66 protein-coding genes (1 of these 66 running past the window's edge) are annotated in these 57671 nt (G+C 36.6%); 19 read left to right on the plus strand and 47 right to left on the minus strand.

The window, feature by feature from the left end; genetic code table 11:
• Window positions 1–22: 22 nt before the first annotated feature.
• A complete protein-coding gene (locus CKJ95_RS11345; RefSeq protein ID WP_099353543.1) occupies window positions 23–1348 on the minus strand; it encodes an acetyl-CoA carboxylase biotin carboxylase subunit in 1326 nt (441 codons plus the stop codon).
• A 189-nt stretch (window positions 1349–1537) separates the two neighbouring features.
• Between CKJ95_RS11345 and CKJ95_RS11350 the strand changes: the two genes are divergently transcribed.
• Complete coding sequence (locus CKJ95_RS11350; RefSeq protein ID WP_099353544.1) at window positions 1538–2011, plus strand: N-acetyltransferase; 474 nt, start codon at window positions 1538–1540, stop codon at window positions 2009–2011.
• Window positions 2012–2055: 44 nt separating this feature from the next.
• On the opposite strand, the gene gerR is transcribed toward CKJ95_RS11350, so the two are convergent.
• The 4 genes from gerR to CKJ95_RS11370 all read right to left on the minus strand — a co-directional run bounded on the left by gerR (window position 2056) and on the right by CKJ95_RS11370 (window position 4439).
• Window positions 2056–2670 carry a sporulation-specific transcriptional regulator GerR gene (gene gerR, locus CKJ95_RS11355; protein ID WP_099353545.1) on the minus strand — a complete coding sequence of 205 codons (615 nt, stop codon included), beginning with the start codon at window positions 2668–2670 and terminating at the stop codon, window positions 2056–2058.
• Window positions 2671–2755: 85 nt separating this feature from the next.
• On the minus strand, window positions 2756–3520 hold the full coding sequence (locus CKJ95_RS11360) for an enoyl-CoA hydratase/isomerase family protein (RefSeq protein ID WP_099353546.1): 765 nt from the start codon (window positions 3518–3520) through the stop codon (window positions 2756–2758).
• A gap of 184 nt (window positions 3521–3704) precedes the next feature.
• A complete protein-coding gene (gene rpmF, locus CKJ95_RS11365) occupies window positions 3705–3878 on the minus strand; it encodes a 50S ribosomal protein L32 (protein WP_077617716.1) in 174 nt (57 codons plus the stop codon).
• A gap of 39 nt (window positions 3879–3917) precedes the next feature.
• Window positions 3918–4439 (minus strand): YceD family protein, encoded by a 522-nt coding sequence (locus tag CKJ95_RS11370; RefSeq protein ID WP_099353547.1) that lies wholly within the window; start codon window positions 4437–4439, stop codon window positions 3918–3920.
• Window positions 4440–4729: 290 nt separating this feature from the next.
• Between CKJ95_RS11370 and CKJ95_RS11375 the strand changes: the two genes are divergently transcribed.
• Window positions 4730–5971: a nucleotidyltransferase gene (locus CKJ95_RS11375; RefSeq protein WP_099353548.1), complete on the plus strand. Its 1242-nt coding sequence runs from the start codon at window positions 4730–4732 to the stop codon at window positions 5969–5971.
• A 37-nt stretch (window positions 5972–6008) separates the two neighbouring features.
• Here CKJ95_RS11375 and CKJ95_RS11380 read toward each other — a convergent pair whose 3' ends face one another.
• Together CKJ95_RS11380 and CKJ95_RS11385 are read right to left on the minus strand one after the other, a co-directional pair.
• The gene (locus tag CKJ95_RS11380; RefSeq protein WP_099353549.1) at window positions 6009–7043 is read right to left on the minus strand and encodes a SepM family pheromone-processing serine protease; all 1035 of its coding nucleotides are present in this window, start codon (window positions 7041–7043) and stop codon (window positions 6009–6011) included.
• A complete protein-coding gene (locus tag CKJ95_RS11385) occupies window positions 7024–7830 on the minus strand; it encodes a patatin-like phospholipase family protein (RefSeq protein ID WP_099353550.1) in 807 nt (268 codons plus the stop codon). The genes CKJ95_RS11380 and CKJ95_RS11385 overlap by 20 nt, the downstream gene beginning before the upstream one ends.
• Window positions 7831–8094: 264 nt before the next feature.
• Here CKJ95_RS11385 and ylbJ point away from each other — a divergent pair, with 264 nt between their 5' ends.
• Window positions 8095–9321: a sporulation integral membrane protein YlbJ gene (gene ylbJ / locus CKJ95_RS11390; RefSeq protein WP_099353551.1), complete on the plus strand. Its 1227-nt coding sequence runs from the start codon at window positions 8095–8097 to the stop codon at window positions 9319–9321.
• A 33-nt stretch (window positions 9322–9354) separates the two neighbouring features.
• Here ylbJ and coaD read toward each other — a convergent pair whose 3' ends face one another.
• The 3 genes from coaD to CKJ95_RS23810 all read right to left on the minus strand — a co-directional run bounded on the left by coaD (window position 9355) and on the right by CKJ95_RS23810 (window position 10650).
• Window positions 9355–9849, minus strand: coding sequence for a pantetheine-phosphate adenylyltransferase (coaD, locus tag CKJ95_RS11395; RefSeq protein WP_099353552.1), 495 nt, complete (start codon window positions 9847–9849; stop codon window positions 9355–9357).
• A 2-nt stretch (window positions 9850–9851) separates the two neighbouring features.
• Window positions 9852–10421: a 16S rRNA (guanine(966)-N(2))-methyltransferase RsmD gene (rsmD, locus tag CKJ95_RS11400; protein WP_099353553.1), complete on the minus strand. Its 570-nt coding sequence runs from the start codon at window positions 10419–10421 to the stop codon at window positions 9852–9854.
• Window positions 10422–10527: 106 nt separating this feature from the next.
• Window positions 10528–10650 (minus strand): hypothetical protein, encoded by a 123-nt coding sequence (locus tag CKJ95_RS23810; RefSeq protein WP_257215769.1) that lies wholly within the window; start codon window positions 10648–10650, stop codon window positions 10528–10530.
• Between the two features lie 178 nt (window positions 10651–10828).
• Between CKJ95_RS23810 and CKJ95_RS11405 the strand changes: the two genes are divergently transcribed.
• Window positions 10829–11218 carry a DUF7147 family protein gene (locus tag CKJ95_RS11405; protein WP_099353554.1) on the plus strand — a complete coding sequence of 130 codons (390 nt, stop codon included), beginning with the start codon at window positions 10829–10831 and terminating at the stop codon, window positions 11216–11218.
• 39 nt (window positions 11219–11257) lie between these two features.
• Here the strand turns inward: CKJ95_RS11405 and CKJ95_RS11410 are convergent, their stop codons facing one another.
• The 5 genes from CKJ95_RS11410 to ylbD all read right to left on the minus strand — a co-directional run bounded on the left by CKJ95_RS11410 (window position 11258) and on the right by ylbD (window position 13303).
• Window positions 11258–11533 (minus strand): YlbG family protein, encoded by a 276-nt coding sequence (locus tag CKJ95_RS11410; RefSeq protein ID WP_099353555.1) that lies wholly within the window; start codon window positions 11531–11533, stop codon window positions 11258–11260.
• 134 nt (window positions 11534–11667) lie between these two features.
• Entirely contained in the window at window positions 11668–12111 is a 444-nt protein-coding gene (locus tag CKJ95_RS11415; RefSeq protein ID WP_099353556.1) for a YlbF family regulator, read from the minus strand.
• 63 nt (window positions 12112–12174) lie between these two features.
• A complete protein-coding gene (locus CKJ95_RS11420; protein WP_099353557.1) occupies window positions 12175–12558 on the minus strand; it encodes a hypothetical protein in 384 nt (127 codons plus the stop codon).
• 97 nt (window positions 12559–12655) lie between these two features.
• A complete protein-coding gene (locus tag CKJ95_RS11425) occupies window positions 12656–12895 on the minus strand; it encodes a YlbE-like family protein (RefSeq protein WP_099353558.1) in 240 nt (79 codons plus the stop codon).
• Window positions 12896–12913: 18 nt separating this feature from the next.
• Complete coding sequence (ylbD, locus tag CKJ95_RS11430) at window positions 12914–13303, minus strand: YlbD family protein (RefSeq protein WP_099353559.1); 390 nt, start codon at window positions 13301–13303, stop codon at window positions 12914–12916.
• Between the two features lie 142 nt (window positions 13304–13445).
• Here ylbD and CKJ95_RS11435 point away from each other — a divergent pair, with 142 nt between their 5' ends.
• A complete protein-coding gene (locus tag CKJ95_RS11435; RefSeq protein WP_099353560.1) occupies window positions 13446–13943 on the plus strand; it encodes a PaaI family thioesterase in 498 nt (165 codons plus the stop codon).
• 12 nt (window positions 13944–13955) lie between these two features.
• On the plus strand, window positions 13956–14321 hold the full coding sequence (locus tag CKJ95_RS11440; protein ID WP_099353561.1) for a hypothetical protein: 366 nt from the start codon (window positions 13956–13958) through the stop codon (window positions 14319–14321).
• Between the two features lie 22 nt (window positions 14322–14343).
• On the opposite strand, the gene CKJ95_RS11445 is transcribed toward CKJ95_RS11440, so the two are convergent.
• The 3 genes from CKJ95_RS11445 to safA all read right to left on the minus strand — a co-directional run bounded on the left by CKJ95_RS11445 (window position 14344) and on the right by safA (window position 16538).
• Complete coding sequence (locus CKJ95_RS11445) at window positions 14344–15396, minus strand: CAP domain-containing protein (RefSeq protein WP_257215770.1); 1053 nt, start codon at window positions 15394–15396, stop codon at window positions 14344–14346.
• Window positions 15397–15513: 117 nt separating this feature from the next.
• Entirely contained in the window at window positions 15514–15939 is a 426-nt protein-coding gene (locus CKJ95_RS11450; protein ID WP_099353562.1) for a CBS domain-containing protein, read from the minus strand.
• A 35-nt stretch (window positions 15940–15974) separates the two neighbouring features.
• Window positions 15975–16538 carry a SafA/ExsA family spore coat assembly protein gene (gene safA, locus CKJ95_RS11455; RefSeq protein WP_373604851.1) on the minus strand — a complete coding sequence of 188 codons (564 nt, stop codon included), beginning with the start codon at window positions 16536–16538 and terminating at the stop codon, window positions 15975–15977.
• 226 nt (window positions 16539–16764) lie between these two features.
• On the opposite strand from safA, the gene CKJ95_RS11460 reads away from it, so the two are divergent.
• On the plus strand, window positions 16765–17133 hold the full coding sequence (locus CKJ95_RS11460; protein ID WP_099353564.1) for a YugN family protein: 369 nt from the start codon (window positions 16765–16767) through the stop codon (window positions 17131–17133).
• 40 nt (window positions 17134–17173) lie between these two features.
• Here CKJ95_RS11460 and CKJ95_RS11465 read toward each other — a convergent pair whose 3' ends face one another.
• The 9 genes from CKJ95_RS11465 to cyoE form a co-directional block, all read right to left on the minus strand.
• Window positions 17174–17539 carry an Asp23/Gls24 family envelope stress response protein gene (locus tag CKJ95_RS11465; RefSeq protein WP_180271482.1) on the minus strand — a complete coding sequence of 122 codons (366 nt, stop codon included), beginning with the start codon at window positions 17537–17539 and terminating at the stop codon, window positions 17174–17176.
• 99 nt (window positions 17540–17638) lie between these two features.
• A complete protein-coding gene (locus CKJ95_RS11470) occupies window positions 17639–18148 on the minus strand; it encodes a GNAT family N-acetyltransferase (protein WP_099353566.1) in 510 nt (169 codons plus the stop codon).
• Window positions 18149–18271: 123 nt separating this feature from the next.
• Window positions 18272–18733, minus strand: a complete 462-nt coding sequence (locus CKJ95_RS11475; RefSeq protein ID WP_099353567.1) for a DUF420 domain-containing protein — start codon at window positions 18731–18733, stop codon at window positions 18272–18274.
• Between the two features lie 38 nt (window positions 18734–18771).
• Window positions 18772–19677 (minus strand): cytochrome c oxidase assembly factor CtaG, encoded by a 906-nt coding sequence (gene ctaG / locus CKJ95_RS11480; RefSeq protein WP_099353568.1) that lies wholly within the window; start codon window positions 19675–19677, stop codon window positions 18772–18774.
• 140 nt (window positions 19678–19817) lie between these two features.
• Entirely contained in the window at window positions 19818–20144 is a 327-nt protein-coding gene (gene ctaF, locus CKJ95_RS11485; RefSeq protein ID WP_099353569.1) for a cytochrome c oxidase subunit IVB, read from the minus strand.
• A 4-nt stretch (window positions 20145–20148) separates the two neighbouring features.
• Window positions 20149–20769, minus strand: a complete 621-nt coding sequence (locus tag CKJ95_RS11490) for a cytochrome (ubi)quinol oxidase subunit III (RefSeq protein WP_099353570.1) — start codon at window positions 20767–20769, stop codon at window positions 20149–20151.
• Entirely contained in the window at window positions 20769–22643 is a 1875-nt protein-coding gene (gene ctaD / locus CKJ95_RS11495) for a cytochrome c oxidase subunit I (RefSeq protein ID WP_099353571.1), read from the minus strand. The genes CKJ95_RS11490 and ctaD overlap by 1 nt, the downstream gene beginning before the upstream one ends.
• 31 nt (window positions 22644–22674) lie before the next feature.
• A complete protein-coding gene (gene coxB, locus CKJ95_RS11500) occupies window positions 22675–23751 on the minus strand; it encodes a cytochrome c oxidase subunit II (RefSeq protein ID WP_099353572.1) in 1077 nt (358 codons plus the stop codon).
• Window positions 23752–23859: 108 nt separating this feature from the next.
• The gene (cyoE, locus tag CKJ95_RS11505) at window positions 23860–24759 is read right to left on the minus strand and encodes a heme o synthase (RefSeq protein ID WP_306475363.1); all 900 of its coding nucleotides are present in this window, start codon (window positions 24757–24759) and stop codon (window positions 23860–23862) included.
• Between the two features lie 697 nt (window positions 24760–25456).
• Here cyoE and CKJ95_RS11510 point away from each other — a divergent pair.
• A complete protein-coding gene (locus tag CKJ95_RS11510; protein ID WP_099353574.1) occupies window positions 25457–26434 on the plus strand; it encodes a COX15/CtaA family protein in 978 nt (325 codons plus the stop codon).
• 80 nt (window positions 26435–26514) lie between these two features.
• Here the strand turns inward: CKJ95_RS11510 and pyc are convergent, their stop codons facing one another.
• From pyc to CKJ95_RS11525, 3 genes are all read right to left on the minus strand, one after another.
• Entirely contained in the window at window positions 26515–29955 is a 3441-nt protein-coding gene (gene pyc / locus CKJ95_RS11515; protein WP_099353575.1) for a pyruvate carboxylase, read from the minus strand.
• A gap of 54 nt (window positions 29956–30009) precedes the next feature.
• Window positions 30010–31227, minus strand: coding sequence for a putative lipid II flippase FtsW (gene ftsW / locus CKJ95_RS11520; RefSeq protein ID WP_099353576.1), 1218 nt, complete (start codon window positions 31225–31227; stop codon window positions 30010–30012).
• Window positions 31228–31459: 232 nt separating this feature from the next.
• Window positions 31460–31741 (minus strand): YlaN family protein, encoded by a 282-nt coding sequence (locus CKJ95_RS11525; protein WP_099353577.1) that lies wholly within the window; start codon window positions 31739–31741, stop codon window positions 31460–31462.
• A gap of 220 nt (window positions 31742–31961) precedes the next feature.
• On the opposite strand from CKJ95_RS11525, the gene CKJ95_RS11530 reads away from it, so the two are divergent.
• Window positions 31962–32453, plus strand: a complete 492-nt coding sequence (locus CKJ95_RS11530; RefSeq protein ID WP_099353578.1) for a hypothetical protein — start codon at window positions 31962–31964, stop codon at window positions 32451–32453.
• A 58-nt stretch (window positions 32454–32511) separates the two neighbouring features.
• Here the strand turns inward: CKJ95_RS11530 and CKJ95_RS11535 are convergent, their stop codons facing one another.
• Window positions 32512–33840, minus strand: coding sequence for a PhoH family protein (locus CKJ95_RS11535; RefSeq protein ID WP_099353579.1), 1329 nt, complete (start codon window positions 33838–33840; stop codon window positions 32512–32514).
• 217 nt (window positions 33841–34057) lie between these two features.
• Here CKJ95_RS11535 and CKJ95_RS11540 point away from each other — a divergent pair, with 217 nt between their 5' ends.
• Both CKJ95_RS11540 and CKJ95_RS11545 read left to right on the plus strand, forming a co-directional pair.
• On the plus strand, window positions 34058–34657 hold the full coding sequence (locus tag CKJ95_RS11540) for a YhcN/YlaJ family sporulation lipoprotein (RefSeq protein ID WP_373604850.1): 600 nt from the start codon (window positions 34058–34060) through the stop codon (window positions 34655–34657).
• A gap of 392 nt (window positions 34658–35049) precedes the next feature.
• A complete protein-coding gene (locus tag CKJ95_RS11545) occupies window positions 35050–35253 on the plus strand; it encodes a YlaI family protein (RefSeq protein WP_099353580.1) in 204 nt (67 codons plus the stop codon).
• A gap of 95 nt (window positions 35254–35348) precedes the next feature.
• Here CKJ95_RS11545 and CKJ95_RS11550 read toward each other — a convergent pair whose 3' ends face one another.
• The 3 genes from CKJ95_RS11550 to typA form a co-directional block, all read right to left on the minus strand.
• Complete coding sequence (locus CKJ95_RS11550) at window positions 35349–35633, minus strand: hypothetical protein (protein ID WP_099353581.1); 285 nt, start codon at window positions 35631–35633, stop codon at window positions 35349–35351.
• A gap of 17 nt (window positions 35634–35650) precedes the next feature.
• Window positions 35651–35956 (minus strand): YlaH-like family protein, encoded by a 306-nt coding sequence (locus CKJ95_RS11555; RefSeq protein WP_099353582.1) that lies wholly within the window; start codon window positions 35954–35956, stop codon window positions 35651–35653.
• A 247-nt stretch (window positions 35957–36203) separates the two neighbouring features.
• A complete protein-coding gene (gene typA, locus CKJ95_RS11560) occupies window positions 36204–38045 on the minus strand; it encodes a translational GTPase TypA (protein ID WP_099353583.1) in 1842 nt (613 codons plus the stop codon).
• Between the two features lie 149 nt (window positions 38046–38194).
• Between typA and CKJ95_RS11565 the strand changes: the two genes are divergently transcribed.
• Window positions 38195–38380 (plus strand): YlaF family protein, encoded by a 186-nt coding sequence (locus CKJ95_RS11565; protein ID WP_099353584.1) that lies wholly within the window; start codon window positions 38195–38197, stop codon window positions 38378–38380.
• Between the two features lie 31 nt (window positions 38381–38411).
• Here the strand turns inward: CKJ95_RS11565 and CKJ95_RS11570 are convergent, their stop codons facing one another.
• On the minus strand, window positions 38412–39206 hold the full coding sequence (locus CKJ95_RS11570; RefSeq protein ID WP_099353585.1) for an inositol monophosphatase family protein: 795 nt from the start codon (window positions 39204–39206) through the stop codon (window positions 38412–38414).
• A gap of 134 nt (window positions 39207–39340) precedes the next feature.
• On the minus strand, window positions 39341–39529 hold the full coding sequence (locus CKJ95_RS11575) for a hypothetical protein (RefSeq protein WP_099353586.1): 189 nt from the start codon (window positions 39527–39529) through the stop codon (window positions 39341–39343).
• Between the two features lie 213 nt (window positions 39530–39742).
• Here CKJ95_RS11575 and CKJ95_RS11580 point away from each other — a divergent pair, with 213 nt between their 5' ends.
• Window positions 39743–40378, plus strand: a complete 636-nt coding sequence (locus CKJ95_RS11580; protein WP_099353587.1) for a YktB family protein — start codon at window positions 39743–39745, stop codon at window positions 40376–40378.
• 77 nt (window positions 40379–40455) lie between these two features.
• Here the strand turns inward: CKJ95_RS11580 and CKJ95_RS11585 are convergent, their stop codons facing one another.
• Complete coding sequence (locus tag CKJ95_RS11585) at window positions 40456–40719, minus strand: UPF0223 family protein (protein WP_099353588.1); 264 nt, start codon at window positions 40717–40719, stop codon at window positions 40456–40458.
• Between the two features lie 12 nt (window positions 40720–40731).
• Entirely contained in the window at window positions 40732–41691 is a 960-nt protein-coding gene (locus CKJ95_RS11590) for an NAD(P)H-dependent flavin oxidoreductase (RefSeq protein ID WP_099353589.1), read from the minus strand.
• A gap of 293 nt (window positions 41692–41984) precedes the next feature.
• On the opposite strand from CKJ95_RS11590, the gene CKJ95_RS11595 reads away from it, so the two are divergent.
• Complete coding sequence (locus CKJ95_RS11595) at window positions 41985–43457, plus strand: aminotransferase class I/II-fold pyridoxal phosphate-dependent enzyme (RefSeq protein WP_099353590.1); 1473 nt, start codon at window positions 41985–41987, stop codon at window positions 43455–43457.
• 52 nt (window positions 43458–43509) lie between these two features.
• On the opposite strand, the gene CKJ95_RS11600 is transcribed toward CKJ95_RS11595, so the two are convergent.
• Entirely contained in the window at window positions 43510–43626 is a 117-nt protein-coding gene (locus tag CKJ95_RS11600; RefSeq protein WP_099353591.1) for a GapA-binding peptide SR1P, read from the minus strand.
• A 280-nt stretch (window positions 43627–43906) separates the two neighbouring features.
• Between CKJ95_RS11600 and CKJ95_RS11605 the strand changes: the two genes are divergently transcribed.
• Together CKJ95_RS11605 and CKJ95_RS11615 are read left to right on the plus strand one after the other, a co-directional pair.
• Complete coding sequence (locus tag CKJ95_RS11605) at window positions 43907–44335, plus strand: DUF1885 family protein (RefSeq protein WP_099353592.1); 429 nt, start codon at window positions 43907–43909, stop codon at window positions 44333–44335.
• A 554-nt stretch (window positions 44336–44889) separates the two neighbouring features.
• Entirely contained in the window at window positions 44890–45270 is a 381-nt protein-coding gene (locus CKJ95_RS11615; protein ID WP_099353594.1) for a hypothetical protein, read from the plus strand.
• Between the two features lie 42 nt (window positions 45271–45312).
• Here the strand turns inward: CKJ95_RS11615 and lpdA are convergent, their stop codons facing one another.
• The 5 genes from lpdA to CKJ95_RS11640 all read right to left on the minus strand — a co-directional run bounded on the left by lpdA (window position 45313) and on the right by CKJ95_RS11640 (window position 51486).
• Window positions 45313–46722 carry a dihydrolipoyl dehydrogenase gene (gene lpdA / locus CKJ95_RS11620; RefSeq protein ID WP_099353595.1) on the minus strand — a complete coding sequence of 470 codons (1410 nt, stop codon included), beginning with the start codon at window positions 46720–46722 and terminating at the stop codon, window positions 45313–45315.
• A gap of 6 nt (window positions 46723–46728) precedes the next feature.
• The gene (locus CKJ95_RS11625) at window positions 46729–48027 is read right to left on the minus strand and encodes a dihydrolipoamide acetyltransferase family protein (RefSeq protein ID WP_099353596.1); all 1299 of its coding nucleotides are present in this window, start codon (window positions 48025–48027) and stop codon (window positions 46729–46731) included.
• 150 nt (window positions 48028–48177) lie between these two features.
• Window positions 48178–49155, minus strand: a complete 978-nt coding sequence (locus CKJ95_RS11630; protein WP_099353597.1) for an alpha-ketoacid dehydrogenase subunit beta — start codon at window positions 49153–49155, stop codon at window positions 48178–48180.
• A 3-nt stretch (window positions 49156–49158) separates the two neighbouring features.
• Window positions 49159–50268, minus strand: coding sequence for a pyruvate dehydrogenase (acetyl-transferring) E1 component subunit alpha (pdhA, locus tag CKJ95_RS11635; RefSeq protein WP_099353598.1), 1110 nt, complete (start codon window positions 50266–50268; stop codon window positions 49159–49161).
• A 549-nt stretch (window positions 50269–50817) separates the two neighbouring features.
• Complete coding sequence (locus CKJ95_RS11640; protein WP_099353599.1) at window positions 50818–51486, minus strand: YkyA family protein; 669 nt, start codon at window positions 51484–51486, stop codon at window positions 50818–50820.
• A 194-nt stretch (window positions 51487–51680) separates the two neighbouring features.
• Between CKJ95_RS11640 and def the strand changes: the two genes are divergently transcribed.
• The 3 genes from def to rnjA all read left to right on the plus strand — a co-directional run bounded on the left by def (window position 51681) and on the right by rnjA (window position 54700).
• Window positions 51681–52235: a peptide deformylase gene (gene def, locus CKJ95_RS11645; protein WP_099353600.1), complete on the plus strand. Its 555-nt coding sequence runs from the start codon at window positions 51681–51683 to the stop codon at window positions 52233–52235.
• Window positions 52236–52816: 581 nt separating this feature from the next.
• Window positions 52817–53026 (plus strand): DNA-dependent RNA polymerase subunit epsilon, encoded by a 210-nt coding sequence (locus tag CKJ95_RS11650; protein ID WP_099353601.1) that lies wholly within the window; start codon window positions 52817–52819, stop codon window positions 53024–53026.
• 6 nt (window positions 53027–53032) lie between these two features.
• Entirely contained in the window at window positions 53033–54700 is a 1668-nt protein-coding gene (gene rnjA, locus CKJ95_RS11655; RefSeq protein ID WP_099353602.1) for a ribonuclease J1, read from the plus strand.
• A gap of 100 nt (window positions 54701–54800) precedes the next feature.
• Here the strand turns inward: rnjA and CKJ95_RS11660 are convergent, their stop codons facing one another.
• From CKJ95_RS11660 to CKJ95_RS11670, 3 genes are all read right to left on the minus strand, one after another.
• Entirely contained in the window at window positions 54801–55466 is a 666-nt protein-coding gene (locus tag CKJ95_RS11660) for a potassium channel family protein (RefSeq protein WP_099353603.1), read from the minus strand.
• 135 nt (window positions 55467–55601) lie between these two features.
• Entirely contained in the window at window positions 55602–57419 is a 1818-nt protein-coding gene (locus CKJ95_RS11665; protein ID WP_099353604.1) for an ABC transporter ATP-binding protein, read from the minus strand.
• A gap of 14 nt (window positions 57420–57433) precedes the next feature.
• Window positions 57434–57671, minus strand: the 3' end of a protein-coding gene (locus CKJ95_RS11670; RefSeq protein WP_099353605.1) for an ABC transporter ATP-binding protein. Its footprint extends 1517 nt past the window's final position; only the last 238 of its 1755 coding nucleotides appear in the window; its start codon lies beyond the right edge, outside the window — the gene reads right to left on this strand; it ends in the stop codon at window positions 57434–57436.

Here is a 57671-nt window from a genome sequence, read left to right on the forward strand (position 1 = left end):
TTCATAGAACTTTTGACACTACCTAATTGAGATATTTTGTGGTATATTCTCCTTTTAAAAAGGATTCCTCGTTAATAATTCGTTGGAATAAAGGGATATTCGTTTTTATTCCTTTGATTACAATTTGATTCAGATAGTCCTTAGCTGTTTGAATCGCTTCTTTTCGGCTGTTTCCATTCACGATTATTTTTGCAATCATCGGGTCGTAAAATGGTGTAACAGTTGTTCCTTTTTCATACCCATTGTCTACTCGCACATTTGAAACATTTTCCGGCAATGTATATTCCTCTATATTTCCTGGAGATGGGAAAAACTTTACCGGATCTTCAGCATACACACGAAACTCAATCGAGTGACCTGATGATAATATGTCATCCTGTGTCAAAGGTAGTTTCTCTCCCCTCGCCACAAGAATTTGCCACTTTACGAGATCCGTACTCGTAATCATTTCCGTAATGGCATGTTCAACCTGAAGTCTCGTATTCATTTCTAAGAAATAGAAATTTTCTTCTTCATCGACAATGAATTCAATCGTACCAGCATTTGTATAGTGCACATATTCTGCTGCCTTTTTGGCTGCATGACATATTTTTTCACGCGTTTCATTAGACAAAAATGGAGAGGGTGTTTCCTCTATTACTTTTTGGTTTCGACGTTGAATCGAACAATCTCTTTCAAATAGGTGAACAATGTTTCCGTGATGGTCACCAAAGATTTGTACTTCTATATGTCTTGCATTGGGAATGAACTTTTCGATGAACACTTCATCATTTCCAAAATACGTCTTCGCTCTAGTCTTTGTTGCGTGAAACGCTTTTTCTAGTTCTTCCTCAGAATTGCAACAAATCATCCCAATACCACCGCCACCACCACTTGCTTTTAGCATTACTGGGTAGCCATATTCTGCTGCAAGCATACAGGCTTCCTCTATTGTTTGAATACCTTCATTACTTCCTGGTACAACAGGGACACCCGCTTCAATCATTGTTTGTCTCGCTTTTACCTTATCGCCCATCAATGAAATAATCGAGGGTGAGGGCCCAATGAAAACCATCGATCGTTCAGCAACTGCCTTCGCGAAACTTGCATTTTCCGATAAAAACCCATAGCCTGGATGGATTGCATCAACATGCTCCTTCTCGGCAATTTCGAGGATTTTATCCATTTGAAGATAGGATTTTATAACAGGTGCCTCACCGATCCGATGCGCTACAGTTGCGTTTTTTACAAATGGTAATTGATGATCCGCATCTGAATAAATAGCGACTGTTTCAATCCCCATCTCGTGGCATGTTTTCATGATTCGTAAAGCGATTTCTCCCCTGTTTGCAATTAATACTTTTTTCAAGATCTTTTCCCCTTTCGTTGAAAGATCAAATCCACCCACAATATAATTTCTACACGTATCTACATAATCCTGCATATTATTGAAAACGCTTTCTATATTTTTCTACAGAATTTTTTGTATTTTTGTTGTATAATGATTTTATATTCATAATTACAGTTTCTCTTAGTAGAATCGCAAGGGGGATACAAAATGTATACGGCAAAGGTTGAGAAATTATTAGTAAACTACAAAACACTTGAAGAATTTAAAGCTTTTAAAGAATATGGGCTTCAAGAATTATCCATGCTGGAAGACCTTGAATCAAACATTATCGAAAATGATAGCGTTTCACCGTTTTATGGAATTTTCTTTGGTGATAAATTAGTGGCACGTATGAGTCTTTATCGTGTTGATAAAAAATTCAATAAATATTTTGAACCCGCACAAGACTATTTAGAACTTTGGAAGCTTGAAGTACTTCCAAATTATCAGCAAAAAGGATATGGGAAAGCATTAGTGGATTATGCAAAATCGTATAATCTACCGATTAAAACAAATCCACGTGTGAAATCCGCCGGTTTTTGGGAGAAAATGGGCTTTATCCCTGCATCCTACAATATGGAACGTGACCTTGGAGAAAACCCTCTTCTTTGGTTCCCAGATGGTGTACATGAAATCGACTAATACATGAAGAAAACAGCTGAACATATTGTCAGCTGTTTTCCTTTTTATTTCTCAACTCGTTCCAAATTCCCATTTCGGTCCATTTGAAATTTAACCTTCTTACTTCTTTCATCCTCTTGGAGAACCACCATTTTACGAGCGCGCTCCATGATTTCGATTAAGGCCTTATAATCTTCTTCAATTAATTGAATATTATTTTCTAACGTATTATTTTGTGTCTTTAAGGTTTTGACTTGTTCTTGAAGTTTACTTATTTGAGTGTTCAAGTTCCGATTTTCATTTACGACCTTCTGGAACTCACTTTCCGTCTTTTCATATTCTTCAAGGAACCGAATGACATCTCTTAATTGCAATTCTTGTTGTTCGCTAACAGTTTCATTGATCACTGGTTCAGATGAAGGATCCTGAAGTTGTTCTCCATTGTTTTGTTTCTTCAATTCCTTGCGCTGTTTTTTGGCAAGTTCAATTCCAGATTTATATTGTTTGCGCACATATGAATTCCATCTAAAGCCACAGGCTGCTGCGGTTCGGGATAATGATCGGCCCACCTCTTCAAATGCACCTAATTGTGTGCCTCCCTCTCGGATATGGCGCAATACTACCTCTGCAAGCAATAAATCTTCATCTTGAGTCCATGCATCTTGACGTGTTGAAGTCATATCTTCCCCTCCTAAACTTCTTTTTTATTAATACATATGCATGTAATAGAAAAGATAGACTACTCACACTCTAGCATGGAAATAATTATTCTTTTTGCATGATTTTACGTACTGCTTCTAGATGTTCTTCAGTTACCCACAAAGTAGTACACTCCTTGATCTCCTCCGTTATTCTCTCCTTCAACCTGGTTGCAGACCATTTTCTATTTACTACCTTTTTGTATGCATTTACTACTTTAGTATTATGTAAAAATTCTTTAGAAATAAATTCTTTGCATTCCATAATAGAATTGTCCACTGACAAGAGATGTTGGATAAAACCAAGCTCTTTACCGGCTTCGCTTGAAAAAATTTCACCTGTTAGAAGAAGGTGATACGCTTTGTCAATCGATACTCTTTCTAATAGGAGAGTTGCTCCACCCCAGCCTGTAGTAATCCCCTGTTTACCTTGAACAAAGCCGAATCTACTTCCACGAGATGCTAGTCTATAATCACAGGCAGTCGCAAGTTCACAGCCACCTCCAATTGCTAGTCCGTTCAGTAGAGCGATAGTTGGTTTCGTCAAAGTAGCAAGTGAGTATAGAATCATCCCCATCTTACTAAGCATTTGATATGCTTCTTCCTCTGTCTTAAGGTTTTGAAAAACGGATAAATCTCCACCTGAGCAAAAAGCTTTTTGTCCAGTACCCGTAATCACTAAAACTTTATCTTCATCATTTTCTTTTACTTCAATAATTGTCTTTTCAAGCCCTTCCATAACTTCAAAATCGATTGCATTCCATTTTTCAGGGCGATTGATTGTAAACCAAACGATTCCCTCTTCATCTCGTTTCACTATGTATTTTGACATGGATTTACCCCTTAAGCCTTTTTATCTTATTGTACTGGTAAAAAATTGAGATTGGCAACATTAGATTGAATAACATTAGAAAGAATCCGTGTTTTCATAAGTGGGGGATGTTAGAAAGTTATTTAGACAAAGTAAAAAGCGTATCGATAACAATGTTATCAATACGCTTTAACATGTTAACAAATTATTTGTTAACAACTTCTTTTCCTTTGTAAGTACCGCATTCTTTACATACGCGGTGTGCTAATTTCATTTCACCACAGTTTGGGCATGCCACCATACCTGGCACTTGTAATTTGAAATGTGTACGACGTAATCTTTTTCTTGTTTTAGAAGTTCTTCTAAAAGGTACAGCCATTATTCCCACCTCCTTAAAAAGAGTAGATCAAGATGGATTTTATTCGTCTTCGAAGAATTTTGCTAATCCTGCTAACCGTGGGTCAATCTTGTTCTTGTTATCATCTTCACTGATAACTTCCCAATCTTGTCCTGATTGCGGTGCTGCATCTTCAGAGTTCGAATCATCATCACAAAAAATCTGAATTGGTATTTCAAGTAAAATATTTTCCTTGATTAGCGGAAGTAAATCAATTACTTCTCCTTTAACTTGATGAACATCCTCTTCCGACTCTAAGTCAAATTCAGATGTCTGTCTAAGTAAAAACGTTTCAGTTGTTTTGATCTCGAATGGAAATTTTACATCAACCAAGGTTCGAGAACAAGGCAAAATCATTGATCCAGAGATTGCTAAATGAAAGCTTGCTTTTGTGGAGCTGAGATCAGCACGACCGGTTATTTGTACCGGTGAAATATCTCGAATCGATTTATCAATCTCCATTAAGTCTCTTACATCAACAGTTTCGTCAATCATTAGACCTTTTCGAGCTAACTGATTTAATTGATTAATTGTCCATTTCAAGTGAAATCACCTCAAGGCAACAAAGGTAATTATAGCTTTGCGGATTACATTTGTCAATATTTTTTCTTTACACTATACTAAATGTGTAGATACTTATCTACTATATCAGCTTTTCCAAAAAAATGATATTTAAAAATAAAGTTTATAATAGAAATGCATAAGGGCCTTGACCAGCCCTGACAAGCACAAGACGGCCGGCTAGAAGGTTGCTCTTTGACCTTCTTGACGGAACGGCTTGTGACCTCGAGGGGCTAGGCGCTTATGCTAAACATTGAAAAAAGGGTGAAATGATGAAGGCTGTAGGTGTAATTGTTGAATACAATCCATTTCATAATGGACATAAGTACCATCTTGAAGAAACAAAAAAGAAAACAAATTCAGATTGTACGATTGCAGTAATGAGTGGAAATTTTCTACAACGCGGTGAACCTGCCCTCGTTTCAAAATGGGCAAGGACCAAAATGGCGTTAGAAGCAGGTGTTGACATCGTCATTGAATTACCATATGCGTTTGCCACTCAGAAAGCACAAAACTTTGCGAATGGTGCAATCTCACTATTAAGTGCACTTCATTGTGAAGAAGTTTGCTTTGGTAGTGAAAATGGAACAATTGAAGATTTCAAAAACACTGTGGATTTTATGGAAAGAAATCAACAATCCTATGATTCCACCACTCGGCAGAATATGAAAAAAGGATATAGCTATCCTAAAGCAGCTTCTCTTGCTTATTCTTCACTTTCAAATAATGATACATACGTTGATTTATCAAAACCAAATAATATTTTAGGCTATCATTACGTAAAAGCTATCTATGATCAAAATAGTAACGTAAAAGCTGAAACAATTATGAGAACATCTGCCGGTTATCATGATGAAGCCTTTTCTCATGAATCCATAGCAAGTGCAACTAGTATTCGTAAAACATTATTTTCAACTGAGAAAAATATGGATCAAATTAATAATTATCTCCCACCCTCAACTTCCAAATGGCTTTCTTCTTATTTTCGAGAGAACCAATTATTCCATCGGTGGGAGGAATACTTTACATTATTAAAATATAGGTTACTAACGTCTACACCCGCTGAATTAGCTAATATTTATGAGGCAGAAGAAGGAATTGAAAATAGACTGCTAGACCATATTTCAGAAGCAACCTCGTTTTTGGACTTTATGGAAAAAATCAAAACGAAACGATACACTTGGACAAGACTGCAACGATTATGCGTACATATATTAACAAATACAACAAAGGAAATGCTAAAACCAATCAATGAAAGGCCACTTGCCACCTATATTCGTTTATTAGGCATGTCCCAAAAGGGACAGAACTATTTAAATCTCGTTAAAAAGGAAGTAGAACTTCCAATTGTTTCAAAAATGTCGGGGTTTTCGGATGAACTATTTACACTTGATGTGAAGGCAACCCAAACCTACTTAGCGATATTCCCTGAACCTCTTCGCTCCTCACTTCTACAACAGGAATATGCTACTCCACCGATTAGATATGATGAACAACATCAAAAATATTTATAAAAAACACAGCCGCATCCTTTTTGGAAGCGGCTATGTTTTATTTACTATTTCCATCAAGATTCTCAAGATAATGAATTGCGTCCTCAAAAGTATCTACAGGAACGATTTTCATGTCTGTCTTAATATCTTTAGCGGTTTCTAAAGCTTGTCGATAGTCTGAATCTGCTGCACCATTTTCATTCGGTGCAAAGAATATGTCTACATCAGTGTTATCGGCAGCGACTATCTTTTGCCCAATCCCACCTATAGGGCCAACCTGTCCCTCGGTATTGATTGTTCCAGTACCAGCGATGCGTAATCCGTGTGTCAAATCCTTTTCTGTTAGCTGATTATAAATCTCAAGTGTAAACATGAGGCCAGCCGAAGGACCACCTATTTTTTTCGAATCAATTTTAATTTCTGGATCTGCCACCACTTCGAGATCTGTAATTAATTCAATTCCAATTCCAATTTTGTCTGGATCCTTTGGAAAAGGCGCAAGTGAAATTGAGACTGATTTCTCTTCTCCATTTCGATCAACCTCAATGTTTATCGTTTCATTTTCTTTTTTATCCGATACATATTTCATAAATTCTGTATGTTCTTCAATTTGTTTCCCATCAACTGCAAAAATTCGATCGCCTGGCTTTAACACTTTCTCAGCCGGCATTCCCTCGACAATACCCATTATGTAGACTCCATGGTTTTTTACCGTTACAGGCTTGTTCGCATACTTATAGGCAACCGTAATTGCTGATTCCTGTGAATCCTCCATATAAAATAATTGGCGATTCGTATATTCCTCATCACTCTCATTGTCTCGTCGTACATGATTAATCGGTAAAATTTCATGATACTTTTGGAACTTAGCCAATAAATAGCTAAAAATATTGGCTTGGCCTAGGCGAATCGTCGTTAACATGAATTCACCTTCTTCTTCATAGCCATTTTCAACTTTAATGATGGGGTCAAGTTCTGTCGCCATTCCTGGTTTTGTCACGTAATATGGGAGCTGGATAAAGGTGCCCAAAATTGCAAGCACCACACCAATTACGAGGGCTTTTAAATACCCTTTATTTCTCTTTCTCTTCATTCAATGCAGACTCCTTCCACTTTGCAATTGCCTCTTGGATCATAGGAAGTTGTTTTCTCGTTTCCTCTTCCCCGATTCGGATAATATCCTCAATATTTGTAAAAGCACGGGAACTAAAATGCCCTACATGCGGACGGATCATGATATCAGAGGAAAATTCCCCATACTTCACAAGCTCCTTCTGCATAATATCTATACTCTGTAATATTACATCAAATATTGAAGCAACCTCTTCATTTATTTTAACATGTGAGACGTCCACCGCAATAACGATATCTGCCCCCATTTCTTTTGCAACAGAAATGGGAACACGATCAATAACACCACCATCGACAAGGATTCGACCATCAATTTTTTCAGGCACAAATATTCCAGGAATGGCAATACTTGCTCGGACAGCGTCTGCAACTGGACCATTTCGAAACACAACCTTTTCACCTGTTAATAAATCAGTTGCCACAATACCAATTGGAATATCAAGTTGTTCTATATTTTTGCCGTGTGTGAAAACACGTATTAGTTCCTTTACCCTTTTACCAGCAATAAATCCCATTTTAGGAACGGTAAAATCTAAATAATATTTGCGTTTAAATGCAAGTGCAAGCTTATATAATCTGTCAATATCCAACCCTGCCCCGTAAAAACTTGCGACCAAAGAACCCATGCTTGTTCCTGCGATGAGGTGAATTGGAATATTTTCTTCCAAAAGTACCTTGATTACTCCTAAATGTGCAAATCCTCTTGCCCCACCAGATCCAAGTGCCAATCCGATTACAGGTTCGTTCATACGAATCATCCCCTAACATTGAAACTATAACAGTATATGAAAAAAGAAATGAAAACTTGTACAAACTTTTGGTCTAAACTTGCCACCTATACACGTATATTTAAATAGATGTACAAACCATCGGTTGATATTTGATGATTCTTTTCATTACACTCACGATGACAGAATTAAAAAAAGAAAATTATGAAAACTTTGGACTCTCTTATTCTATCACTTAAATGAACTAATTGTATAGAAGAGAAGACTTCTGTAGGAGGAGTACCATTGATACGTTCTAGGTTCAAAACAGTAACAATTGCAGCAGGTATTACCTTACTTACCATTGCACTAATTTATTTTCCAAAGGAATCACTCGAAGCTTCAAGGGTCGGTTTGGAAATGTGGTGGAAGATCGTTTTCCCATCCTTACTCCCTTTCTTGATCATTTCTGAATTATTAATTGGTTTTGGTGTTGTTAAATTTATCGGTGTCTTATTTGAACCACTAATGAGACCGCTGTTCCGTGTACCAGGTGTAGGTGGTTTTGCATGGGCAATGGGTATGGCTTCAGGCTTTCCAGCCGGTGCAAAGCTAACCGCACGGCTTAGACAGGAGAAACAGATTACAAGGGTCGAAGCAGAAAGACTTGTTTCCTTCGCGAATGCTTCAAATCCTCTTTTTATATTTGCCGCCATTTCTGTTGGATTTTTTGAAAATCCAAGGTTAGGAATCTTGCTTGCAGTAAGTCATTATGTCGGAAATTTTTGTGTCGGTTTAATTATGAGGTTCTATGGTAAAAAAGGTGATGAACATACACCTAAAGATGAAGAAAATAAGAGTATTATTGTGAAAGCCTTACAGGAACTGCACCGTACAAGACTGAAGGAAAAAAGGCCGTTTGGTCAATTGTTAGGTGACGCAGTAACCACCTCTATTCATACATTGTTAATGATTGGTGGATTTATCATTTTATTCTCAGTGTTTAATAAGTTACTTTCTTTAATAAATGTTATTGCGATAATTGGGGCAGGATTATCGTTGTTATTAAAGCTATTCCAATTGCCAACCGAACTTAGCATCCCGCTGATTTCCGGAATATTTGAAATTACAACAGGATCGATGATGACAAGTGAACTAGAACACATCGAATTACTTCCTAAGGTGATTGCAGTCAGCTTTATTCTTGGATTTTGTGGACTATCTGTTCAAGCACAGGTTGCGAGTATACTAGCGGAAACCGATGTGAGTTTTAAGCCATTTTTCTTTGCCCGAATTATGCATGGCTTTTTGGCTGGAGTGATCACATTCTTTTTATGGAATCCCCTTTACGTTAACAATAAAGGCTCTGAAGAAACAATGGGTGTCTTCTCTCCATTGATACCAGAACATACACCCTTATGGGTAGAAACGGTATGGAATGGATTATTAACTTACGGACCGCTTTTTACCATATTATCTTTATTTTGCTATATCGGTATATATTCCATTAGAATAAAAAGCCCTCGCATTTAAGATGCGAGGCTTTTACTATTGGTATTATTTATATCAAACCTGCTGATTGAAATTAAATTTCTCCTTTAGAGCAAGTTCCACTGGCTTGGGTACAAGCTCTGAAATTTCACCATGATACTTCGCAGCTTCTTTTACAATACTTGAACTTAAAAATGAATATTGATTATTGGTCATCATAAAAAAGGTTTCGATTTCTTCATTTAAAATACGGTTCATTGAGGTAATTTGCATTTCGTACTCGAAATCTGAAACAGCACGAAGGCCACGTAAAATCGCATTTGCATTTTTCTGACTTGCATAGTCCATCAACAAACCTTGAAAAGATTCAACCTCAATATTATGTATGTCCTTAGTGCTTTCTTGTAAAAGTTCGATCCGTTCCTCTACTGTAAACAAAGGTTTTTTTGACGAGTTATTTAATACACACACGTAAATTTTATCAAATACTTTTGCGCCTCTTTTAATAATATCAAGATGCCCATTTGTTACAGGGTCAAAGCTTCCTGGGCATACAGCAATTCTAGTCATTTCTATTCCCCTTCCCATCCCTCTTCATATCTATAAATTGATACGCCAATGATTCCATACTCTTCATGGCGAACTAATTCAAAGTTTCCGATTGTCTTTTCGAGTACTACTTCTGAATCATGTTCTGCAATAATAACTCCATCACTTGTTAACAACTGATGTTGACTAATTTCTTCAATAAGTTCCGTTAATTTTTGCTTTTTATAAGGCGGATCTAAAAAGATTACATCGAATTTAATGTCCCGCTTTACGATTGCCTTTAATGCTCGTACAGCATCATTTCGATATACTTCTGCTTGATCCTGAAGGCGACATGTTTCTAAATTTCCTTTTATCGTTTGAATGGCTTTTTGATCACGATCAACAAAAATCACTTTGTCGATTCCGCGGCTAAGCGCTTCAATTCCAAGTCCGCCACTTCCACCGAACAAATCAAGACCAACTCCACCATCAAAATAAGGACCGATAATATTGAAAATCGCTTCTTTCACCTTGTCCGTTGTTGGGCGTGTAGACGTCCCTGGTACCGCTTTCAAGTGCAGACCTTTCTTTACCCCTGATACAACCCTCACTACTATCACCACTGTCTATGTAAAATGAATAACATTATCCTACCATAAACATTATCGTTTGTTAATCAATAAAGAATAATTCGAGGACAAAAGGTCAGCAAAAATTTTACTTCGATAATAAAAATACGCCAGAGCATGTATACACACTTCTCAATTGGTCATAATTAGTAATAACAACATCATTCGAGGATGTTGTTGCCAACCGCGGAGAAGACTTACGTTTCCCCATAAGTTCTTCCTCCGGTTTCTCCTCTCCCTTTGCCTTCTTCCATGTGAACGGTAACGAAAAACATGGAATGGAAGGACCCTGCAAGTGAACTTGCAGGGTTTTTTTGTTTGTAATTGTTAATTCTGATCAAATCGTGATACAGTAAACATGGAAAATATGAAAGTAAGGGGAAATAAGTATGATACAACGTTTTATAGAGCTGGGTGAAGGATACTCTGATATTTATGAACTTCTAGAGCTTATGAAAAATAATAGGGACAGGGTCTCGAAGCTATTTGCCTTTAACACTACCGTTCAAGATAGGCAGGTATCCTCTATAGCAGTAGCATTCCAACCAACGAACCCTGGTAATTTTCAAGCTATCTATATTTGTAGGGAAGGAATTCCGAACCCGGAAATCAAACCGAATAAGAGATACTCTCTCTTTGCTGAGTTGGCTAATGACCTTGATTTATCCATTATTACACTTGATGTTAAACCATCAACAATGTTTAGTGAAAAAGAACTTTATTATCAACACTTAATTGGGATTCTAAGAATGAACCGATACATACCACCGATGCAATAAAAAAAGCTTATCAAAAGCAAAATGCTTTTGATAAGCTTTTTATAGTCCAATCTTATAATCGTATTCCTTAGCACGATCTGGTTTTCGATTCTCGAATTCAATCTTTAAAAATGGTTTATATGATGGCTCGACTTTTTTTACGAAGGCAAGCGAATTTAACTTTTCTACGATTGAATCGGTATTTTCCATATCGTTATAAAGGACCACGTATTTTAGACGTTTCGATACATAGTGAATATTGCCAAATTTACGCAGCATTTTTGAATGCTTTAGCGAATGTAGCCAAACGATAATTCCTTGGCGTTGTCCAATCATAGTGTTTTCTCCTTATTTCAATAACTTTTTTATAGTGTAGCACAATGAGTTAAAATTTTACAATATGAAATAAAGTAGAAAACTTACTTTTTTCTGAAAATATGGATAGTATATTCATATTTTTTGCTAATCTATTAGTGACAACCACATGCTCCGCCGCTACCACAGCCGCCGCCACAGCTTGAGATGGAATCAAAATATGGGTTACCTGTTGGCACTTTAATATGTTTTGATACAGCTCCACCTAGTAACACGCTGATTTCATCAAGGACTTTTTGAATTTTATCTTCTGCCTTTTTAAATTCAGCAATGGTTTCATGAAGATCTAGCTTTCTTTTTAACTCCCTTGTCTCTTTTGAAACCGTTCGAAAATCAGGATGGTATTTCCCGAATCGTTGAACCTCGTCATACTTCTCCTTCATATTCTGAAATTCCGCGATCAGTTTTTGTGCTTCCTTATCCTTTTGTAATGTATATAGACAGCTGCGATATTCCTCAGCTAGTTCAGATTGTAGAATCATTGATGCTAGGCTTTCCGCCTCTTCAAGTATCTCAACTCTTTCAATTGTAGCTATCAAAAAAAACACCTCCATAATCACTATACCATGATTTTTCACGAATCGCATCTTATGGATACATTATTACTTTATTTGAACATGAATCGTGTGGTCAAGATTGTAATTCGTTAAATCATTATGGACGACTTGTATCTTTAAAGTATGCTCGCCCTTTGTCAGCCCTTTAATGATAAATGCAGCCGTAGATATCTTTTCTGTCCGTCGGCCATCGACTAGAACATTAAGATGGCCCTCCCCTTCATTCTTATGGCCGCCACTTTGTTTAAACGTAAAATTTGGGATTATGCACTCCAGATATACATCATTTCCCCTAACATGGTGATTCACATGAAGAGTTCGTTCTAAATTGTTCGCCACGTTCTCAGTTATCGTAGCCTCAACCGGATTTTCATATATATAAACATACAGGAAACAAAGAAAAAAAAGGGACATAACAAACTTGTACAACTTTCTACCACTCCTTTTTTCCTAGTTTTTCCTATCACATTACAAATATCCTGACTTCCCTAAAAAAAAGAGCGACTCTCAAAGAGTCGCCATACCATTAATCACTTTGTCGCATGCCTTGATACATCTGTAGCATGAAAGAGGCCATTTCTAAAGACTGGTTGAGTTTTTGCACTTTATGTGGAAGGGTTTGTTTAAAATACGATTTTGACTCCATTTCAAGTCTTTGAAAATCATTAGGATTTCTGGTTAATTTCCTGTACCAAACTGGGTTTTGACGTACAAAAGTACGAAGTTGTTTTTTTGTTTTGAGGTATTCATAGGTTTCTTTTCGCATCATACTCTCCCTTCTTACCTAATCTTTTCGAAAGGCAAACGGTTGAGGAGGTCGGTGCGAAGACTGCCCTTGATTGGGCTTTTCTTCTCCACGAAACTGATGGATGACTGCTTGAATCGTTGAAATGGCTTCACTTACATTTGAGATTTGCTGCTGAATATTATTCATATCGGCATTTTTAAAAGATGAAAAGATCTTCCCAATAAAATCTTCTTTGTCACTTTCTTCTGTCTTACTGTTGTTATTTTTATATTTTTCCCACTTCTCATCATTCTCACCAAGTATATACCAATCTTCATATACTTCCTGCCAGTTAAGGGCTCCTTTTCGGACTTCCTGAACCAGAATTGGATGCTTTTTAACAAAAGATTTAAATTCTTGAACGGATGGATGAAGTTTTTTTCCCATACCAATCACCTCTTTTTCATACGATTGCCTACTATAGTTTATCTTTAATAAATTGATTTGTTCGCCCATTTTAAATTGCATTAAGCCCAATATCATTGTTAAAATAAGAATAATAAAAATATTATGGATTTGAGGTAACTACATGGAAGATCGTATCCTACAAAAATTACAAACATTTTTCGTTGAGGCAAACGAAGAAGAAAGACAGGCATTAGAACAAGTAATTGATGCAGTAATACGTAAACAAACAAAACAAAATGGATCTTATATTGGCGGCTTATTACAAACAAGTCGAAAAGTCCTTGATAATCAAACCTATGAAATTACCATTCCTAATACGGAGCTAATTCAAAACTCATTAAAAATCGTCCATGGCGGGATTACAGCAACTCTCCTAGATTCTGCCATGGGTTCAGTTGTGCACAATGTTCTCCCACATGATAAAGGTGCCGTAACAACTGAAATGAAAATTAATTATGTGGCTCCAGGAATCGGAAAAGAATTACGCTGTGTCGCGCAAATGATACATAGAGGCTCAAAAATATGTGTGACTGAGGGTAGAGTATTCCGTGACGATGGAACATTAATCGCTCATGCAACAGGCAGTTTCTTTATCATTGATCGTCCAAGCAAAAAATAACGAGGTGTAGGAATGGTTACAGCCATTGTCATTCCACTCATAATTGTCTATTTTTATGTACTTTCGAAGAAGGAAACAAAGAAATATGAGGAAAGATGGAAAGCTCTTGAGAATATAAAAGAGGAAGCCGTAATCAAAGGTCGGGTTATCAATAAGAATGAAGAAAAGCAACGCTATTATTACCATAAATTCGTCCTTGTGACTGAATTAAAAATAAAAACGGCCACAGGCACTATTAAAGCTAAACGGATCATTCCACTAAGGGATGGACATACACCGGCTCAAATCAAAATGGGTGATGAAATTTCGTGTATTGGTGAATGGAAAAAAGATCATTTCCAGTTCTACAAATATCACATCATAGTAAATAAAAAGTAAGCAATACACTTAGTTGCATTGCTTACTCCCATTTTTGAATAAAGTTTTGCGTATAGTATTTTTCGTATACCCCTACCCCAAGAAAGTTGTATTCCTCGCTTAAAAGAGTCTCACGATGTCCTTCACTATTAAGCCATCCTTCAACAGCTGCAATACCATCAACATATTTTGCTGCAATATTTTCTCCCGCAAGTTGATAGCTTACCTCTCCATTAGCTAAGCGGTCAGCTAGGCCACCCTTTGTTGGCGAGGTGTGGTCAAAATAGTCATTCGTACTCATATCTTTACTATGTAAATAAGCAACACTAGCTAACTTTTCGTCCACTTTTAGTGGGTGAAGTCCATGTCTAGCTCGTATAACATTGGTGATATCTAGGATTTGGGCTGAGTTTCCTTCTTCTACTTCCTTCCATTCTACCTTTGTAACTTCTTTTGCGGATAGTAGTTCACCTCGATATGCTAATTCATAGGGACGAAGCTTGATCAGCGTCTCTCCATCTAAAAAACGAATGCTCGAAATCTCATTCGTAAACGTATCCACATATACTTGTACATAGACATTCCCCATCGCAATCAAAGGTCTAGCATTCATTTCTTCTTCAGTTAACTCAAATCGATATGGATTTTTATCCACATTCAAAGAGATTTTAGATTTTATTAAGCCTTTTGAACGTAACTCTTCAATAGGTTGTCCAATTTCAAATGGTTCAACTTGTACGTCACTCCCTGTTCCAAATACGGTAACAACACGATCATTTTCAATCCCCACCTGGATATAATTTTGTGGGATAGAGTTGTACACCCACCAATTATAATCATAGGATGAACGGTCTATTCGGTTGGGCTCACCGAGTATTTCTACTATCTTTGAACTCTCCACTCCAATGAACGAATAGAGCCCTTCAAATTGATGAATCTCCTTTTGATAGGGTAAAGTGGTTTTTTCAGTACTTACATGGTTTGATAATAACTTATTATCGTTTATCCCATTCACTATTTCTGTTCTTCCGTGTTTGATAGAAATATAAAAAATGCTAGAAGCTAAAAGTAAGATAGTAACTGCAATCTTAGCCAATTTCAGAAGAACCACTTCCTAACATCAATCATTTTCTATCATATATATTAAACTTTTCCTAGATTTATGCGTTAAACGAGAGAATAATAAAACAGGCACCAATTAGGTGCCTGTTGATTAGTGTAGTTGGTCTTGTTCAGATATGTCACTTAATGCTTCTCCTGCATGACTATCAGACATTTTGTTTGTTGCCAAGTCACCTAATGATACAATCCCTACTAATTGACCATTCTCAACAACTGGTAAACGTCTAATTTGATGTTTTGCCATCAATTCGGACGCTTCTTCAAGTGACGTTTCGGGAGAGCATGTAATAAGATTATCACTCATCACATTCGTTACTTGATTGGAGCCTGATCTTTTTTCCGCATACCCTCGTACAACTAAATCTCGATCAGTGATCATTCCGATTAATTTTTGATCTTCTAAAATGGGAATTGCACCAACATCTAAATCCTTCATTTTAACTGCTACTTCATATACATTATCAAGGGGCGTACAATATTCAACATCAGTACTCATTACATCACGAACAGATTCCATTGTATCCTCCTTTTTAAACAATCACTTTATTAATCTTATTTACCGATAAACATTTGGGTCCAATAATGTCTTTTTGAACCACCTTCTGCATACCCTACGCCAATATGCGTAACATCACGTTTTAGAATATTTGCTCGATGTCCAGGGCTGTTCATCCACGCGTTCACAACTTCTTGAGGTGTTCTCTGTCCAGCGGCAATATTTTCAGCTGCTGTTCGATAAGAAATCCCAAAGTTTCGCATCATCGTAAATGGTGAGCCATATGTAGGTGAAGTATGGTCAAAATAGTTTCGGTCTCTCATATCTACAGATTTATATCGTGCCACACGTGACAGTTCCCAATCAATTTTCAATGCAGGTAATCCGTATTTTGCACGTTGTTGATTGGTTAAGGAGATAACCTGATTCTCAACGCTTTTGACATTATCCAGAATTGGAATTGTTACCTTTTGACCCGGATAAATGAGGTTAGGGTTACTAAACTGCGGGTTTGCTGAAATAATTTCGGACAAACCAACTTGATATCGTACAGAAATCTTCCATAAAGTATCACCAGGCTGCACGGTGTATGTAGTCGTACCTTGTCCATTCGCAATCATTGGACCACTTAAAATAAAAAATAAACCTGTAATCATTAAAAGAAATTTCTTCATCTTATCCCTCCTTTCTTTGTTAGTTTGACCAAATCTGAAGAAATTCCACATAAAATATTTTTTTATTTTTCGTGACATATTAATGTCAAACGTTGCAACTTCTATCTTTTCGTACTATTATTATACTGAGAACATATAAATCGTTGTTTGACGGTTTTTGGAGGGATATTAAATGAGATTTGAAAATACGGGGATTGAAAACGTAACAATCGAATTACCAAGATTAACTGACATAATGAGATCAGAAGGTTTTATTCTAGCAGGTCAGTGGGATTATGAGAGAATTACATACGACCGTAAGTTTGAAATTAAAGGCGATATTTACTACCTTCGTGTACAAGGTCATGCGGTTGAGGGAGTAATCGAAGAAAATGCAACTGATGCAGTCGTTAAACTACTCACACCTTTCGTTGGTAAGTACTATTACCCACATGGTGTCGAATATGGAGAAGGCGAAGTTTTCCCTAAAACATTAGTAGATCAATGTGAACGCATCTTAGCAAAAGTAAAAGAAAATATTGATGCGGTTGTAAACGCATAAGTTTGCATGTAAAAAGGAACAGTCGTAACTGTTCCTTTTTTTACGTTGTTGTTAGTGGTTGTTTATTAGTAAGACCTTCCACTTTAATTGTAAGACTAGTTAAGCTAATCCCGGTCATACTTTTTATCTCATGTAAAATCGCTGCTTGCAGGAGTTCACATGTCTTTTTTATTTCTAAGCCGTATTCAATGGCGATTTTTACCTCAAGGGCTATCCCTTCTTCTTCATCTTCAATTACGGTTATACCATTTTTATGAAAATTCCGATTAAGAATTCCAGAGACCCCATCCTTTAATCCTGATACAATCGTAACCCCTTCAATATCTTCGGCACAAATCGACGCAATCATTGCTAATACATCATTCTTAATATATAGCGAACCATTTTCTAATGATTTTCTTACCACCCCAACCACACTCCTTTTCAATTTCAAGACCACCATGGTTACTCCTACCATATGCAATAAGGAATGAATTGGGCACTAGTCTAGAAAAATAATTCTTTATTAAATCACTTTACGAAGTTCCCAAGTTAAAAACTTACCATCCTTCTTTGTACATCTCATACCTAGCTTTTCAAAAAGCTGGATTGATTGATAGTTACTATCACTACATTCCATAAGTACTTTTTTTGCGTCCGCTTGTGTAACAAGCCAATCAATTAAAGCGTCCACCGCTTCATAAGTTAAGTTTGTTTTTTGATATTCTCGATTCATTGTATACGTCAATTGGACATTACCTTTCTTATCTGGTTTTCCATGAAGATAAATATCGCCAATAATCCGTTTATCGGCATAATTAATGATTAGCCATAATCCCCAGCCATACTGATTTTCATCCTTCTCAAGCTTTTCTATATAAAACGGAAGAATACCTGTTATTAATGGAGATGGCCAATTTTGTGGAATCGTTATAGGTGATCGTTTTTCAAGTTCTTTGCGATGAAAAACTAATGACTTGGCAATATCCAAAGAACATGGAACCAATAATAAGTTTTCTGTAAAGATCTCAATCATCCTTAACACTCCCCTCTAAGAAAGATACGTTATGTGCATTGAATAACAAAATAAAAAGGTGCTCTAGAATATTGTATTCTAGAACACCTTATACATATTACAAACAATCCATTCTACCATTGTTTAAAAACCTAAAATTGCTTTTAACATTGATGTTGTTTCTCCGCCCTTGTAGAAGACATACAACAAGAAATAAACCGCTACACCCGTCAATGCTGTAAAAAACCATATAATGCTTGTGATGGGTCCCAGCTTACGGTGCTTTACAATATTATTTTTATAGCCAAGGTATAATGTTATCACTCCGAATATTGCACCTGTTGTTGCCAAGAATATATGAAAGATTAAAAAGATCGTATAATATATCTTAACATCGTCAGGTCCGCCAAATGAAGTATTTCCGAAAAATACCGTTCTCGACATATAGATAATGAAAAAAATCAAAGCAAAAATAGCAGCAGTCGTCATCGCTTTTTTATGTGCATCAATTCTTTTTTGTTTAATTAAATACCAACCGATGGCAACTGTTACTGCACTCAAAACAATAAAAATGGTGCTTACTGTAGGCAGAATCGGTAAATTCATAGTTAACCTCTCTCACATCGTTCTCTCTATATTTTCTATTAGTTTGTTTGGGGCTTGAGTAATTGCTCGTCAAGTATTTTTTCTTCCTCACGTTCCTTACGAACCCATTCAAAGAATACTTTCGCTAGTAAAATCGCATAAACAAACTCTTGAATAATTTTCATAACAACACCGCCAGTACGTTGGTCTTCAAGTGGTGGCATGAAATTAAACATCTCTGGTCCAGTAAGATTTAGACTGGCAAGCATAGAGGCTGGTACACAAAGTTCTAGAGCAGTTACCCATGAACCAAGCTCTGTATATGTTGAATACATAGCTACATCAGAAAAAATAATAAGTGCACATGCAGGTGTTAATAACATACCGTCAGCAAAAATGTAACCAACTTTTTTAAGTCCACTCAATGTGTTCCACTCTTCTACCTTATTAATTAAAGGCCACCACATAAAGAAAGCAGCAATAAAAATAAAAGTAGTTGTTGCAGCATGAATGAACACACCCGTCTTAACAAAATCAAAAACAAGTGGGATATGATATAAAGAAAATGAACCGTTAAATACAACTAAAGCAATTAAAGGCTTTGTAAAAAATATAAAAAGTGGCTTTATTACTTTGAGATTTATAAAGGATCTCCATAACCAATTAGGTACACCCAAAATAAAAAATATCGGTACAATTAAATATAGTGTAGCCATTTGTGTCATATGAGCAGTCATAGTCATATGGCCTAGTAAATCAATCGGACTTCCTTTACAAAAATAAAGTAGTGCCATTCCGACCACAAATAATATCTTTGTTTTAATTGAAGTAGGTTCAGAATGAGCAAATCGATGTCTCCATGGACCAACAATCATAAGATATAGAATCGTAATGACGATAAGTGAAACTAAAAAATAGGGACTCCATAATGCCCGAAAACCAAAGATATCTATAGACATCTCCATCTCACCCCTCTTAATAATATAAACAATGTACACATACTATTAATTATACCTCTAGGAAAATAGCCATGCAAACAAACCATTTATGAACATTTAGTGTCTAAAAAAAGAAAGTCGGTTTTTACACCGACTTTCTCCGAATCTTACCACCAAATAATTGTACTAAAGCATAGAACAGTGATAGCAGCAATTAATATTCCAGAAAACATGAACATTTTTGGTGCTTCATGTCCTTTATGATTCATGTGCATGAAGTAATACAATTGTAAGATAACCTGAATCACAGCTAATAGAAGGATAAATGGAACTACAAACCAAGGTGAAAATTCACCGTATCCAACTGCAATAAAGGCAATGATAGTAAGGAATATCATGAGAGCAAAAGAAATGACATGGTGCTTCATTTCTTCCGCACTTTTTCTTCTACGATAGGCTAAATCAACATTCGAATTATTAGTATTATTTGTCATGTGTTTATCCCACCATTCCCATTAGATATACAACAGTAAAGATGAACACCCATACTACGTCAATAAAGTGCCAGTAAAGGCTAAAGACATAAAACTTAGGTGCATTATATAAATCTAATCCACGGTTAGCGTTTCGAATCATAAGTGCAAGAGCCCAACATAGTCCAAATAGTACGTGAGCACCGTGAGTTCCAACTAAAAGATAGAAAGCAGAGCCAAATGCACTACCTGTGATTGTATGACCTAGATGTACATAGTGGTTAAATTCATAAATTTCCAATCCTAGGAAAGCCGCACCAAGTAGTACAGTTAGACCCAACCATAGTTGCATCTTCTTAAAGTTGAAGTTCTTCATATGGTACATAGAGTACACACTTGTTAATGAACTTGTTAAAAGAATCATTGTCATCGTAAAAGCAAGTGGTATTTCAAATAAATCCTGTGACGATGGACCTGTTCCATTACTCTTGTTTAATGCTAAATAAGTTGCAAAGAGGGAAGCGAAAAGAACTGTTTCGCCTCCAAGGAAGAGCCAAAAACCTACAAATTTATTTTTTCCTTCAAGGGTCGCTTTCTCAGGCTCAGCAGGAAAAGTTTCAGCTGTTAATTTTTCTTCTGCATGCATTATGCCTCAACCCCTTTCTTATCATCATCATCCATTAAATCTGCTTTATGAATGTGGTAGCCATGATCATCGATAATTGAGCGTAGTAGCATCGCACCAAATGTGATGATGCCTCCAATGATCATTACTGGAACTGACCAGCTAACACCATCTGGATGGTGTAAGAAACCGAAAGCTGCAATAAATAGTCCTAAAGAAATGATGAAAGGCAGGATTGAACTGTTTGGCATATGAATGTCTCCAAGTGGTTCTGCTGGAGTCATCTCTTTCTTGCCTTGCATTTTTTCTACCCATAAAGGATCTAATCCACGGACTAAAGGTAATTGCTTAAAGTTATATTCCGGTGGTGGTGATGAAATAGCCCACTCTAGAGTACGGCCATCTTCCCAGGCATCAGCTGTTGCATTTTCTCCTTTAATTGATGTGATAACAATATTGTAAAGAAGAACAATTACACCTAATGCCATGCCAATAGCACCAATTGAACTGATTAAGTTTCCAAGTTCCCAACCATGGTTTGGTAAGAATGTGAATACACGACGTGGCATTCCCATTAGACCAAGGAAATGTTGGATAAAGAATGTTAAATGGAAACCAATTAAGAATAACCAGAAAGTTATTTTTCCAAGAGTATCGTTTAGCATTTTACCAAACATTTTTGGCCACCAGTAGTGAGTACCCGCGAATACTGCTAATACAACTCCACCAACAATAACATAGTGGAAGTGAGCAACTACGAAATAAGTATCATGATACTGGTAGTCTGCAGGTGCAGAACCTAACATTACACCAGTTACCCCACCCATAATGAATGATGGAATAAATGCAACTGCATATAACATCGGTGTTGTAAATTTAATTGAACCGCCCCACATCGTGAAGAGCCAGTTAAAGATTTTAATACCGGTCGGTATAGCAATTGCCATTGTAGCAACCGCGAAAATCGCGTTCGCAATTGGTCCTAGACCCGTTGTAAACATGTGGTGAGCCCAAACCATGAATCCTAAGAAACCAATTAATACTGTTGCGAATACCATTGAAGAGTATCCGAAAAGTCTTTTTCTAGAGAATGTTGCAAAAATCTCAGAGAAAATACCAAACGCTGGGAGAATTAAGATATAAACTTCTGGGTGACCGAAGATCCAGAATAAATGCTCCCAAATAATTGTGTTTCCACCCATTGATGGAACGAAAAACGCAGTACCAAAGATACGGTCAAACATCATTAATAACAACCCTACAGTTAATGGAGGGAATGCAAATAGTATTAATGCTGAAGCAACAAACGTAGTCCATGTAAATAATGGCATACGCATATAAGTCATACCAGGTGCTCTCATTGTGATGATAGTTGCTAAGAAGTTAATACCACCAATTAAAGTACCGATACCTGAAATTTGAAGACCAAGTACATAGAAATCAATACCATGACCTTCGGAGTGCAATGCAAGCGAAGCATAAGATGTCCAACCTGCATCAGGTGCTCCACCCATAAACCAACTTAAGTTTAAGAATACTCCTCCAAAAAAGAATAACCAGAAACCTAAAGCATTAACAAATGGGAAAGCTACGTCACGTGCACCAATCTGAAGGGGCATGACGGCATTCATAAATCCTAATAAGAGCGGCATGGCTGCCAAGAAAATCATTGTTGTACCATGCATTGTAATGATTTCATTGAAAAAACCAGCAGTTACAAAGTTATTATCTGGTACAGCAAGTTGAATACGAATAATAAGAGCTTCGATTCCCCCTAGAAGGAAGAAGAATCCACCCGCTATTAAATAAAGTTTAGCAATTTTTTTATGGTCAACGGTTGTTAAATAATCCCATAAAGTAGCGCCAAACCCTTTTTTCTGAGCTACAGTACTCACAATGTGACCTCCTTATTCTAAATTTCGTACATTAATCTTCGACACTAAGGCCCATTAGATATTCAGCTAAAGCATCTAAATCTTGTTCAGATAAACCTGCATGATCATAAGTTCCTGTCATACTGTTACCTGGTTTAATTGATTCAGGATCCTTCAACCAATCTTTCAAGTTTTCTTCGTTGTATTCTAATTTACCAGCAATGCTAGAACGATCACCAAAGTTAGCTAAGCTTGGTGCAGTCGGACGCTTTTCACCTGGGTTGATTGCGTGACATGCGATACAGCCGTTTGCAGTAAATAATTCTTCCCCAGCTTTTGCAACATCATTTGCAGGTACGTGTTCTACGTCCTTAGCAGCAACCATTTTGTCAACCCACTGATCATATTCAGCACGTGGAACTGGTTTTACTTTGAAATCCATTAAAGCATGTGAAGGACCACAAAGTTCAGCACACTTACCATATAATAAGCCGCCAGCATCTTCTGTACTTTTAGAGTCAAACTCTAACCAGAATTTGTTTACGTTATCTGTATTAGTGTCTAATTTCCCACCTGCGGCTGGAATCCAGAATGAGTGCTTAACATCAGATGCTATAAGTTCGAAATATACTCTTTCATCAGTAGGAACAATTAACTCTTGAGCAGTTACAATACCATGGTCAGGGTATTCAAATTCCCACCAATATAGATTTGCAGTAACTTTAACTACTACTGCGTCCTCATCTCTTGTTCCTTCTTCCATTGCTTTTACGTCAGCTAATTCAAAAGTAGCAGATACTGTTGGAACTGCTAACACTAAAAGTAAAAGAATCGGAATAACAGTCCAAATGATCTCTAAAGTGTGATTTCCTTCGACTTGCTTAGGAATCTTGTTTTCGTCACCTTTTTTACGTCTGAATTTCACTAAAGCGATAACGAAGATAATTGTAACGATTGCAATAACGATTACCATGATCGATGTGGCCAGGATCATTAAATCTAACTGCATTTTTGCAACTTCCCCTGCTGGGGTAAGTGCAGAAACGAATGGTTCCCCACACCCTGCTAACAGCAGCGCCATGAAACTAAACAGTGTGAACAAGCGCAATTTTGGTAGCCATTTTTTCATAGCTTAATCAAACCCCTCTTTCAATAATATTTTGCTACTATCTTTATTGATAAAGATATTAAATCCTTCTACTTGATATAGAAGAATTATTTATATTTTGAAACCCACTTACACTAATGTAACGATTATCATTGTTACAAACATAATCGTTAAGTAGTTAAGCGAGTAAACAAACATCTGTTTTGCCCATTTGATATCATCTTTCTTTTTAAAACCACTGATACCAAGGACTAACCAACCGATATTTAAGACGGTTGCAATTATTACAAATATGCCGCCTAAAGAAAACATATAAAAAGGGAGTGGAAGCAAGCAAAGAACCCAAATCATGATTTGTCTCTTTGTCATTGCAAACCCGTGTACAACCGGCAACATAGGAACTCCTGCCGCACGGTATTCTTCAACTCGTCTCATCGCAAGTGCTAAAAAATGAGGCGGTTGCCAGATAAACATAATAAAAAACAAGAGCCACGCAAGTACGTGTAAGTCTGGATCAATCGCTGCCCACCCAATAAGAGGAGGTACAGCTCCAGATATACTTCCGATTACGGTATTAATTGTATATCTGCGTTTTGACCACATTGTATATAAAACGATATAAGAGAAAACTCCAATTAATCCAATCACTGCAGCAGTAACTGTAGTAAGAAGTAGAAATCCAGTTCCTATTAGTATGAGTATTAATCCCAATACTAAAACATGTTTAGGATTAATTCTACCGGTTACAGTTGGACGTACTTTTGTACGTTCCATCACATGGTCAATATCTCGATCATAGTAATTATTCACCGCACAGGAACCAGCAATAACTAATGCAGAACCAACTAGCGTATATATAACGATATAAATCTCCTGCAAAAAGCTTTGACCAGTAAAGAACAAGGCAAGCCATACACCCGTAAAGGCGGTGATTAGGTTGGAATTTACAATCCCAATTTTTATGATTGCTAGGAAATCCTTATAGGCAGTGGTTCTATATTCCTGATCACGATTTTTTTCATTCTGTATTTTTTCATCTGCACTAAGTACAGATCTTGTCGTCGTCATCATGAAGCCTCCTTATTTTATTAACGATACTTTCAAACATTGCATACAGCAATCTCATCAGCCTCATTTTTTCAATTAATGTGATACCATCATTCTGCACTATCTTCAATCTTAAAAAACGCAATTATAAAAATAAAGCGTTTTCGAGATGTGAGGTATGTATAAAAAGTACAAGTTTTATGTTATCTAGTTTATTATGTTGTAGATATTATAAATTATATTAAAAAATACCCTTTCTGTATATTAAATCACATTTTTAAGTTTTTTTGTGAACATTTCGTTAATAATTTATGACTTTTTTGTGACCTTTAAATGACCGCAAAACCGCTATTTAAACACTATTATCACTATATTAATAGTGTTAATCCCTTGTTTATAGGTACTTGTCGAAATTTAAAACAATTCCCCTATCTATTTCTAGCAAACTCCTTCATATTTTTCAACCTTTTTTACTACAATAATAAATTTTTTTCAATTTAGAGTGGGTTGTAAACAAATCGTAAATTGTGTAATATCGATAAGAGTGTTCCTTTGAAAATTAACTATTCTTTAGTTATGATATATATCGTAAAAATAAAGGTAGAATTTAGGGATAACTGCAAAGTAAAGTTGAATACTAGAAAATGCTATAGTTTTATAAAAGTAAGAAGGTGATTTTTTGAGCCGTTCATTAAAATGGTTATCTGTTTTAACAACGATCGGTATGCTATTTGTGTTAATCGGTGGTGCGCTTGTAACAAAAACAGAATCAGGAGCTGGTTGTGGAGATTCATGGCCTTTATGTCATGGACAGTTAATCCCTGAAGAAATAACGTTTGAATTAGTCATTGAACTAAGCCATAGAGTTGTTTCTGGAGTTGTGGGGATATTAGTATTAGCTTTATCTATTTGGGCTTGGAAAGCAATCGGTCACATCAGAGAAACGAAATTTTTAGCATTTATATCCTTCTTTTTCTTAGTTTTACAAGGACTGATTGGTGCTGCAGCAGTTATGTGGGGACAATCTGATATAGTACTAGCCCTTCATTTCGGTATTTCGCTCATTTCCTTTGCATCCGTACTATTGTTGACGTTGCTTATTTTCGAAATTGATAAAAAGTTTGATGCCGACTCACTTGTGATCGACAACAAACTACGAACTCAATTTTACGCCATCACTATTTATAGTTTAGTTGTTGTATATACTGGTGCACTCGTGAGACATATTGGCGCTTCACTTGCTTGTCCTGATTGGCCTGTGTGTACTTACAACAATATTGGCCTCCCCACTCAAATCCATGAATGGGTTCAAATGGGGCACCGAGCATTAGCTGGTGTATTATTTATTTGGGTATTAACCCTTTTCATTCGCATTTACAAGCACTATAAGCACGAAAAAGTTCTCTATCGTGGCTGGATGATCGCTCTTGGTTTAGTGTCGATTCAAGTTGCTTCAGGGGCCGTCATTATTTTTTCCAGACTAAATTTATTTATTTCTCTAGCACACGCTTTATTTATTGCTTGTTTATTTGGAGTATTTAGTTACTTTATTCTATTATCTTCAAGAAGCAAGAAAAATGAGATGGCATTACGAACAGAGGCTGAAAAAGCGAATGAAGAATCTATAAATTCAAATCAAACAATTACAGTTCAATAAGTCAAAAAATCCGAGGATGCTCTCCTCGGATTTTTTTGTATAACAAAGCCCCAAAGTATATACTTTGGGGCTTTCTGTGATTATTTTGTAAGTTCAAGTAAGAGATCACCTGTTTGAATAGCTTCACTGTTTGCAACGTGAATATCCTTCACTATTCCAGTGAAAGGTGCTTGAACAGTAGTTTCCATCTTCATGGCTTCTGTAATCATGAGATGGTCCCCTTTATTCACCTTGTCACCTTTTTCTACTAGTACTTTTATCACAGTACCTGGCATCGTTGCGCCAATATGGTTTTCGTTATCGCGATCAGCTTTTAGTTTAGCAACAACTGTTGATTTAATATTCGTATCTTTAACGATTACCTCACGAGGCTGACCATTCAATTCAAAATAGATAACCCTTGTACCATCTGGTTGAGCTTGACCTACTGAAACAAGTTTAACAATTAATGTTTTTCCTTGTTCAATTTCTACTTCAATTTCTTCTCCTAGTCTCATTCCATAGAAGAAAGTAGGTGTATCTAACATTGAAATATCGCCAAATTGGTCAAACATTTTTTGATAATCCATGAATACCTTTGGATATAAAGCGTAAGAGATCATTTCTTTATTCGATACATCGCGGTGTAAGCTATGTGTTAATGTATCTTTTATCTCGCTAAAATTAACAGACTCTAGTAACTCTCCAGGGCGAACAGTAATTGGTTCGCGTCCTTTAAGGATAATTCGTTGAAGTTCCTTAGGGAACCCACCATGTGGTTGACCTAAAAATCCTTCAAAGAGTTCAACTACTGAATCAGGGAAATCTAGTGTTTCTCCTCTTTCATAAATATCATCTTCAGTGAGATTGTTTTGAACCATGTAGAGCGCCATATCTCCAACTACTTTTGAAGAAGGAGTTACTTTAACAATATCTCCAAACATATCATTTACACGACGATACATTTCTTTAACCTCTTCCCATCTTGTACCGAGGCCAACTCCCTTAGCTTGTTGTTGAAGGTTACTATACTGTCCACCTGGCATTTCATGCTGATAGATTTCAGTATGTGGCGAAGTCATCCCACTTTCAAAATCGTGATAGTATTTACGAACACCTTCCCAATAACGAGCAATCTCTTCATATGCTGTTACAGAAAGTTCAGGTTTTCTTTCTGTACCTTCTAATGCATATAATAATGAGTTTGCACTCGGTTGAGACGTAAGGCCGGCCATTGAACTCACTGCAACGTCAACAATATCAACACCAGCTTCTATAGCTTTTGCATACGTAATTAATCCATTACCACTAGTATCATGTGTGTGTAAATGAATAGGAATTGAAACTGTTTCCTTCAATGCAGAGATTAAAGTATAAGCCGCTTGAGGCTTAAGTAAGCCTGCCATATCCTTAATACCTAGCATATGAGCACCTGATTGCTCAAGCTCCTTTGCTAAGTCTTTGTAATATTGTAGGTCATATTTTGAACGTGTTGGATCTGTTATGTCACCTGTGTAACAAATCGCAGCTTCTGCAATTTTTCCATTGTTACGAACAGAATCGATAGCAAGTGTCATACCTTTAACCCAGTTCAAGCTGTCAAATATACGGAATACATCGATTCCTGATTCAGCTGATTCTTTTACGAATTCACGAATTAGATTATCTGGATAGTTTTTGTAACCAACCGCATTTGATGCACGAAGCAACATTTGGAATAAAATATTTGGTGCTTGTTTTCGTAATGTTGCTAGACGGTCCCACGGTTCTTCATTTAAGAAACGATATGCCACATCAAATGTTGCCCCACCCCACATCTCAAGTGAGAATAATTCTGGTAATAATCTTGCAGTTGGGTCTGCAATATGTTTGATATCATTTGTCCTAAATCTAGTTGCAAGTAGTGATTGGTGAGCATCACGGAAAGTTGTATCAGTAAAGAGAACTTGTTTTTGTTCTTTTACCCAATTCACTACACCCTCTGGACCCTGTTGATCTAGAATTTGTTTGGTTCCTGAAGGTACTGGTTCAGTATGTTTTACTTTTGGTAAAAACGGCTTATCAAACACTGGCTTTCTTTTCTTTTCGACACCAGGGAAACCATTGACAGTTACATTCCCGATATAGGAAAGCATTTTTGTTCCACGGTCCTTTGGTTTAGGAAAAATAAATAGCTCAGGTGAAGAATCGATAAAGGATGTATCATATTCTCCTGATAGGAATTTTTCATGTTTAACAACATTTTCTAAAAACGGGATATTGGTTTTAATTCCACGGATTCTGAATTCCTTCAAGTTTCTGACCATTTTGGATGCAGCTTGTTCAAATGTTAAGGCTTGAGTAGATAACTTAACTAATAATGAATCATAATATGGTGTGATAACTGCACCTTGGAATCCATTTCCTGCATCAAGACGAACACCAAATCCGCCACCACTTCGATAAGCACTAATTTTCCCTGTGTCAGGCATAAAGTTATTTAATGGATCTTCTGTTGTAACACGGGATTGAATTGCATACCCATGGGTTTTGATATCTTCTTGTGCTGGAATGCCAATCTCATTACTATGTATTGAATGACCTTCAGCAACTTGGATTTGTGTTTGTACAATATCAATTCCTGTAATCATTTCTGTAATTGTATGTTCAACCTGTACGCGTGGGTTTACTTCAATAAAGTAGAACTCATCATTCGCTACGAGGAATTCAACAGTTCCAGCATTCAAATACTGAACATTATTCATTAATTTAACAGCAGCCTCACAAATGTCCTGGCGCAATTTCTCTGATAATGATACACTTGGCGCTACTTCAACAACTTTTTGGTGGCGTCGTTGAACAGAGCAATCACGTTCATATAAATGAACAATATTACCTTGACTGTCACCAATAATTTGCACTTCAATGTGCTTTGGATTTTCAATGAGCTTTTCAATATATACTTCATCATTACCAAATGCAGCCTTAGCTTCTGATTTAGCACGTTCGTATGACTCTTTTAATCCAGCCTTACTACGGACAATTCGCATTCCACGTCCGCCACCACCAAGAGATGCCTTGATAATGACTGGATAACCGTGGTCTTCTCCAAATCGTACTGCCTCTTCTAAATTTTTCAAAGGGCCATCACTACCAGGAATAACTGGGATCTCCGCTTTTTCCGCTTGATGTCTAGCTTTTACCTTGTCTCCAAACATATCTAAATGAGAGGATTTTGGTCCTATGAAAATAATATCCTCTTCTTCACATCTTCTCGCAAAATCGATATTTTCAGATAAGAATCCATAACCTGGATGAATCGCATCTACGTCATTTTCTTTTGCGATTTCAATAATCCCTTCAATATCCAAATATGCATCAATTGGTTTTTTTCCTTCACCAACTAAATAAGCCTCATCAGCTTTATAACGATGATATGAGCCTGCATCTTCCTTCGAATATATTGCAACTGTACGAATATGCAACTCCGTACAAGCTCTGAATACACGTATTGCGATTTCTCCCCGATTGGCAACTAGTACCTTCTTGATGCGTTTCTCCATATAAATCCTCCTTTAAATATGAACGTTAATTTATCATCAACATATAGATAATAGTTATCTATAAGAGACATAGTTTTTTTGATAAGTACGAGCTGGTTGATCTTGTGGCTTCTTTTCTTTTGTACTATACATAGAATGATAGTTTGTAAACATCGAAACATTGATTAGAATCCCCATAGATGCCAGTAATAACAATAATGATGATCCTCCATAACTAATAAATGGCAATGTAACTCCCGTGATTGGAATAAGTCCCGTCAAACCACCTAAATTGATAAAGGTTTGAATGGCAACCATGGATGATATACCTACTGCTAGTAAACTACCAAATGGGTCAGTACATTTTCTAGCAATTTGGAATCCTCGAAAAACAATATATGCTAACAATAATAATACAAATAAGACTCCAAATAAACCTAATTCTTCTGCAATAACTGCCATAATGAAATCGGTATGGGCTTCAGGAAGGTAATTAAACTTTTGAATGCTTTGTCCAAGGCCAAGGCCTTTCCAACCACCAGCTCCTAAAGCAATGTAAGAGTTAACTAATTGATGTCCATCATCTTCCGCTTCCCCAAAAGGGTCTAAAAATCCTACAAATCGACCAATTCTCTCTTGGGAAAAAATCTCATCTGATAGAAAGAAAATAACCGGTGATAAAAGTACAGCGGTTATGAGACCTAGCAACATTAATTTCCCTAAGCTTTTAATGCCCATCCCTGAACATACGATAACAGTTAAGGCAATTAAACCAATAATAAATGCTGTACCGTAGTCGGGCTGAATGGCAACTGTAATACAAATAAATAGGGTGAATATGATAGGTGGCATGACAGCCTTATCAAATTGATCGATATAGGATTGTTTTTTAGAATAGACTGCCGCAAGATAAATAATAACACTTAGCTTTGTAAACTCGGAGGGCTGAATTCCCCTTGCACCGACCATGATCCAGCTTTGTGCATTATTGGCAGTATGTCCAACGACGAATACTAATAAAAGCATCGCAACTGAACCTAGGACAATTAAAAGAAGAATTTTTTTTGTAGCATATAGTTTATAAGGTAAAATCATGGTTACGAAAAATGCAACTGCACCTACTAGTAAGGCCATCCTTTGTCTATCAAAAAAGAATGATGGGTTTTCTCCAAACTTTGGGGCTGAGGCAATGACCATGCTTGCACTATAGACCATGACTAGTCCAAAAGAACATAAAAGAAAAACAGCAAGGACTAAAGTATAATCATATGATTTTAAAATTTTCTTGAGCATTGGGCATCTTCCTCTAAATACAAGGTATAATTATTTATTGTACTATATTTTTGCAATATATAATGCAAAAAACCTGTATTTTCTTTTAATCTTATAACCTATTAACCTATATTTCAGTCAAATCCTTTTATAAAAAAATACTGTAAATTTGGTAAGCTGTAAACCCAAATTATAAAAAAACTCAAATTATCCTAAAGTCATGATAATTTGAGTTAATTTATCTATTAGTTTCCTACTTTCGGGTGGAAGCTTCATGTAGAACGGATAATTCACGCTCAAGTTTTGAGATGAGCTCTTTACCTTCATTGCTCTCTATTAAACCCAATCTTACTGCAAAGTCAATTTCTCTGGATAATCCGAACATTTGCGTATCCAGTACTTCTTCATATAATGGGCATTGAGGCATTGTTAAATTATCCATTTGGACTTTGATAAGTTTTAATATTTTTTCAGCATCTGCTTGAAGTAAAGACAGTGCTTTATCACGATGATTCACCGAAATCTCTGAAGTCAATTCATAACCCCTCCGTTTGCGAAGCGATACCTAATCCTATCTATAAATATTAACCTGTATACAATAAAATTGCAAGAATAAATAGAAAAGACTAGTATTCTTTAAAAAGGAACTAATTAACAATTAGTTATTTATCGGTTTCACTCCAATAATAAAAGTGCTGATACTTCCTATTACGTTTCAAAACCTCTATAATGTGTATGAAAGGAATGATTTATCGATGATTATTATGATTGAAGGAAAGACTAAGTATAAAATTACACTTGACCCTAGTGTGTGGATTTTTGATGATCGTAGAGTAGATTTACTTACATATTTCGATTCAAATCAAAAAGTGGAAGAAGATTTAAGCGAATACACAAAGTCAGTTTCAAAGCATTGGGATAGAGAAATACGCGAAGGTGCGATCTACCCTCCTACTCTTAAAACAGAAAAAAAGTTTTTAAAAGAAAAAATATTAACTGGTACATACGGCATTCCATTTGGTGATTTTATTAAAAATGCAGAACCACTAGAAGATGCTACAACTCTAAAAATCGTACAAAAAGAACAAGAAACAACGGTTCCACTAAGTGAAGCATATGATGCTATCCTTGGATTTTCAAATGTAGGTAAACCTTTACGTGAAGATGGTCCTGTCCATTTTTATTTTGGAGATGGCTCAAACCGTGAGAATCCAATAAAACATATAACTCGTTTTATCATTGAATAATGAGAATAGAGCCTGTCACTAACCCTTTTTATCGAGGAAACATGACAGGCTTCATTATTTAAAGAATATCTGCAGCTAATTGGGCAAGGCCAGATCTTTCTCCCTTTACTAATCGAATATGCCCGCCTATTTTTTGGTCCTTAAACTTCTCTACCACATATGTTAACCCATTATTGTATTCATCCAGATATGGATGGTCAATTTGTTCAGTATCACCCATAAACACGATTTTACTCTTTTCCCCTACTCTAGTGAGGATCGTTTTTACCTCGTGCTTGGTTAAATTTTGAGCCTCATCAATAATAATAAACTGCTCAGGGATACTTCTTCCTCGAATATAAGTCAAAGCCTCCACCTCTATCGAACCCATTCCAGCTAAAATGGCATCAAGTTCACCAGGCTTTTTCGTATTAAATAAATATTCAAGATTATCGTAGATTGGCTGCATCCACGGCCGAAGCTTTTCCTGCTTTTCTCCTGGTAAGAAACCGATATCTTTACCAACAGGGACGATTGGGCGGGCGACTAAAAGCTTTTTATACTTGCCCATATCCTCGGTCTGCATCAAACCAGCCGCAAGTGCCAACAAGGTTTTTCCTGTACCGGCCTTGCCTATTAAAGTCACCAATGGAATATCATCTCTTAATAACAGCTCAAACGCCATTGTTTGCTGTACATTCCTAGGTTTAATGCCCCATATATGATCCTGTTTAAAATTAAGTTTTCTAACTACCTTGCCAGTCTTATCGACTATTCCAATAGCGGATGAAGAACCTCCAAGTGCGTCTTTTAATAAGATAAATTGATTTGGATAAAACGGGTGGTTAACTAACTCTGTAACGTGAAGCTCCCCTTTTTCATAAAAAAGGTCAAGTAGGTTTCGATTTATATAAATCTCGAGGAACCCCGAGTATATATGATCAACCTCAACGACACGGTCATTCAGAAAATCTTCAGATTGTAATCCTAATGCATCTGCCTTCACACGAACCAGTGCATCTTTACTAACTAAAATGACCTGTTTCCCATTTTCTTTTTCTTGTTCTTCTAATGAGAGATTTTTGGCAACAGCCAAGATGCGATTATCATTTGTTTTTTCAACAAAGATATCTTGTAATTCATGAAAGGATCTGTGATTTAATTCAATCCTTAAGCTCCCACCAGTTTCAAGCTGTATTTTTTCGTGGAGCTTCCCTGTTTTTCGCAAGTTATCAATGAGTTTTGAAACTTGCCTTGCATTTCTACCTATTTCATCCATATAACGTTTTTTTGAGTCTACCTCTTCTAACACAACCGCTGGTATAACAACCTCATTATCTTTAAATGAATATATTGCTCTGGGATCTTGCAGTAATACATTCGTGTCTAATACATAAATTTTCCCCAAAATCACGCCTCCTACTCAAGTCGGTTTCATTTTTTGTTTTAGGAGTGAAACAGGTTATCCATTCGAGTGAGAATTTTTTATTTTATTATATTAGTCAATCCTCTTTTTGTTCGTATAAGGACGACCTTTGATAAAAATATATGTCTGAATGCATAAAGATAGAAGAATAATTGAACAATAAAAAAAGAAAACACATTGAGCGATAGGAGGCAAAACGGTGAGATATATTAATATCCTTCTGTTCTTAACTATAATTTTTATTATTTCTGGTTGCGGTACAACAAATAATGCTGGAGAAAATGAGAACGATACTCGTGTAAAAGTTCAAAATTCTGTAGATAACCATGTTGACAGAAAAACAGGACAAGAAATTGCGAGTCATCTTGTCGAACTTGCTAGTAGTGTCCCAAATGTAAATGACGCAACCGCCGTTGTTCTTGGGAAGTATGCAATCGTTGGTATTGATGTGAATGCAAAATTAGAACGGTCAAGAGTACAAACAATTAAGTACTCGGTTGCTGAAAGCCTGCAGCATGACCCTCACGGAGCAAATGCAATTGTTGTTGCTGATGCTGATACATTTGAGCGTTTAAAACAAATGAGAAAGCAAATTGAAGATGGACGCCCTGTTACAGGTATTTTGGATGAATTGGCGCAGATTGTCGGCAGATTAGTCCCTGATATTCCAAGCGATTTAATTGATAATAACAATACAGAACCAACGAAAACAAATGACAACCAGCTTAAACAAGAAGAACAACAGAAATTTGATAAAGAACAGCAAGATCAGTCTAATAATAAAATGGGTAATAAATAAAAGATATTGCAGCACGAGAACATGGTTTCTCGTGCTGATTTTATTTTGGGTTTTTGGTTATTAGTTCCTAAGTTTTGATGATGAGGGGCTTTTAGATTGAACTAGTCCAGCGGTTTTAGCATTAATTGAGTTTATGAAGGACTTTATCACCGTGTCTGTGCTTCGTGTGGGACTTCATCCACTCTATGAAGGACTTTACGATCCTGACTGTGCTCCGTTCATGACTTCATCCACCCTATCGAAATCCATCTTTCAACGTTGGTTTCCCCTCGACCCTGTTACAACTGACTAAAATAAAAAACTTCCTAAAAAAGACAAACTTTGTCAGAAAAGTGTGGGTTGTTGTATAATGGGAAAAAAGATACTTGATAATACTAGAGGGGTTCATAAACATGAAAGTAAAATGTGTAATTTGTGATAAGATTGAGGACATCGAGGATGAATCAAGCCAAGCTAAACGTTTGAGAAACCGACCAATCCATACATATATGTGCCAAGAATGCCATGAGCGCATCGAAACAAGAACGAAAGAACGTATCGCAACAAACAAATTCAAGCTATACCGTAAAAAGAAAACAGACGATGATTGGTGGTAATTCGTAATTCAGGATTGCACCTATCCAACGGGCAACTTTCGTCTGGAGCTAAATATAAACAAAAAAGCCAAGCTTACCCGCTCGGCTTTTTTGTTTTATTCGTAGTTCTGATATCTATCAGGATGTTGCTGAATTTGGTCGTGCATGATATCGATTAATTCAATCGGAAACCTTGCACTTTTTGCTTCCCCATCAATTGTATACTTCACAAAGTACATAACATCATCTTTTTCAATTTCGATATCCTTTAGTTTAAACTCATTCACTAAAATATCCTCAAAAAGATCGTACGTTTCCTTTGCGGCTTTATCATCAGGTCTTGCTTCAGCCACAACTTTAATCGTTAACCAATTATAGATTGCATCTTGCAAGGATTTCATTAAATTGCCTCCCTATTTTACGCTTCACTTTTTTTTGATTGGTGAAGTCGAATTTTATAAATGATTAAAATAAGAGCGGCAATCGCCAATCCTTCTGCTATTGGTAGGAATGCACCTAAAAACGTTAAAATTGTACACCCTAAGGCAAGAAATAAATAAATCACAATATTTTTTAACAATGGCAACTTCTTTGCAAAACCTAACTTGAAGACAATAATTGTCAAAAGTAAGATCACAATGTATAACATATTTGAACCGACACTTGGCGTTGTCGAACTATAGATTGTTTTTGCAACTGGCCACATATGTTCGTATACATCCATTCATACCCCTCCTTCTCACACTTTCCTATTATCAAATGCGCCTTGGCGTATTTGCGCCCAGATTTTTTTCGAGCTTGCTCGAAAAACTTCCTTTAAAAAATCTGTGGCATCGGCCGAAGGCTTAACTTTATACAGCTGGGTTATGAACCCCTGAATGAATTGTATTTTTTTACAGGTCCCCACTTAGAGAAGCAGAGATTTTTGCTGTATAAAGTTAAAGTATCAGAAAGGGACAAGGTTCACAACATTATTGATTCACTTCAGCAAGTTTTTTTCGTTTTGCTGCTTTTTCACGTTCATTCTTATCAAGAACTTTCTTACGTAAACGGATGGATTCTGGTGTAACCTCACAGTACTCATCATCGTTTAGGTATTCAAGTGATTCTTCTAATGACATGATGCGAGGCTTTTTCATTGTTGTTGTTTGGTCTTTGTTCGCTGAACGCATGTTTGTCATTTGTTTCATCTTCACGATATTAACGGTTAGGTCATTTTCACGAGTGTGTTCACCAACAATCATACCTTCATAAACTTCTGTACCTGGTTCAACGAAGATAGTTCCACGGTCTTCAACACCCATAATACCGTATTGAGAAGCTTTTCCTGATTCCATTGAAACAAGAACCCCTTGTCTACGTCCACCAACATTACCTGTTGCCATTGGTTTGTAGCTATCAAAGGTATGATTCAAAATACCAAACCCTCTTGTTAGAGTTAAGAATTCCGTTGTATATCCAATAAGACCACGTGCAGGCACCATAAAGATGAGTCGTACTTGACCATTACCATTGTTGATCATGTCTAACATTTCACCTTTACGAGCTCCAATCGACTCCATAATGGAACCAGTATGCTCTTCAGGAACATCGATTTGCACACGCTCAACTGGCTCACAACGTACGCCATCAATTTCTCTTACAATAACTTCTGGCTTCGAAACCTGAAGCTCATATCCTTCACGGCGCATATTTTCAATTAAAATTGATAAATGCAGCTCGCCACGACCAGAAACAATCCATGCATCTGGTGAATCAGTGTTCTCAACTCGTAAGCTTACATCTGTTTGAAGCTGTGCACGCAAGCGCTCTTCAATTTTACGAGAAGTTATAAATTTCCCTTCACGTCCAGCAAAAGGACTATTGTTAACTAGAAACGTCATTTGTAGAGTTGGTTCGTCAATATGAAGGACTGGTAGAGCATCTTGGTGTTCAATTGGACATACGGTTTCACCAACATTTATATCTTCCATACCAGAAACCGCAACGAGATCTCCCGCTTTTGCTTCCTGGATTTCAACACGTTTCAAGCCTGAGAAACCAAATATCTTTGTCACACGGAATTGTTTAACACTTCCATCTAATTTCATTAAGGCAACTTGCTGTCCAACGTGCATGGTTCCTCTGAATACACGGCCAATTCCAATTCTTCCTACATAGTCATTATAATCAAGCAATGCTACTTGGAATTGAAGTGGTTCTTCACTATTATCAACTGGAGCAGGGATGTTTTCGATGATACAGTTGAATAATGCTTCCATATTTTCATCTTGTTGATGTGGATCTGTACTTGCAGTTCCATTGATAGCTGAAGCATATACAACTGGGAACTCTAATTGTTCCTCAGAAGCATCAAGTTCGATAAATAAGTCAATTACTTCGTCAACAACTTCTTCTGGACGAGCAAAGTCACGGTCAATTTTATTGACAACAACAATTGGAGTAAGATTTTGTTCCAATGCTTTTTTCAATACAAAACGAGTTTGTGGCATACAGCCTTCATAAGCATCAACAACTAATAATACCCCGTCTACCATTTTCATAATACGCTCAACTTCTCCACCGAAGTCAGCATGTCCTGGTGTATCCATGATATTGATTCGCGTGTCTTTATAATTAATTGCCGTATTTTTGGCGAGAATGGTGATACCACGTTCACGTTCTATGTCATTTGAATCCATGGCACGTTCTTCTACATGCTCATTTGTACGGAATGTTCCTGATTGGTGAAGCATTGTATCAACCAGTGTTGTTTTACCATGGTCTACGTGAGCGATAATTGCTATATTTCGTAAATCATTTCGTATTGTCACTATTATACATCTCCTAGTATCAATTTAAGGATAAATTAATTTTACATTTTTTTACTTTCGAAAAGGACTGGAACTAAAACATTATATACCAAACAGTAGAAATAATACACATTTATCTGTAAAATAAATTATGGAAAGGGGCCCATACTATGAAAAACGTAAATTTGCCAATGCTCTTGTTCGCCATTGCAACTGCAGTATGCATTATGTTAATTGGAGTATCAATTGCTGAAAGAAGTCTGTTAGGTATTATTCTGTCTATTATCGCTGTAATTATTGTGACAGGTTTAGGATTTACCACAAAGAAAAAAATGCGTGAGAATGGCAGAATCTAAATTCTGCTTTCCTCACGCTTTATTTATGATTTTATTTCCTTTTTAAGAATTGTGTAAAGATCTCTTTATGTAAATTCGGTCTTGCAACAAATACACTGTTTTCCTTTAAGAAGTTTAATGGCTCTCCATCGAGTGTTGTTACGACCCCACCTACTTCATTTAAAAGAACAACCCCAGCTGCAAAATCCCAAGGTGATAAACGCATTGTAATGTAGACATCAATTCTGCCAGTCACAACATAAGCCAACTCTAGTGCTGCTGATCCATAAGAACGAGTGCCACGAACAGCATTGACAATCGGTATCAAGATTTTAGGATCAATTCGTTTATTTTCGGTTACCCATGTAGCATTTATGGCAACAATTGCTTTTTCCAAAGGGACTTCCCCTAACGGTTCAATTTTTGTGGAGTTAAAATACGCCCCTTGACCTTTACGTGCATGATATAGCTCATCATGAACAACATCGTAAATAAGGCCAATTTGCCCCACTCCATCTTCATATACGGCAACCGAAATGGCAAAATTACGTTGTTGATGAATAAAATTCATTGTCCCGTCAATCGGATCAATAATCCAAGTGATACCATCTAAGGATTGGAGCTTATCTCCAAAGCCTTCCTCCCCAAGAATTTTGTGAGACGGAAACGTCTCATGAATCTTTCCAATAAAAAATTGTTCCGTTTCCTTATCCATGTTAGTCACGAGGTCATCTGGGTTTGATTTTGATTCAACTACAAGCTTTGTTTTAAAAGAATCCCGAATCCGTTCTCCCGCCTCTTTTATCCAATGTTTTGCAAATTTATCGATTTCGTCCCAATTTACCATATCAGTACCTCACTTTTTTCATCTCAAAGGATAGTATGTGCTATGTATCTTTCTTTAAAAGCATACTTTACTTATTTATGGACATGCAAGCAATAAGGAAAGCGAACCAACTCAGGTTCGCTTTCGCTCCTCTTTTATACTTCAATTTTAATCATTTCTTGGCTTAATTTTTGTAATTTCTTTTTACATTCTGCTTTTTTCTCTTCATCTTTTTCAATCATCGCATCATAAAGGGTTGCCAATTCATAATCTACTTCTAAACGTAACACAGCCAAGCGTTTTTCTCCGTCTTTTCGCTTTAAGTCATTAATCACTTGTTTCAATTTCCGCACCCCTTTCCACTATGTCGATCTTCCACTTTCCCTCATTGACTAATACTGCTAGTTACTTCTATCTTATGAAAAAACTAGAGCATTGTAACAAATATGTGCGTATACCTAGATAAGCTTTAGGTTTTAATTTCGAGCATGCTAGTTTAGCTTTCTAATTGTTTTTGCTAAAATACAAGAAGGAATATCATTAGGAGGAAAAATTCAATGGCTTTTACAGGGTTTACAAAAGAAGACTTTAATGTGTTTACAATAAATGGACTTGAAGACCGCATGGATGCACTGATTAAACATGTTCGACCAAAATTAGAGGAATTAGGGGATCATTTTGCCCCTACACTCTCGAGTCTTTCAGGAGATGAAATGTTTGCTCATGTTGCAAAACATGCAAGAAGGACGATTAATCCACCTAAAGATACTTGGGTAGCTTTTGCAAATAATAAGCGTGGGTATAAAATGCTGCCTCATTTTCAAATCGGATTATGGAATACACATCTATTTGTTTGGTTCGCTGTAATTTACGAGGCACCTATCAAGGCTGAATTTGGTCATGTATTAATGGAGCACTCAAAAAAAATTAGAGAAAGTGTCCCAAATCATTTTGTATGGTCAGTCGATCATACAAAACCAGAAACTCTTATTCATCAGGAGTTAAGTGAACAAGATCTTGAATCAATGTTCACACGACTACAAACTGTTAAAAAGGCCGAAATCCTATGTGGAATTAACATCCCTCGAGATAAAGTGGTTGAAATGAACGCTGAAGAGTTAGTACGAGTAATTGATGGAACTTTCAGAAAGTTACTTCCATTATACCAGTTAGCGCAAGAAAGTTCAAAGTAAGTTTCGAAAAGGAATTCATTTTTCGACAAGCCTGCATACCAAAAAGGATGTCTTATTGTAAAAGACATCCTTTTTGTTTACATTTTGATTATTTCCATATCTTTTTTTGCTTTTTGGATAACACGGTATGCAGAATACCCGCTTGTTTCTTCAAATTCTCCACAAACTTGTTTTTCTTCTGCCTTGCTAGGAACAATTTCTTTAAAGCGTTTATAAGCCTGCATCATTTTTTCCCTTGCTATTCCCTTCTCATATGCCCTTTCAACACATTCAAAAAAGGCAATCACATCGACTACCTCGTCTGTGCTCCAGTCATATGAAATCGGGTATTGATAATCCAAACGACTTCACCTCTATTTATTCCACTTTGACCTAATTTGCTCGGCTTCAGTAATCATTCGCTCAAACAACTCAGCAACTGTTGGTTCATCCTTGATGAGGCCCATTACTTGACCAGCCCATGCAAATCCTCCATCTAGTTTACCATCATAGATATAGCTCATATTAGCTTGACCACTTATGTATTCCTTTAATCCTTCATATCCACTGTTTGCAGCTTCAAGCTCTAGGATTTTTGATGACCATTCATTTGAAATGACACGCCCTGGTGCACCTAGTGATCGTTTAATTACGACTGTATCATTTTCTGTTCCTTTAATCAATGCATCTTTATATCCTTGATGGGCATGAACACATTCTTTCGTCGCAATAAAGCGTGTACCCATTTCAATACCTTCTGCTCCCAAGCTTAACGCAGCCATCAAACCTCGGCCATCACCGATTCCACCAGAAGCGATAACTGGAATGGAAACTGCATCTACAACTTGTGGAATAAGAACCATTGTTCCAATATCCTGTCTACCAAGATGACCACCACCCTCTTGACCAACTACCATAACAGCGTCTGCTCCTAACTCCTCTGCTTTTTCTGCTTGTCTTCTGGCAGCAACCAGAACAAGCTTCTTCATATTAACACCCTTTAATTGTTCAAAAATTGGAGCAGGATTTCCGCCAGTCATTGTGATGACAGGAACTTCTTCCTCAATTGCTACATCAAGCATGTCCGAGAACGGTCTTCCATGCTGTCCAATCGCATAGTTAACCCCAAATGGTTTGTTTGTTAGTTCTTTTACTTTTTTAATTTCAGTACGAAGATCTTCTGGTGTGTCAAGTGACATAGCAGTTATTTGACCAAGGCCACCTGCATTTGATACAGCTGCTGCAAGTTCCGAATAGGCTAAATACGCAAGTCCTCCTTGAATGATTGGATACTTAATTCCCAATAAAGTTGAAACCTTTGTTTCCCAATTCATTATACTCCCACCTTTCATTAATCCTTTTCGATGTCGGTACTCAAAACTCCTCTTTTTTCCTTTAGTCCAAGTTAAAGCGTGAGCTACAACTCATTTTGTAAAAGTTATAAAGCAAAGTTTAACAGTTCAAAAAATGTTTAATAATTACTTGTTGTGACAATTTAAAAGTAAGAAATATTTTTATATGCAAACGGTAAGAGAAATGCTATAATTCATTTGTTTTATGTAGAAAAAAGTAGAATAAAACACTCAATTTTTATTCTGAAATATAAATAAAGAGGTGTGGTTATCAATTGTCACAAAATGAAACACCATTATTTACTGGTCTTATTGAACACTCAAAAAAGAACCCAACTCAATTCCATATACCTGGACATAAAAAAGGCGCCGGGATTGATCCAGAATTTCGTAACTTTATCGGGGACAATGCCCTTTCAATTGACCTCATTAATATCGGACCCTTAGATGATCTCCACCAACCTAAAGGCATAATTAAGCAAGCTCAAGACCTTGCAGCTAAAGCCTTTGGTGCAGATCACACTTTCTTTTCCGTTCAAGGTACAAGTGGGGCAATTATGACAATGGTCATGGCTGTATGTGGCCCTGGAGATAAAATCATCGTACCTAGAAATGTCCACAAGTCTGTTATGTCAGCCATTGTATTCTCAGGAGCAGTGCCAATCTTCATTCATCCTGAGATTGATAATACTTTGGGAATTTCTCATGGAATCACTACAGACTCTGTTAACAAAGCGCTTGAACAGCATCCAGATGCAAAAGGATTACTAGTGATTAATCCAACCTACTTCGGTGTTGCTGCTGACCTAAAGAAGATTGTAGAAATTGCTCATTCTTATGAAGTACCGGTACTCGTTGACGAAGCACATGGCGTTCATATTCACTTTCATGATGGGCTACCGCTATCTGCCATGCAGGCAGGTGCAGATATGGCTGCAACAAGCGTCCATAAGCTAGGAGGCTCAATGACACAAAGCTCTATTTTAAATGTTAGAGAAGGCTTAGTGTCAGCTAACAGGGTTCAAACGATCTTAAGTATGCTAACAACAACATCTACATCTTATTTATTATTAGCATCTTTGGATGTTGCGAGAAGAAGATTAGTGACAGAAGGATATGACCTGATTGAAAAAACGATTCAATTAGCCAACTATATGAGGGAAAAGATCAATGAAATAGAAAAACTTAAATGTATCGGACGCGAAATTTTAGGCTCTAAAGCTACATTTGACTTTGATCCAACAAAATTAATAATTTCTGTAAAAGACCTTGGTATTACAGGTTCGGATGCAGAAGTTTGGCTTCGTGAAAAATACAATATTGAAGTGGAAATGTCCGACCTATACAACATTCTTTGTATCGTAACACCTGGTGATACGAAGAAAGAAGCTGATTTACTAATTGCTGCACTTGCGAATTTATCTGATGAAGTCTCACATCTTTCAGAATCTAGAATTGTACCAGAAGTTTTACTTCCAGATATCCCAGTACTTGCTTTATCGCCTCGTGATGCATTTTATTCTGAAACTGAAGTTGTTCCATTTGAAGAATCCGCTGGCAGAGTAATTGCTGAATTTATCATGGTGTATCCACCAGGTATTCCAATTTTCATCCCTGGAGAAATTATAACCGAGGAGAACTTAACGTATATTCAAACCAATATTGAAGCAGGTCTCCCCGTCCAAGGACCCGAGGATTATGATTTAAAACACTTGCGAGTTATAAAAGAACACAAAGCCATTAAATAAAGACGAAAAAGAAGCATGCAAATTTTATTGCATGCTTTTATTTTTTATTAAGTTATTTATCTTCGTGATTGCAATCGCAGTGGTCGCAAGTTGAATAAAGTGTTGTAACCTTCTCATACTCAAAATGTTCAATTGTTTTACTACAAGTTTGACAGATGATTGTACCCATTATTCAAAGCCCCTTTCGAAAAGTAGATTCTTAAACTTCCTTTGAAAACGTTTTATGTTATGTTATTTATATAATAGTATGACACAATTGGTTCGTCAATAGTTAATTGTATATCATTTTAAATTATTTTTAGATGTTTTTTATCATACTTGTTGAATTACGATGCATATTCACGTCATATAACAGAAAGTTGTAACTATTACCCATTAAATGCTAGAATAATAGTAACTTAGAGATAAAAACATACATAATTAATCAATCTGGAGTAGGAGTGAAAAGTTTGGAAAACGCATTCATAAAGCTTGTTCCAGCATCAAACACACAAAGTGTATCACTAGATGATGTAAAAGATCTCTTTAGCTATTACAAGGAAATTACAAGCAAAACGGGACAGCAGCTGGATTGGGATTACGACAACGCTGCCTTTCCATACGACATAAAAGAGATAAACCAAGAACATAATTGGTTTTATTTAAAATCCGATCATCAAAAATATAATGCAATCGTAGTGGGCGTTGGCCAAGAGGAGCTTGAAGGTGAAGATGGTGAACAAATTGAGCAATCCTATATCCAAGTCACCCTTCCTCAAGTGTCAACCACTGGCGACAAAGGAAAAGCTAATGAGTTCTGCAAGTTTTTAGCCAAAAAACTTGAAGGAGAATTACATCTATTTAACGGAAGAATTATGTATTTTTACAAACGAAAATAACCATCTAAGGAAGGAAGAAAAGACCATATCATTAAGATGTGGTCTATTTCTATGTAAATGCCCAAAAAACCTTTTCAAATGAGAAAAAACAGAAAAACGAAATAGCCGTAATCAAGAAGGAACTCTTTCGTGTTAGTCCAATTTTGGTAGCGATTAAAAAAGCAAGATAACAAAAGATCACTAATAAAATACCCTTCGCAAAAAGACTATCGGAACGTGATAACCATGTAACCAAAGAAAATGTACTCCATATTAATACCTGGATCAATCCAATTACATATACCTTCATGAAGAAACTCCCCTTTTATCAGCAATAAAGGAACTAAGACCATGTACGCATGCTTGTCTCTATGAATTTCTTTTTACTATATTAATTAATATGCACAGAAATATGGTAGTATTTTTCATTTATGTAACAAATCGATGACATTGGAAAGAATTTTATGAATACATGATAAAATGAATTTAAATTGAAAAATAGGTGTTTTGTATTATACAAATTTAGATGTAAAGACCTATACTTTTGACTATTTTATGGAAGAGTGATTAACAAAATGAAAGCATTTACCCTAATCATACTTTCTTTTATTTTCCTTTCCTCATGTTCTTCATACCAAACGCAGCCTACATTGCCAGAAATAGATGAAAAACAAATCATCTTTTTTTCCGATGAAGATAATCTTCACAATGAAAGTAATTATTATGATGCCTTACTGGAGCTTAGAAATAAATTCCCAACTGAAATCGCAAATATGAAGGTTGTTTCTTCTGAAGATAATAGATTGTATACGAAGTATAAGATTGAAGAATATCCTTCTTTATTAATTATTGAACAAAATAAAGTCCTTGAAAAAATTGAAGGGAATGTTGACAAGGAAGAAATTATCATTCCCATTGAAAACGTCTTGTCGACTTCAACTAGTTCAAAAAAATAAGTAAAAAAATCGCCCCGAATTCGGAGCGATTTTTTACATTTATTATTTCACAATGTGAATTGGAGATCCTAAAGCAACTTCTGCTGCTTCCATTGTAATTTCACCTAGAGTTGGGTGAGCATGAATTGTCATTGCGATATCTTCAGCTGTCATACCAGCTTCAATAGCAAGGCCTAATTCAGAAATAATATCTGATGCACTTTCACCAGCTACCTGAGCACCGATTAGTAGTCCATCCTCTTTACGAGTAATTAACTTTACAAAACCGTCAGTTGCCTCAAGTGCAAGCGCACGACCATTTGCAGCATATGGGAATTTAGCTGCTACAACTTCAATTCCTTCGTCTTTTGCTTGTTGTTCATTGTATCCAACTGTCGCTAGTTCAGGTTCAGAGAATACAACAGCAGGAATACCTAAGTAGTCGATTTCTGATGGCTCACCAGCAATTGCTTCTGCTGCAATTTTACCTTCGTATGAAGCTTTATGTGCTAATTGAGGTCCAGGAACAATATCACCGATTGCGTAGATGTTACTTACACTTGTACGGCATTGTTTATCGATCTCAATTACGCCTCTTTCATTCATTTTAACACCAGCAAGCTCTAAACCAAGCTCATCGGTATTAGCACGACGACCTACCATTACGAATACATAGTCTGCGTCAATTGAATGTTCTTCGCCTTTTGCTTCATACTTTACTGTTACACCATTTTCAGTCTCTTCTACACCTTTAGCAAGAGCCTTAGTAATAATTTCAGCACCTTTTTTCTTAAGGTTCTTTTTAACAATAGAAGTCATTTGTTTTTCAAAACCAAGAAGGATGTCATCTGCTCCCTCTAGAATTGTTACTTGTGATCCAAAGTTTGCATAAGCACCACCAAGCTCAATACCAATTACACCACCGCCGATTACGACGATTTTTTCTGGTACTTCCTTTAGTCCAAGTGCGCCAGTTGAATCAAGAACACGTTTTGAATATTTAAATGATGGAATTTCGATTGGACGAGAACCTGTAGCAATAATTGCATTTTTGAAATTGTAAGTTTGTGCAGCGTTATCACTCATAACACGTAAAGAGTTTGCATCTACGAAATATGCTTCCCCTTTTACAACTTCAACCTTATTACCTTTTAATAGTCCTGCAACTCCACCAGTTAATTTCTTGACAACACTATCTTTAAAAGCTTGAACTTTTGAAAAATCAAGTGTTACATTTTCAGCTTTGATTCCCATTGATTCAGAATTCTTAGCTGTTTCATAACGGTGTCCAGCGGAGATTAGCGCCTTAGATGGGATACATCCAACGTTAAGACAAACACCACCAACAGTGTCTTTCTCTACAATCGTAACTTTTTGTCCTAGTTGTGCAGCACGAATCGCTGCAACATATCCACCAGGTCCAGCACCAATAACTATTGTGTCTGTTTCAATTGGGAAATCTCCTACTACCATGTTGTATTACGCCTCCATTAATAATAATTGTGGATCATTTAACAAACGTTTGATTTGGTTGAGTGCGTTCTGTGCAGTAGCACCATCAATCATACGGTGGTCAAAGCTTAATGATAAAGCAAGGACTGGAGCTACAACAATTTCACCATTTTTAACAACAGGCTTCTCTGCAATTCGTCCTACTCCTAAGATAGCAACTTCTGGGTGGTTAATAACAGGAGTGAACCATTGTCCACCTGCTGAACCAATGTTACTGATGGTACATGAAGCACCTTTCATTTCATTAGGAGCTAACTTGCCATCACGAGCTTTGCCAGCTAATTCATTGATTTCATTAGAGATAGAGAAAATTGACTTACGATCCGCATCTTTAACAACAGGAACAAGAAGACCTTTTTCTGTATCAGCAGCAATACCAATATTGAAGTAGTGCTTATGAATGATTTCGCTAGTTGCATCATCAAGTGATGTATTTAACGCAGGGAAATCACGTAATGCTGCAGTTAAAGCTTTCACGATATATGGTAGGTATGTTAATTTAATACCTTTTTCAGCTGCAACAGCCTTAAATTTCTTACGGTGTGCAACCAACTCTGTAACATCTACTTCGTCCATTAATGTAACATGTGGAGCTGTGTGTTTTGAGTTAACCATTGCTTTAGCGATTGCTTTACGAATTCCACTCATCTTTTCACGAGTTTCAGGGTATTCGCCCGCAGGAATTGGTTGTTTTGCAGGAGCTGTCGCTGCTTCTGCCGCTGCTGCTTTTGGAGCTTCAGCTGCAGGTGTTTCTGTAGCAACAGGTGCACCGCCAGAAGTGAACGCATCAATATCCGACTTCATTATTCTACCATTTTCGCCACTTCCTGCAACCTTTTTGATGTCAATTCCTTTTTCTCGTGCATATTTTCGAACAGAAGGCATAGCAATGATACGACGATTTTCATCAACGTCTGCAGCAGGTGCTGTTGCTTCTTGAGCAGCCGAAGCTGGTTGTTCTTCCTGAGCTTGTTCTTGTTTAGGAGCTTCGTCAGATTCATCGCCTTTAAATTTAAGGTCCTCATATCCAGGAGCATCAAACTTAATCAGCGTATCACCTACAATTGCAACAGTTCCTTCTTCTACAAGTACTTCAAGTACTTTCCCTTTAACTGGAGAAGGGATTTCTACTACTGCTTTATCATTTTGGACCTCACATAGAACATCGTCCTCATTTACTTCATCGCCTGGTTTTACAAACCATTTTACGATTTCACCTTCATGGATACCTTCACCGATATCTGGCAACTTAAATTCAAATGCCACGGTTTTCGCCTCCTAAAATTGTTAGTTTCTTTTCAAAGATGCCTTGGCGCATGTCTACATTGTTGAAATTTTTATCTAGTTGAACTCTCATACGCCGCAGGCTTATTTATTCCGATAAGGATAGTTAATCCTTGATTGATTGGTTATATATTAGAAGTTCAATACTTTCTTTGCAGTTTCAATTACATCCTTGAAGTTTGGTAACCAAACCGATTCTGCTTGAGAGAATGGATAAACTGTATCAGCTGCAGTTACACGTAATACTGGAGCTTCTAAACTTAAGATTGCACGATCGTTGATTTCAGCAACGACGTTAGCTGCAATTCCAGCTTGTTTTTGTGCCTCTTGAACAACGATAGCTCGTCCTGTTTTTTCAACAGAACTAATGATTGTTGGAATATCCAATGGGCTTACTGTACGTAAGTCAATAACTTCTGCAGAAATGCCCTCTTTTTCTAACTCAGTTGCAGCTTTTAAGCACTCATGTACCATCGCACCATATGAAATCATAGTGATGTCTGTACCTTCGCGCTTTACTTCTGCTTTCCCAAGTTCAATTGTATATTCACCCTCTGGAACCTCCTGGCGGAATGAACGATAAAGCTTCATATGCTCAAGGAAGACAACAGGGTCGTTATCGCGAATTGCGGATATTAATAGTCCTTTTGCATCATAAGGTGTTGATGGAATAACAACCTTTAGACCAGGTTGTTGTGCCATTAAACCTTCTAAGCTATCTGCGTGTAGTTCTGGTGTATGTACACCGCCACCAAATGGTGAACGAATCGTTACTGGAGCAGTGTAACGACCACCTGAACGATAACGCATACGAGCTAATTGACCACTAATAGAATCAATAACCTCATAGACAAATCCAAAGAACTGGATCTCTGGAACTGGACGGTAGCCTTGTAAGCTTAGACCAACAGCAAGACCGCCAATACCTGATTCAGCTAATGGTGTATCAAACACGCGATCTTCACCGAATTCAGCCTGAAGACCTTCAGTAGCACGGAACACACCGCCGTTAACTCCAACGTCTTCACCGAAAACTAAGACATCTGGGTTATTCTTTAATTCTGTGCGTAACGCATCAGTGATTGCTTGAATCATTGTCATTTGCGCCATGGCTTACTTCGACTCCTTCGCTTTATAGATTTCCATTTGCTCCTCTAAATTTAAAGGAAGCTTTTCGTACATATGTGAAATAAGGTCAGTAACCTTTTGTTTAGGTGTTTCGTCCGCTTTTTTAATTGCGTTCTTGATGTCTTCTTTAGCTTCTTCAATGACTTGGTTTTCTAACTCTTCATTCCAAATTCCTTTTCCTTCAAGGTACTTACGGAAACGAACGAGTGGATCTTTCTTTTCCCATTCATTGTCAAGCTCAGAAGTACGATATCTTGTTGGATCATCTCCAGCCATTGTATGTGGACCATAACGGTATGTCATTGTTTCAATTAGAGTTGGACCATCACCATTCACTGCACGCTCACGAGCTTCTTTAACAGCTACATATACAGCTAGTGGATCCATACCATCAACTTGAATTCCTGGAATACCAGCTGCAACGGCCTTTTGAGCTAGAGTTGCTGCTGCTGATTGTTTTTCAACAGGAGTAGATATTGCAAAACGGTTGTTTTGAACGATAAATATTGCTGGTGCTTTAAATGCTCCCGCAAAGTTAATTCCTTCATAGAAGTCACCTTGTGAAGTACCGCCGTCACCAGTATAAGTGATTGCAACTGATTTCTTGCCGCGTTTTTTCATACCTAAAGCGACACCAGCACACTGTATGTATTGTGCACCAATGATAATTTGTGGTGATAGTACATTAACTCCTTCTGGAGCTTGGTTTCCATGGAAATGTCCACGTGAGAACAAGAACGCTTGATATAATGGCAAACCATGCCATACGATTTGAGGTACATCACGATAACCTGGTAAAATAAAATCTTCTTTATCTAATGCAAATTGAGATGCAAGTTGTGAAGCTTCTTGACCTGCAGTAGGTGCATAGAAACCTAAACGTCCTTGGCGGTTTAACGAAATAGAACGTTGATCAAGGATTCTTGTATAAACCATTCTTCTCATTAATTCTTTTAATTGATCATCACTTAAATCAGGAACAGCATCCTTGTTAACTACTTCTCCTTCTTCATTTAAGATCTGAAACAAAGGAAAGTTTTCAGCAACTTTATCCAGTTGCCCTTGTAAATCAAAGACATTTGCTTTTACAGCCATCTTTTCTCGCTTCCTTTCTTACCCTATTTTCTTTAATCAAACGCACCCTGACCATTTCTAGCAAGGGGCTTTAACTTTATGATGGTGAAGAAACCAAGTATAAAGTTAAGAATGATACAAAACATACAGCATTAGGTTACCCAAAAATATATCTTTTCAAAGACATTTTTTATCCATTGGAACGTAGTCTTTAGATGTAATAACTTTATTGTCATGCTCGAAAAGGATATTCTGACTCCTAAATGAAGCTGTATTAATTATTTTAGTAAAGCAATTAATACAACTGCTCCCTATCCATTTCCAAGTTTACAACAACGTAAGACACACGTCAAATTGTTTGTTTACTGTTTTATTACTTGTCCATAACTTTTTTTATTTTTGTATAAATTCCCATTTTAAAAAACTGTATCAGTACACATTTTCGGTCTGTACTATAAAAACCTTTCTTCTAGAATGATTTTTTAAAATACTACTCCGGATTACGCCCAAAAATAGCCAAAACAAAAAGGCTATCAACACTGATAGCCCTTTCACACAGTTATTAGTTTATTATTCCTCTTTAAAGACAACTTCTAGTCCGGCATTTTGATAAAAAGTAACCTTCGCTTTGTTGTATTGGTCTGTCAATTTATTAAACGTTTCATTAGCTGCAACTACTTTTTCGTAAGTTTCATTTATAAGATTAATTTGTTGTTCTAATTCATCCAATGTTAATTCTTCATTTTGAAACATTTCATATAATTTTTTATCATGTTCTATTGCTTCTTTATATACAGTGTATAAGCCCTCATAGCTTTTATAGCGTTCGTTCATTAACGAGACTAGCTCATTCGCTTCTTCCTTTACACTGTCCTCTTTTATCTCAGAAATAAGTGCATCGACCTTTTGAAATTCCTTTTTGGAGGCTTCGATACTCTTTTGTTCATTGTTAATTCTAGTTTCACGATCACCGACAATTGCTAATGCATCCTTTGATAAGGAAACAATCTGATCAAACTCTTTCATACCTAATGTTAAAATTTCATCGTAAAGCTCTTTCTCTTTTTTCTCAAGCTCCACTAATGGGTTTTGTTGCTCTTCAAAGTCCTTTTCAACTGCTACCACTTTTTCTAATGTCTCATAAATCTGTTCTTCTGGTGTGGGACCGCCCATACACCCCATTAAGAGAAAACTCATACAAATACAAAGAAATACAATTTTCAACGAATTATTTTTCACTATCTGCTCCCCCTTAGATACTTCAAATATACTATATTATAATACGATTTCATAACATATTTTTAGGTTTCACCTAAATATATGAGTTAGTACATGCTTTAGAACAGGCTAGAGGCCTACTTTTATATTTAAAAATGAAAAAACCTTTGATAAACTTATAATAAATATAGCATCAAGATCAGGAAGTGATAAATGTGATAACAATGGATAATATTATCCGGGAAGGACATCCAACACTACGAAAGGTTGCAGATGAGGTTCCTTTACCGGCATCAGCCGAAGACCGCAAAACTTTAGAAGAACTTCTAGAATATGTAAATAACAGTCAGAATCCTGAAATTGCTGAAAAATACGGATTAAGACCAGGCATAGGGCTTGCTGCACCGCAGATTAATGTGTCAAAACGTATGATTGCTGTCCATTTAAAAGATGAGAATGATGAGCTACACAGTTATGCTTTGTTTAATCCAAAAATTATTAGTCATTCTATTAAAAAGAGTTATTTAACAAGTGGTGAAGGCTGTTTATCCGTTGACAGAGCTGTACCGGGATATGTACCGCGCTACTCGAAAATTAAGGTAAAAGGAACCACCATTGAGGGTGAGGAAGTAATTGTGAAACTAAAAGGTTTACCTGCAATATGTTTTCAGCATGAGATAGACCACTTAAATGGAGTTATGTTCTATGATCATATCAATGAGGAAAATCCGTTTGCTGAACCAGACAACGCGATTCCTATCGAACGATAGAAAGTAAGTATCGAAGCGCTAAACATATAGATGGATTTTTGTTAAGAAAACTTGACTTATTCATCTTCGTCCAATTTACCTTTCTTTTATTAGCCATGATAATTTGACCCTTTTTTTCACATAATAAGAACAAAACTTAAACCCAAAAGCAACGTTCTTGAAATGTTTAAAGTTTGAGAAAAAAGGAGATGATAGTCATGCTAAAAAAGTTACGGAAAAAATTAATTAAGCAGTGGCAAGATTTATTAAAAAGGAAATCAATTGCGTAGAGATTAATAACATAAAACTTGCCTCCTAATGAAGATAGAGCTAACAATAACGACTAGAGCCCTTCGTTATGGAGGGCTTGTTATGTACTATCATGCTCTTCAATGGTATAATATACTTTTAGGTGTACGGTTGAGTGATTTTAACAAAAAAATACATAGTAACCCCTAATCTAACCCCCTCTTTTTACCTATTAACAAATGCAATGTTAAGAAATATTTAGGAAAAGCAAGAAAAAACATGAAAAACTTGTTATATTTTTATATAATAGAAAAAGTTACTCTAACTTTCGGAAATTAAGGAGAGATTTGGCAATGATTTTTAAAGTTTACTACCAAGAGGATGTATTAGAAGTTCCAGTAAGAGAACATACAAAAACTTTGTATATTGAAGCAGAATCTCAAGTTGAGGTTCGCCAAAAATTAAAGGAACGGAAATTTAACATTGAATATATTCAAAAGGTGGAAGGGGCCTATCTTGAGTACGAGCAACTAAATGAAGATTATAATGTATTGGAGATTTGATGAATTATGAAATTTGTAAAGAACGATCAAACAGCTGTTTTCGCCTTAGGTGGACTCGGGGAAATTGGTAAAAACACTTATGGCGTACAGTTTCAGGATGAAATTATCCTGATCGATGCTGGGATTAAATTCCCGGAGGACGAGCTGTTAGGAATCGACTATGTTATTCCTGATTACAGCTATTTAGTCAAGAACGAAGACAAGATTAAAGGTTTATTCATAACGCACGGTCACGAGGATCATATTGGTGGAATTCCGTATTTACTTCGTGAAATCAATGTACCGATTTATGGAGGTAAGCTTGCCCTAGGTTTAATTCGTAACAAATTAGAAGAGCACGGACTACTCCGCCAAGCAAAGTTGATTGAAATTAAAGAAGAGGACATTATAAAATTCCGTAAAACATCGGTTACGTTTTTTAGAACAACACATAGTATTCCAGATTCATACGGAATTGTTGTAAAAACGCCTCCTGGACAAGTTGTCCATACAGGAGATTTCAAATTTGATTTCACACCTGTTGGGGAGCCAGCGAACCTTCAAAAAATGGCGGAAATCGGTAGAGATGGAGTACTATGTTTACTATCCGATAGTACAAATGCTGAAATACCACATTTTACAATGTCTGAAAGACGCGTAGGAGAAAGTATTCAGGATATTTTTCGAACTGTAGATGGTCGAATCATTTTTGCTACTTTCGCTTCTAATATTCATCGCCTACAGCAGGTGGTTGAAGCCGCTGTTCAAAACGATCGAAAAATTGCAGTATTTGGAAGAAGTATGGAATCAGCAATCACAATTGGATATGATTTAGGGTATATTCAATGTCCAAAGGATACGTTTATTGAAGCTAACCAAATCAACCGTCTCCCAGCAAATAAGGTTGTTATTCTTTGTACTGGAAGCCAAGGGGAACCAATGGCTGCCCTTTCAAGAATTGCAAATGGTACACACCGACAAATTCAAATCATTCCTGGGGACACGGTTGTATTTTCATCATCACCTATTCCAGGGAATACACTGAGTGTTAGTCGAATCATCAATATGCTTTACCGCGCAGGCGCCGATGTTATTCATGGACCACTAAGTAACATCCATACATCAGGTCACGGTGGCCAAGAGGAACAAAAATTAATGCTTCGTCTCATGCAGCCAAAGTATTTTATGCCAATTCATGGTGAATACCGGATGCAAAAGATGCACGCGAAATCTGCTGTAGATTGTGGTGTATTTGAAGAGAACTGCTTTATTATGGACAATGGAGAGGTTCTTGCTTTAAGTGAGAATGAAGCATCTGTTGCAGGTAAGATTCCATCAGGAAATGTGTATATTGATGGTAGCGGTATCGGTGATATCGGAAATATTGTATTGCGGGACCGCCGCATTCTTTCTGAGGAAGGTCTTGTGATCGTTGTCGTAAGTATTAATATGAAGGACTTTAAGATTGCTGCAGGACCTGACTTAATATCTCGTGGATTTGTGTATATGCGTGAGTCTGGAGATTTAATCAATGATGCACAAAGTCTTATTACGAAGCATTTAAATAAAGTAATGGAGCGTCGCACGACCCAATGGTCTGAAATTAAGAATGAAATCACAGACACACTGGCACCGTTCCTATATGAAAAGACAAAACGCCGTCCAATGATTTTACCGATCATTATGGAGGTATAAGCTAGTCCATTAACCCTTGTATTATTCAATGTTAATACCCACTGAGGCTTTCCTCAGTGGGTTTTTAATATCTCCAAAAAAACGCCTCATGCTGAGACGTTTATTCTTCGATTAGATTTTTTTCGAAACGGCTAATGTCTGTGTCAGCCCCGATAATAATTAGGATATCCCCTTTATGTATTTGCTCGGTTGCTGATGGAGATACAATGATGTCTTTTCCTCTTTTCATCGCGACGATGGTTACCCCATATTTCGCACGTACATCTAATTCAATTAAAGACTTGCCATCAATCTTTTTTCCTGCCACAATTTCAATAATACTATGCTCATCTGAAAGTTCCAGATAATCCAAGACATTGTTTGAGATAATATTATGGGCAATTCGTTTTCCCATATCTCGCTCTGGATGTACAATCCGGTCTGCTCCAATTTTACTTAAAATTTTCTCATGATAGTCATTTTGTGCTTTTACCCAAATTTGCTTGACCCCTAATTCCTTTAGGATAATAGTTGTTAATATACTAGCTTTCAGGTTATCCCCGATCGCAACAATGACTAAGTCAAAATTACGAATCCCTATGCTCTTGAGAACTGATTCATCAGTTGAATCGCCAACAACAGCATGAGAGGCGATAGTTGAAAATTCATTCACTTTATCTTCATCAAGGTCCATGGCCATGACTTCCATGCCTTCATCACTTAATGCGCGGCATATGCTACCTCCAAAACGTCCAAGGCCTATTACCGCAAACTCTTTTTTGTTCACTACCTATTCCCCCATCAAATTGAGATACCTTAGATTGTATCACAACTAATCTATAATTTGGAAGCATCTCCATCACCCTTAATGAATGTGCACTCCGAACGCAAAAAGGACTAGGTGCCCTAGTCCTAAGGTTTTCTAAATTGCCTCAAGCATCTTAAACTGTGCTTTTACCAATCCAAAATACTCGCCTTGCTGGTTCATTAATTCATGGTGATTTCCTTGTTCTATGATTTCACCATGATCTAATACGAAAATATTATCAGCTTCACGTATAGTCGAGAGTCTATGGGCAATGATGATTGCTGTACGACCTTTTAATAATTGTTTTAAAGCCTGTTGTATTTTGACTTCTGTTTCGGTATCAATACTTGCAGTTGCTTCATCTAAAATTAAGATTTTCGGATCTGCAAGTAGCGCACGGGCGAATGATAATAATTGTCGTTCCCCAACTGATAAGATATTCCCTCTTTCCTCAACTTCTGTGTCATACCCATTTACAAGTTTCTCAATAAACTGATGGGCACCAACTGCTTGTGCAGCGGCTATTATCTCTTCATCAGTTGCATCTGGTCTCCCAAATCGGATATTGTCTTTTATGGTGCCAGAGAATATAAACGTATCTTGTAGGACAACACTTATTTGAGAACGAACACTCTGGAGCGATAATTCTTTTATATTGATTCCATCAATTTTTACTTCCCCAGCTGTTGCATCATAGAAGCGGCTAATCAGGTTAGCAATCGTCGTTTTACCTGAACCAGTATGACCCACAAGGGCGATGGTCTGACCTGCGTCTATCGTCAAGGAAATGCCTTTCAAGGCTTTTCGACTTTCGTCATATGCGAATTCCACTTGATTAAATTCAATCTTCCCTTTCATTTCAGACAAGTGAATTGGATTTTCCTTTTCACCAACAATTGGCTTTTCATCAATAAATTCGAAAATACGTTCAGATGAAGCCATCCCCACGAGCAGTTGATTATATACTTGACCTAAACGTGAAATAGGCTCCCAGAACATCCCTAAATAGAAGGCAAAGGAGACGAAAACCCCAATTGTTAGTCCATCAGCTTGAATTAGCGTAGCCCCGAACCAAATCAAGATTGCAGTTCCAACCGCATTTGTCATTTCAACAAATGGACGGAACATCGCATTTTTCTGGGTAGCATCTCTCCAGCTCTCAAAGTTTTGATTATTAATACCATCAAAGAACTCAATATTTTCTTTTTCCTGAGTAAATGCTTGTGTCACACGAATCCCTTGAATACTTTCATTTAAATGCGAGTTAAGCATCGATTGCTTAATTCTTACTGTTTGCCAAGATCTTCTAATTTTTCTTCTTAATTTAGTTGTAATTAAGACCATCAGTGGCAGGATAATTAAGATTGCCAATGTAAGCTTTGGACTTAAGCCAAAAAGAATAAAAATAACCCCGAACAGGAGCACAAAATCCATTAATAGATTAATAACCCCATTTGTGAATAATTCCTGAAGAGAGTTCACATCATTTAAGATTCTAACCAAAATAGATCCTGCTGAACGCTTATCAAAGAATCGATGTGATAGTCCTTGAACATGTGTAAAAAGATGCTTTCGTAAATCGTAAATAATATTTTGACCAAGCATATTGGTCCATTTGATTCGATAAATGTTCGCAACATAATTAATTGCATATAACCCAGTAATCGTAGTAACTAAGACCAGTAATAAATCTGTATCTTTATTCGCAATCGCGTGATCGATTGTATATTTTCCAATTAAAATAGGTGCGATCAACCTTACAGCGGTTGTCAATAAAACCATGATTATTGCTAAAGGCAATAAATTCTTGGAATATGGTTTCATATAGCCTAGTAATCTGAGCATTTGTTTCCAGTTAAAGGGTTTTTCAATCGCTTGATCTGTGGAATAATGGAAACGATGTTTTATATCTTTTTTTTCATTTTTTGACATATAATCTCACCTACCTAACCTACTTGTGACTGTAGGACAACTTTTTGATCCTTATACTGAATATCATATATGCGTTGATATGGTCCTTCATTTTTCAATAATTCCTCGTGTGTTCCACGTTCAACAATCGCTCCATTATCTAATACCAAAATTTCATCCGCATGTTTCAAAGAAGAAATTCGATGTGCAATGATAATTGTCGTCCGCCCCTTCATTACTTCCTTTAAGGCTTGTTGAATTGAAAATTCGGTT

The sequence above is a fragment of the Fredinandcohnia onubensis genome, from assembly GCF_002734285.1.
Lineage (GTDB): Bacteria > Bacillota > Bacilli > Bacillales > Bacillaceae_L > Ferdinandcohnia > Ferdinandcohnia onubensis_A.

Excerpts from the sequence above, each read along its gene's own strand:
- gerR (WP_099353545.1), bottom strand. The coding sequence starts at position 2,670 with ATGACTTCAACACGTCAAGATGCATGGACTCAAGATGAAGATTTATTG.
- CKJ95_RS11385 (WP_099353550.1), bottom strand. The coding sequence starts at position 7,830 with ATGAACGAACCTGTAATCGGATTGGCACTTGGATCTGGTGGGGCAAGA.
- CKJ95_RS11360 (WP_099353546.1), bottom strand. The coding sequence starts at position 3,520 with ATGTCAAAATACATAGTGAAACGAGATGAAGAGGGAATCGTTTGGTTT.
- CKJ95_RS11565 (WP_099353584.1), top strand. The coding sequence starts at position 38,195 with ATGAAAAACGTAAATTTGCCAATGCTCTTGTTCGCCATTGCAACTGCA.
- ftsW (WP_099353576.1), bottom strand. The coding sequence starts at position 31,227 with ATGCTCAAGAAAATTTTAAAATCATATGATTATACTTTAGTCCTTGCT.
- CKJ95_RS11410 (WP_099353555.1), bottom strand. The coding sequence starts at position 11,533 with ATGATTGGACAACGCCAAGGAATTATCGTTTGGCTACATTCGCTAAAG.
- CKJ95_RS11580 (WP_099353587.1), top strand. The coding sequence starts at position 39,743 with ATGGCTTTTACAGGGTTTACAAAAGAAGACTTTAATGTGTTTACAATA.
- CKJ95_RS11380 (WP_099353549.1), bottom strand. The coding sequence starts at position 7,043 with ATGAAGAGAAAGAGAAATAAAGGGTATTTAAAAGCCCTCGTAATTGGT.
- lpdA (WP_099353595.1), bottom strand. The coding sequence starts at position 46,722 with ATGGTAGTAGGAGATTTCCCAATTGAAACAGACACAATAGTTATTGGT.
- ctaG (WP_099353568.1), bottom strand. The coding sequence starts at position 19,677 with ATGGAGATGTCTATAGATATCTTTGGTTTTCGGGCATTATGGAGTCCC.
- CKJ95_RS11590 (WP_099353589.1), bottom strand. The coding sequence starts at position 41,691 with ATGAATTGGGAAACAAAGGTTTCAACTTTATTGGGAATTAAGTATCCA.
- CKJ95_RS11570 (WP_099353585.1), bottom strand. The coding sequence starts at position 39,206 with ATGGTAAATTGGGACGAAATCGATAAATTTGCAAAACATTGGATAAAA.
- CKJ95_RS11650 (WP_099353601.1), top strand. The coding sequence starts at position 52,817 with ATGATTTTTAAAGTTTACTACCAAGAGGATGTATTAGAAGTTCCAGTA.
- CKJ95_RS11490 (WP_099353570.1), bottom strand. The coding sequence starts at position 20,769 with ATGCATGCAGAAGAAAAATTAACAGCTGAAACTTTTCCTGCTGAGCCT.
- CKJ95_RS11350 (WP_099353544.1), top strand. The coding sequence starts at position 1,538 with ATGTATACGGCAAAGGTTGAGAAATTATTAGTAAACTACAAAACACTT.
- CKJ95_RS11665 (WP_099353604.1), bottom strand. The coding sequence starts at position 57,419 with ATGTCAAAAAATGAAAAAAAAGATATAAAACATCGTTTCCATTATTCC.
- ylbD (WP_099353559.1), bottom strand. The coding sequence starts at position 13,303 with ATGGGAAAAAAACTTCATCCATCCGTTCAAGAATTTAAATCTTTTGTT.
- safA (WP_373604851.1), bottom strand. The coding sequence starts at position 16,538 with ATGATTGCGAATGGACAAGGTACGACTACATACACCGTGCAGCCTGGT.
- CKJ95_RS11615 (WP_099353594.1), top strand. The coding sequence starts at position 44,890 with ATGAAAGCATTTACCCTAATCATACTTTCTTTTATTTTCCTTTCCTCA.
- CKJ95_RS11545 (WP_099353580.1), top strand. The coding sequence starts at position 35,050 with ATGAAAGTAAAATGTGTAATTTGTGATAAGATTGAGGACATCGAGGAT.
- coaD (WP_099353552.1), bottom strand. The coding sequence starts at position 9,849 with ATGACTAGAATTGCTGTATGCCCAGGAAGCTTTGACCCTGTAACAAAT.
- CKJ95_RS11460 (WP_099353564.1), top strand. The coding sequence starts at position 16,765 with ATGAGATTTGAAAATACGGGGATTGAAAACGTAACAATCGAATTACCA.
- CKJ95_RS11425 (WP_099353558.1), bottom strand. The coding sequence starts at position 12,895 with ATGCGAAAAGAAACCTATGAATACCTCAAAACAAAAAAACAACTTCGT.
- CKJ95_RS11440 (WP_099353561.1), top strand. The coding sequence starts at position 13,956 with ATGGTTACAGCCATTGTCATTCCACTCATAATTGTCTATTTTTATGTA.
- pyc (WP_099353575.1), bottom strand. The coding sequence starts at position 29,955 with ATGGAGAAACGCATCAAGAAGGTACTAGTTGCCAATCGGGGAGAAATC.
- CKJ95_RS23810 (WP_257215769.1), bottom strand. The coding sequence starts at position 10,650 with ATGGGGAAACGTAAGTCTTCTCCGCGGTTGGCAACAACATCCTCGAAT.
- CKJ95_RS11405 (WP_099353554.1), top strand. The coding sequence starts at position 10,829 with ATGATACAACGTTTTATAGAGCTGGGTGAAGGATACTCTGATATTTAT.
- CKJ95_RS11435 (WP_099353560.1), top strand. The coding sequence starts at position 13,446 with ATGGAAGATCGTATCCTACAAAAATTACAAACATTTTTCGTTGAGGCA.
- CKJ95_RS11530 (WP_099353578.1), top strand. The coding sequence starts at position 31,962 with ATGATTATTATGATTGAAGGAAAGACTAAGTATAAAATTACACTTGAC.
- rpmF (WP_077617716.1), bottom strand. The coding sequence starts at position 3,878 with ATGGCTGTACCTTTTAGAAGAACTTCTAAAACAAGAAAAAGATTACGT.
- ctaF (WP_099353569.1), bottom strand. The coding sequence starts at position 20,144 with ATGACAAATAATACTAATAATTCGAATGTTGATTTAGCCTATCGTAGA.
- CKJ95_RS11600 (WP_099353591.1), bottom strand. The coding sequence starts at position 43,626 with ATGGGTACAATCATCTGTCAAACTTGTAGTAAAACAATTGAACATTTT.
- CKJ95_RS11555 (WP_099353582.1), bottom strand. The coding sequence starts at position 35,956 with ATGGATGTATACGAACATATGTGGCCAGTTGCAAAAACAATCTATAGT.
- pdhA (WP_099353598.1), bottom strand. The coding sequence starts at position 50,268 with ATGGCTGTAAAAGCAAATGTCTTTGATTTACAAGGGCAACTGGATAAA.
- CKJ95_RS11550 (WP_099353581.1), bottom strand. The coding sequence starts at position 35,633 with ATGAAATCCTTGCAAGATGCAATCTATAATTGGTTAACGATTAAAGTT.
- CKJ95_RS11375 (WP_099353548.1), top strand. The coding sequence starts at position 4,730 with ATGAAGGCTGTAGGTGTAATTGTTGAATACAATCCATTTCATAATGGA.
- CKJ95_RS11630 (WP_099353597.1), bottom strand. The coding sequence starts at position 49,155 with ATGGCGCAAATGACAATGATTCAAGCAATCACTGATGCGTTACGCACA.
- rnjA (WP_099353602.1), top strand. The coding sequence starts at position 53,033 with ATGAAATTTGTAAAGAACGATCAAACAGCTGTTTTCGCCTTAGGTGGA.
- CKJ95_RS11450 (WP_099353562.1), bottom strand. The coding sequence starts at position 15,939 with ATGGAATCTGTTCGTGATGTAATGAGTACTGATGTTGAATATTGTACG.
- CKJ95_RS11470 (WP_099353566.1), bottom strand. The coding sequence starts at position 18,148 with ATGATTGAGATCTTTACAGAAAACTTATTATTGGTTCCATGTTCTTTG.
- CKJ95_RS11475 (WP_099353567.1), bottom strand. The coding sequence starts at position 18,733 with ATGAATTTACCGATTCTGCCTACAGTAAGCACCATTTTTATTGTTTTG.
- coxB (WP_099353572.1), bottom strand. The coding sequence starts at position 23,751 with ATGAAAAAATGGCTACCAAAATTGCGCTTGTTCACACTGTTTAGTTTC.